This is a genomic window from Nostoc sp. DedVER02 (assembly GCF_034530675.2).
Classification (GTDB): domain Bacteria; phylum Cyanobacteriota; class Cyanobacteriia; order Cyanobacteriales; family Nostocaceae; genus Nostoc.
Map to the genome: position 1 here is coordinate 1 of NZ_JAVRCP020000040.1, position 57,671 is coordinate 57,671.

Below are 57,671 nucleotides of genomic sequence, written 5' to 3' on the forward strand. Positions count from 1 at the left end.
CAAGCACTTATTCAATATAACGAACCTAATTCATCCTGTCAACTATTTTTCCAAAAATCTTTTGGGACTCTTTTTCTGTCCCTTCTAACTCCCCACAGTTCAGCCTTCTAGGCAACAATGGTTTATGCACTGTGTCGAGTAATAAGGGGGGAACCATGAATTTTCAATCCGTTATATCTCTGTTGCATCAGTTCTGGAGCGAGCGCGGTTGTCTCATCGCCCAGCCTTACGATATTGAGAAAGGGGCAGGTACTAAGAATCCCCAGACATTTTTAAGAGCATTGGGGCCGGAACCGTGGGCTGTTGCCTATGTTGAACCGTGTCGTCGCCCGACGGATGGGCGCTACGGCGAAAACCCCAACCGTTTCCAACACTATTATCAGTACCAAGTTCTGATTAAGCCCTCGCCAGATAATATCCAGGAGATTTATCTTGATTCATTAAGGGTTTTAGGTATTCGTCCTGAAGACCACGATATTCGGTTTGTAGAGGATAACTGGGAAGATGCGACGGTGGGAGCTTGGGGTACTGGGTGGGAAGTATGGTTAGATGGGATGGAGATTACTCAGTTTACTTACTTCCAGCAGTGTGGAGGTATCGATTGTCGTCCGGTGTCTATTGAAATTACTTATGGTTTAGAGCGATTGGTGATGTACCTCCAGGAAGTAGAGGCAATTACTAAGATTCATTGGACGGACAATATTACTTATGGTGATATTTTTCTGCAAAATGAGATTGAGCAGAGTACATACAATTTTGAAGCGTCTAATCCTGAATTGCTGCTGACGCTGTTTAATTTGTATGAGCAGGAAGCTACTCAGTTAACGGAGAAGGGTTTGGTGTTACCCAGTTTGGATTATGTAATGAAGTGTTCGCACACGTTTAATCTGCTGGATGCTAGAGGCGTGATTTCGGTGACGGAGAGAACTCGCTATATTGCCAGGATTCGGCATTTGGCTAGGAAGGTTGCTCATTTATATGTTGAGCAAAGGGAGAAGTTGGGTTTTCCGTTGCTCAAAGATTTAAAGCCAGTTATACCTAGTGGGCAAGTAGGAGTGGCGGCTACATAAACAAAATTTGCCTCAGTAAATTAACAAACCCTTGATTTTGTATTCTATTGATCTAGGCACATTTTTAATAATGTGGCTATTGCTAAACGCCAAAAATACCGTTAAATCTTGAGTCTAGAACATTAAGGCTACAAGGATAAGGCCCGCCTCATCTGTGCGGGCTTTGTTTGTATAAACTTGATGGACTATACTTCACCACAAGCATAAAAATTTTTTGGTGTTGCTGATTAGAGAGATGCCAAGCTTATGTAGAGGGGATCTAGACATAGATAATAAGAGTTTGGAATATTTTATTTTTGAATTTAATTGCCAATTTCAGGAACGTGGGTTTTTCTTGATTGCTGCCTTAGCTATTTTTAAGCCAAATGTAAATTCGGGTTGTCAGGTGCTTTTACAAAAAATCTTATGATTCAAACCAGTGGTGTAATTATTTGTCTTGGTTATATTTTTGGGTTGCTGTTTACAGCAGTTCCTTGGGGTGGTGTGTGGATTTTGGTTTTGGGGATAGCGGGAGCAATTGTTTTTAGAAGACGCACCAGTTCACAACAACTTGCTCAGAAAGCAGAGAAGGCTGGAAGTAAAAATAAGGCAGTGCCTAACATTTGGCAAACTAATTCCCATCCTCGAATATGGTTAGCTGCTGGTTTGGTGGGATTATTGGCAACTCTATATTTTCAATGGCGAGTGCCTCAACCAGGTGCAAAAGATATTAGTCAGTTTGTTCCGCCTGGAAATAGCAATAATCAAGAACAACTTGTGATTGTTCGTGGGGAAGTGGCGAGTAATCCTCGCTTAACTCGCAGTCAGCGAGGACAATTTTGGCTGGAAGCGACTCAGATAGATGAGGTTAAAAATGAAAAAGGTTCAGTAGGTGTCCCGAAAGGGGTAACGGGCAAATTGTATGTTACAGTGCCTATACTTCAGGCTACTGGGTTATACCCTAGTCAACAAATTGCTGTGACTGGGATTTTGTACAAACCAAAGGCGGCTTCTAATCCTGGTGGTTTCGATTTTCAGAAGTTTCTCAAGCAGGAAGGAACGTTTGCTGGTTTGATTGGGCGACAAATAAATGTTTTAGATCAGGAACGCAAATGGGGATGGTGGCAAATTCGAGAACGAATTGTGCGATCGCAAGTTCGGTGGTTGGGTATTCCTGAAGGCCCTCTTGTCAGTGCAATGGTGTTGGGAAGCAAAGCTGTTGATTTACCTTACGATATCCGCGATTTGTTTGTACAAGCAGGATTAGCTCATGCCTTAGCAGCTTCCGGGTTTCAAACTTCTTTGATTTTGAGTGTAATTTTACAGCTTACGAGACGGGCAAAAAAAGGAACGCAATTTACCCTTGGCTTTTTGGCTTTAATTATTTTTCTGAGTTTAACAGGTTTTCAACCTGCGGTTCTCAGAGCCGTAATTATGGGTTTTGCAGCATTAGTTGGATTGCTATTAAAAAGAAAGGTAAAACAGTTCGGATCGTTACTATTAGCAGCAACTCTGTTACTGGTGTTTAATCCCCTATGGATTTGGGATTTAGGTTTTCAATTGAGTTTTTTAGCAACACTGGGATTAATTGTAACAGTACCTGCGTTAGTTAATCGCCTAGCATGGCTACCACCTGCGATCGCTTCTTTGGTTGCCGTTCCCCTGGCTGCGACTCTTTGGACTTTACCTGTACAACTTTTTGTGTTTGGGGTTGTACCATCTTATAGTCTGTTGCTGAATGTGGTTAGTACCCCATTAATTTCGATCATTAGTATTGGTGGAATCATTAGTGCCCTAGCGGGTTTAATTTGGACTCCGGCAGGGAGTTTCCTTGCTGCGGTGTTGCATTATCCGACAGACTGGCTAATTAAATTAGTGGAATTTTTCAGTAAGTTGCCAGGGAATTCTGTTGCTGTCGGTAGTATATCTACTTGGCAGCTTTTAGCGATTTACACACTGATTATACTTGTTTGGCTAGTCCCTTGGTGGCAGCGTCAGTGGTGGGTTGCTAATGTGATGGCGATTGGTTTAGTATTCATCCCCCTTTGGCATTCTACAAATACATTATTTAGGATAACGGTATTAGAATCTGGTACGGAACCAATTGTAGTTGTTCAAGATAAAGGGACTGTAACTGTAATTAATAGTGGAGATGAAGGGACTGGACGTTTCACAATTTTACCGTTTTTACAACAGCAGGGTGTAAATCAAATCAATTGGGCGATCGCAACTGATTTTCAAGGCAATGAAAGCAATGCTTGGTTGGAATTACTGCAACGTCTACCAATCAAAAACTTTTATGAATATTCCCCTAATCCAGAAAATTCTATTGCAACCCAGGCAATTCAACAAGAATTACAAAAGTATCAGGGTTCTTACCAACCGATGGCAGTTGGTCAAGCTGTCAAAACGGGTTCAATAGTGGCACAATTAATCAACGATCAATTACCTATTTTACAATTACAAATTTTAGATCAGAATTGGTTATTAGTTGGTAATGTCAAGTCTAAAGAGGTGCAGCAATTAGTTAAAAATGGGAGTTTGTCTCGGCCACAAGTGCTGTGGTGTGCCCCTCAGTCATTAAAAGATTTAGTTCTTGCTCTGCAACCAAAAGTAGCGATCGCTTCTTCTGCTAACTTTGATCCAAAAGCTTTATCTGAGCTAAATCAAAGCCAAACTAAATTGTTTTTTACAGGACGAGATGGAGCTATCCAATGGACTCCTGATGGTCAGTTTGAGGCATTTATTGAAGCAGCAGAAAATAAGTCTTCTATCTTATAGAAAATTCAAGAATAAGCAAAGATGTAACTAAGCCACAGAAGATTAATTGGTCTTTGTTGTCAGGCGAACAAAATCATCATTTTAGGACTTACGCATTGACATAAAATACTAAATATAGATGTTTTAAAAAACTATATCTGTAATTTTCTTTGCATAACAGCTTATTTTTCTTTTCTCACAATGATAGAAAATAGGTTAATTGCAAAGAGTGCGATCGCTCTCCTCCAATGCTGTGTTAGTTTTCAAATAATCTTTCACTAGGGCGCAAGCATAAGCTGGTGCATTTAAGTTGAGAATTCGCTGTAAATTCCAGAGAATCAGTGTGTTGTCATCTCCCCCTGAGACAAGCATTGTTCCGTCTCGGCTGATGGCAATTTCCCTAATTGCTGCGGTATGTCCTCTGAGAGTTGTGATTTCTGTACCATCCAATTTCCAAAGTTTGACGGTATCATCGACACTTCCAGAAGCAACTATTTTTCCATCGGGACTAAACGCAACTCCCCAAATTGCAGCCGTATGACCTTTAAAAGTTTTTAGCAAGTTGCCTTCAACTGTCCATAACTTCACAGTATTGTCGCCACTTCCAGTAGCTACCATTTTACTGTCAGGGCTGAAGGCTATTCTCCATACTGTCGCCGAATGTCCTACAAGGGTTTTGAATAACTTACCATCAAGCGTCCACAATTTAGCGGTACTATCGCCACTAGCTGAACCAACAAGCCGACCATCTGGACTAAATACGACGTGCCAAACTTCCGCCTGATGTCCTTTGAGAATCTGTGGTGTAGAGCGATCGCGTTTCCATATTTGAGCAATTTTGTCAACATTTGCCATTGCGATCGTTTGTCCATCGGGACTCAAGACTGCTGCTAAGACTTTACCGAGAGGATCTTTGTAAGTGGCGACTAAAGTGCCGTCTCGCTTCTTGAGTTTTACCGTATCATCGTAAGTGTGAAGCGCAATTAATTTGCCATCTTCACTAAATGAAACCTCAAAGATTGCGCCCCCAGATTCAGTAAAAGTTTTGAGCAATTTACCTTGGCGACTCCAAAGTTTAGCGGTGTTCTCGTGGCTAGCTGTGGCGATCGCTGAACTGTCGGAGGTAATAGCTATTGACCAAATCCCAGCTTTATGGGCAACGATCGACTTCTGGAATGGGTTTTGACTTTGCCAGAGTCTAACAACGTTTTCTGCGCCAGCTGTTGCAATAAAGCTGCCGTCTGGACTAATAGTGATTCCCCAAACAGATGCGGTGTGTCCTTTCAGTGTTCTCAGTTCTGTACCATCAATGTTCCAAAGTTTAATTGTTTTGTCAAGACTGGCACTGGCAATAGTTTGACTATCGGGACTAAAAGCGACTCCTGAAATCCCAGCGCTGTGACCTTTAAGCGTTTTATCAAAGTGGTAGTTGCCATCTGTGCTGTTTCGCTGCCAAAGTTTGACAGTTGCATCTTCACTCGCTGAAGCAATGGTCTGACCGTCGGGGCTGAAAGCTACTCCTACAACCCAACCTGTATGACCTTGGAGAGATTGTAAAAGCTTGGCGTTTTGCCAGCCTGAACCTTCACGTTTCCAGAGTTTTATTGTCTTATCGAGACTTGCAGCAGCAACTATTTGACCATCAGGACTAAAGGTGATTCCCCAAAATCCTACTGTGTAATCTTGAAACGTTTTCAGCAAGGTTCCGTCTCGCTTCCAGAGTTTCGCAGTTCTGTCAAAACTGGCAGAGGCAAGGAATTGACCATCGGGACTAAAGGCTACTCCCCAAACTGAAGCAGTATGACCTTTGAAGGTGTTTAGCAAAGTACCATTTCGCTTCCAAATTTTAATAGTGCCATCTTCGCTCGCCGAGGCGAGTGTCTGGCCGTCGGGGCTAAAATCGATTGCCCTAACTGCTGCCTGATGACCTTTGAGAGTTGCAACTTCTGTACCATCACGTCGCCAAACCTTGATTGTTTTATCTATACTTGCTGAGGCAATCAGAGAACTGTCAGGGCTGACATCTACCGCTAAAACAGCTGCTGCATGACCCGAAAAACGATTATACTCGTCTGCTCCGTAAACTGCTTGGCGTAATACATTGTCTACCTGACGCTGAATATTTGTGTTTGGTCTACCTAAATGTTGTAGTCTATGTTTGGCTTTAATTGCTTCTATAAGCGCATCCAATCTGCGATTTGAGGCTAATAATCCTTCAGAAGAGGATACGATCGCTCGAATTTCGCTCTTTCTGGCTTGACTTGCGCTTTTAAGAGCTTGACGGTACAAAATGAAACTTCCTATCCCCAAACAGGAAGAGACGAGCAAACCAATACAGACTGCGATTAGCAAGAATCTTTGCAGTCTAGCAGTTTTTTTCTCTTGGGCTAGTCTTGCTTCTACTTCTTTGGCGCGGGCTGCCTCTAATGCCGTTTGCACTTCGCGTCGTTCACATTCTTGACTAGCAGCTAAGAATTTATAATCCAAATCACTCAGACTTTTGCCCTGCGCCCAATTTTGAGTATCTTTTAGAGCCTGTCCTCGCAAAAGACGCGATTCATCTTTAAAGGAAGAGGCTACCCAAGAATTAAATGTTTGCGAATAAGGACGAAGATTGTCCAAATGCTTGATTACCCATTCAGTATTGAAAACATTCTGATAGATGGGATTTTTAATTTTGAGATAGCCGTTGTGTTTCTCGACTACACCAGATAACAACAGTTCTGCCTGTTCTTGACTATCATCAGTCGGGACAAGGAAATCAGATAATGAAGTATAAAGTTTATCTTTTCTCTGTCCCCTGCCCCCTGCTCCCTGCTCCCCTGCTTCCTCTGCTTGCAACACTCGTTGGTAAAGCCCTAGTAATCTTCCGGCTCGGTGTTCGTTAAAAAGTAGGCGATCGCGGATTGTGCGGAGGTGTTCGGGATCGTCCTTGGCTTCCCAGTGTTGAATAATTTGCGATCGCACAAATTGTTCTATCCAAGATGCTTCTGTCCCTGGCGGTAAATCAATTTTTCTATTAGATGTTTCTAAAGCTGCATGAACAATTAGCTGACAAAGTTTTTGGGTCAGAAATGGTTGTCCGCCACTCCAGTAAAGAATTTCTTGAAGTATTGCTTCCGGCTGAGTGATAACTTCCTCTAATCCCTTTAGCAATGGCGTGGCTTCATGGAGTTGAAAACCATGTAAATCTATTGCTGTACCAATATTAAAAGGTGTGCGACGTTTGTCAGAAATTAGGTCAGATGGACTGGCTACCCCAAATAGTGTAAATCCCAAGCGTTGAAAATTCGGATCGTCTGCCTGTTGGTTATAACAATGACGAATCCAGGCAAAAAAGTCACTGACAGGAAAACTTAAACTTAATAAGCTATCAATCTCATCAATGAAGATGAAAATACATTCGGCTTTGGTGTTTGGCAGCAACACTTCTTCTACAAACTGGTGTAGTTTTTGTACTGAGGAAAGACCCGCTTGCATCTCCCACCATTGCTTAAATTTGACTTTTTCTACTAGATTTAAGGCATAAAATAAGCTGATAATAACGCCTTTGTACCATTGTTCTGGTGTAGTATCTTCGCTACCCAATGTAGTCACATCTAAATAAACACAGCTATAGCCTTCCTGTCTGAGACGATAACTTGTGCGCTGTAATAGCGATGACTTGCCCATCTGTCGAGAATTGAAGACGTAACAAAAATCACCAGCTTTCAGACTTGTATAAAGTTTTTCGTCTGCTTGACGAATAACATAAGTGGGATCGTCACTACGGAGACTACCCCCTACCTGGTATCTCATATTGAACTATGATTATCAAACAAAGAGATTAACACAATGAATAGTAATTGAATGATGATTGCGGCGATATTTACAACAAGCTACACCTACACACTTATGCTTTTTGAAGATTGTAAACATTTGCTCTAGGCAAGATCATCCTATAATCAAGAGTCTTTATAACCTTTAAATCCCCTTAATTGTGGAAACTATAATTGTTTGGCAAAATCAGCGCGGTGGAGTTCGCAAGATGGTTAAGATGCGATCGCTATTTTTTACTTAGTATTCTAGATTGCAAGGTGTAGCAGCAAAGATGATTCGACATCCAGCTTAATGGCTGTGATATTATGGGAGACTGCTACATACATTTAGAAAAACTAGAAATTGAATCAATCATGGCTCTGACGCAACTGCGGAAACAAGAAATCATTTCCAATTACCAAGTTCACGAAACCGACACGGGATCGGCCGATGTCCAAGTTGCCATGCTAACTGAGCGCATTAACCGCCTCAGCGAACATCTCCAGGCAAATAAAAAAGACCATTCTTCTCGCCGGGGACTGTTGAAGTTAATTGGTCAGCGTAAGCGCCTTCTAGCCTACATATCGCAGGAAAGCCGCGAAAAGTATCAAGCTTTGATCGCTCGCCTCGGTATTCGTGGATAGGGAACTACCGCTTATGTCTGCTGAAGAATCTGAACGCAGTCGCTTGCCCTTTGAACCAAACAAAAAGCGCCAAAAACCCGCAAAAACTCAAAGTAAACCAGCAGCACAGCCACAAGAATCAGGCAAACAGGCTGATAGAAAACCGACTTACACCAAAGAAGAAATGGCTATTCCCCAAGTAGTCAGCCAAAGAATGATCCGTCGGGTAGCTGGATTCTGTGGTGTACCAACAGCTTTGGGCATTAGCGCCTTGATTATCAGCTATCTGCTTGCTATCTACTCCGATATCAAACTACCTCCCATCGCCGTGTTATTGGTGAACATGGGATTATTTGGTTTAGGAGTCTTAGGGATAACTTATGGCGTTCTTTCTGCCTCTTGGGATGAAGAAAGAGTCGGAAGTTTGCTAGGTTTGGGTGAGTTCAACACCAATTGGGGAAGAATGGTAGCAGTTTGGCGCGAAACTCGCCAAAAAAACTCATAATGAACGGCGCTCAGATATTAATTAGGTAACTGTGGTATTGGGTAAATTAAAAAGTGAATGTTGAAGTTGAAATTTTATTAGGAAAGAATTCAGGAGCCAGGAGCCAGAATTCAGAATCAATTAGTGGCGAGTCCAAATCTTGCGCTGATTTTATTCTGACTCCTGAATTCAGAATTCTGAATTCTTTTTCAAAACTTCAACATTACTGATTTAAAATTATATATTTTTTATACCCTATATCCAGTTACCTGGTAGTAAAACTACTGACTGAGCGCTATATTTTATTTGTAAATAAATTTGATTTTTAACTACTCGTAATTAAGGCAATAGGCAACAATAAGCTTAGACCATTTACAAAAAAATATTACTCAATTAATCAGGAAGTTTTACATGATTATAGTAATGAAGAGTGGTTCTCCAGAGGCGGAAATAAACCGCATTGATGAGGAATTAACTACCTGGGGGCTAACTCCAGAAAAAATTATTGGTCAACACAAAGTAGTTATTGGTCTTGTCGGTGAAACTGCTAGCTTAGATCCATTACAAATTCAGGAACTTAGCCCCTGGATTGAGCAGGTATTACGGGTAGAACAACCTTACAAACGAGCCAGCCGCCAATACCGTCACGGTGAAGCTTCGGAAGTAGTAGTTAATACTCCCAATGGAGAAGTGATATTTGGTGAACACCAGCCTTTGGTAGTAGTTGCTGGCCCTTGTTCCGTAGAAAATGAAGAAATGATTGTGGAGACAGCGCGGCGCGTTAAGACGGCTGGAGCTAAGTTTTTGCGCGGCGGGGCATACAAACCTCGGACTTCACCTTACGCCTTTCAAGGACACGGCGAGAGTGCTTTGGATTTATTGGCGAAGGCGCGGGAAGTTAGCGGACTAGGTATTATTACAGAAGTGATGGATGCAGTTGACCTGGATAAAATTGCCGAAGTTGCTGACGTGATTCAGGTTGGGGCAAGAAATATGCAGAATTTCTCCTTGCTCAAAAAAGTGGGAGCGCAGCCGAAACCAGTTTTATTAAAGCGAGGAATGGCGGCTACTATTGAAGATTGGTTGATGGCAGCCGAGTATATTTTGGCATCTGGTAATTCTAATGTGATTTTGTGTGAAAGGGGAATACGTACCTTTGACCGCCAATATACGCGAAATACGCTGGATTTATCGGTAGTACCAGTGTTGCGAAAGCTGACTCACTTGCCAATCATGATTGACCCCAGCCACGGCGTAGGCTGGTCTGAATTTGTGCCTTCAATGGCAATGGCTGCGATCGCAGCTGGTACAGACTCCCTTATGATAGAAGTTCATCCCAACCCTGCCAAAGCTTTATCCGACGGGCCTCAATCTGTGACACCAGATCGTTTTGATAAATTGATGCAAGAATTAGCTGTAATAGGTAAGGCAGTAGGACGCTGGCCGCAACCAGCAGTTGCTCTAGCTTAAAATTCAGTTTAACTTCTTGCTAGTACAAGGCGGCGGAAATAGATGTCAAATCAACCTGCACCAGAAATCGAATTGCTCCGTGCGGCTTACGCGGCTTTCAACGCGCGAGACATTGACGCTGCCCTTGCCCTCATGACTCCAGACGTGGCTTGGCCGAAAGCGTTCAAAGGCGGTTTTGTCCGTGGAGTTGAAGAAGTTCGCGCTTACTGGACGGAGCAATGGAGCGAGATAAATCCGCACGTCGAGCCGATTTCCTTTTATTTGGAGGAAGCTGGGCACATTTTGGTCGATGTGCATCAGGTCGTGCGTGATCTGGGCGGAGCAGTTCTTGCCGATGAACACGTGGGTCATCGATTTACCCTTGAGCAGGGCTTGATTCAAGGTATGGAAGTCTGTTCACTTCCATCGTCCACTCCAAAAACCTAACCACGCGCTCCAGCGAACAGGCATCGGTGGGCTGTTATATTCTCTCAGAACTTGTACATTTTCCAAAAGTGGATGTTCCTGCATAATAATAAATCCCCTTTAGAATATTTCTAAATGGGATTTTTAAACACTAAATGAATCTCTGAAAAAAGAACTCTGCAATCAATATTGATAGGCAATACTTTTTGCATTTGTAGGTCTTTTATCTTCTATATACATAGCGAGCAGGTATCCACCTACGGCCACGATTTGTTTGCACCCAACGTCCAGGAACTAATATTCTTCTTCTCGCTTGAGGGGTACGAACCCTAACTGGCGATGCTTTTCTGATGATTCTAACTGGAACTGGTCGCCTAACAGACCGTCTAATCTGAGCATCAGCCTGGGAAGGAATAAAGGTAAAAGCAATTGGTAAAATCAGCGCTGCACTAGCAAGCATTCTTTTAATACTCATTCGCAAACTTTCCTTCTGATAGATATAGACATCAAACTGATTAATATTTCGCAAAATATTAATCAGTTTCACAAATAAATAATATGGATGAAAAGAGCTATACACCAGTGAAAAAGGTAATTAACTGTACCATGACATTAGTCATGGATCAAAAATATAAAAATAACTCTGTTTTTAAAGAAAAGTTCTGATGTTTGTGGCAATGCCCACCTTATCTTTGCCGGCAAAAAAAGGGACAGGCAAAATACCCATCCCAATAAATTCACTTCGACTCAATAAAAAAACTTTTATTGTACTGGTTGGGTGGGGAAAGCACCAGGCTGTACGGCTATGTTAAGATTTTGTCCATTGCGACGTAATTCTAAACGCAAATCACCCCCGACTTGGCTATTTTCTACTACCTTTTGGACACTGCTAGCATCTGTGACTGATTGCCCGCCGAGTTTTTGGATAACATCACCAGCGCGTATACCTGCTTTAGCTGCTGGCGAATTTGGCACAACTTTCACAACTAATACACCTTTATCTTCATTCACACTCAAACCGCTATTAGGATCTGAGTTGATATTTTGTTTTAGCTGAGGCGTTAACCCCACCATTTGAATTCCCAAATAAGGATGTTCTACTTTGCCTGTAGCTATTATTTGACTGGAAATGCGTTGTGCTGTGTTGATGGGAATAGCAAAACCTAATCCTTGCGCCCCTTGGATAATAGCTGTATTCATGGCAATCACTTCGCCACGGGAATTTAATAGGGGCCCGCCGGAATTACCAGGATTAATGGCTGCATCAGTTTGAATATACTCTACTCGCTTATCGGGAGCGCCGATTTGATTGCTACTACGTCCGGTAGCACTGATGATTCCGGTAGTTACTGTATTATCTAGTCCAAGAGGGTTGCCGATCGCGATCGCCCATTCTCCCGGTTGCAGTTGATCTGAGTTACCTAATGCTACTAATGGCAGATTATCCGCCTGAATCTTCACAACAGCAACATCAGTCAACTCGTCTTTTCCTAAAACCTTTCCTTTAAAAGTACGTCCATCTTTAAGTGTAACTGTAACCGTATCAGCACCATCAACTACGTGAGCATTGGTGAGAATACGACCATCAGCACTAATAATAAAACCTGAACCAGTACCCCGTTCTACCCGATTCTGTTGTTCTGGCATTTGAGAGCCAAAGAACCGTTGAAAAAATGGATCGTTAAATTCATCTGGTATCTGGGCTTTTACAGTTCGGGAAGAATCAATCCGTACTACAGCCGGCCCAACCTTTTGCACCACCTGGGTAACAAAGTTAGGATCTGTGGCAGCTGCTAATGGAGGAGCAGCATTTACTCGACTCACTGCCAAATTAGATGCATTCTCAGACACCTGCTGAGAATGACCAGCCATGTAGCCACCTGCTAATGTCATACCTGATCCCAGCAGCACCAGCGATAGAGAGGCGGCAGCCTTTTTCCAGGGTGCTTGATTATGGTATTTGGTGTCAGCAGTGTTGGATAAAATGCTATTTGATGGGTTTTCTCCATCACGACGTTGGTTTTGCATTGCTGTCTGGAAAGATATTTAAATGTATTACTAATGTAGATATGATTTGTGACAGTTTTGTTGCGGAGGTATTGCGTTTTTGTGAAAGGTTTGATATTTAACTAAACCTTATTGGAATATACTCACATAGTTGTCATGCGTGTAAACTTAGAGCCAGAGAAATTTATAATCGCCAATTTAAGGTTAACTTGAATCCGTGTTCCCTACCATGTCTGAAGAAATAAAAATGCCACAGGGGAAAATCTTACTGAAACCTGGCACTTTATGGACAAGTGTTAAAGAACGAACTGAATATGCTTTGCAATGCGGGGCATTACTGTCGATACCGACAGAATTTGAATTTGTCGAACAGGATGGCGTGCGCTTTTTGGTACGGATTTTGTCTAACCTGAATCGCAAAAAAGCAGCTAAGGAAAAACAGGAAAAACAATCTGTTCTCTCTGGTGAAGAGTTTAACCCTTTTTTGCCTTATGAAGAAGATTTATTTGTGGCGGATATCTCCGATACTCATGTATGTATTTTAAATAAATATAACGTTGTCGATCGCCACCTGCTAATCATTACCCGTGCCTTCGAGGAACAGGAAAGTTTGCTAACTTTGGAAGATTTTGCGGCTATGTGGGCGTGTTTAGCTGATTTTGATGGTTTAGCATTTTACAACAGTGGCAAAACGGCAGGTGCTAGTCAGCGACACAAACACTTGCAATTAGTACCACTACCGCTTACATCTTCAGGGCCACAGATACCTATTGAACCTCTACTGACAACAACACAATTTCAAGACTCGAACGCAACTTTAACAAAGCTTCCTTTCATACACGCTTTTGCGCCACTAAATCCTGATTGGATGGAGTCACCATTGACAGCAGCCCAAGCAACACTAGAAGTTTATCGCACTTTGCTAGGGGCTGTGGGTTTGGATGCAAGGCAATTGGGTGCTTACAATATGCTAGCGACACGAGAATGGATGTTAATCGTACCGCGATCGCAGGAGCATTTTCACTCCATTTCTGTGAATTCATTAGGATTTGCTGGTGCTTTGCTAGTACGAAACGCAGTCGAAATGGAGATACTCAAAACCCAAGGGCCGATGACCATTCTCAAAAACGTTGCTCTATCTTAATCAAATTTATGTTGTGTATCAACGTAAATACTCGTTTCAGATTCTTATCAATCATTCTTTAGTGGGAAATAGACTTGCGCGGTAGGGGTAATTTATGAATTGCCCTACATTTCGTAGTTAATGCCTAAGCCCTATTTAATCTTAGATAGATGTTTTGCTATCATTTTCTTAAATGCTAGATTTATGGATTCTTATCAGGTTGAAACAGGTGCGCCTCTTCCTATAGAAATTGTTCAGATTGCCTCACCATCAACAACCCTCTCTTCAGCCTCAACACTCAGCCCTCGTATTTCTAAAGATGGTATTCGCAGAAGTTTGAGAGCTTCTACTGTGGATGGTGTTTTCGCAGCAGTTTTTTCTGTTGGCACTGGCGGAATTTTACTAGGTAATTTTTTGGTAGAGTTAGATGCCACGCCGATAGTATTTGGTATGGTGAGTTCTATCCCCATGTTGGTGAATCTCTTTCAACCGATGGGAGCTTATTTGTCTGAACGCAGCACTAGCCGCTTTCAGTATTCCCTTCGCACTCATGGGATTGGTCGACTACTATGGCTAATTTTAGTAATTGGCATTGTTAGCTTTAGTTGGGGAGGGCTGAATTCTAACCAATTAGTGATACTCTCGCTCTTTATTCTCGTATGTAGCCATTTTTTAGGAGGACTAGGAGCCGCATCGTGGTTGAGTTGGATGGCAATGTTAGTCCCACGGCAATTACGAGGTAGATATTTCGGGCTACGCAATAGCCTTGCCAACTTAACCGAGTTAATCAGTTTGCCAATAGCCGGTCTAGCTGTATCACATTGGTATGGGGGAAGTATCCAAGGTTATGGGGTGATTTTGTTCTTAGGCATTATTTTTGGAATTGTGAGTTTGGGGTGTCAATATTTCCAAGTAGATATAAATCCTCAATTACAAAATACTTATTATGCTAATTCATCTCAAACCAGTGAAATTAAGTTAGACTCGACACCAAATGAAGCTAGTGAAATATTTGAAGCAATCTGTCTGCCGCAAATACCAATTTCCGAAAACAACATAGATAGCAGCATTTGGAAAAACTCTAATTTTTTGGTATTTCTGCTTTATTTCGGCTTATGGACATTTGCAGTTAACCTCAGTGCCCCATTTTTTAATCTCTACTTGCTAGATACGCTAAACCTGGATGTGAGTTGGGTAACTTTTTATAATAGCCTGCGTGCGGGGGCACACATGCTAATGCTCATTCTGTGGGGTAGATTATCAGATAAAATAGGCAATCGTCCGATTCTAATTTCTAGTGGAATTCTAATTGCAGTTATACCCTGGTTGTGGTTGATAATTGGTTCTAGCCCTCTCGATCTCTGGCTGTGGTTGCCGCTATTACACATATTTATTGGGGGTAATTGGGGAGCAATTGACTTGTGCAGCAACAATCTTCAGATAGAGATTGCACCAATAAAAAATCAGTCTATCTATTTTGCAACAGCAGCAGCTGTTGCTGGGGCAAGTGGTGCTTTAGGAGCAACTATCGGTGGCTTCATTGCTCAATTTGCTGGGTCTTTTGGTATAGCGGAAGTATTCATTGCATCAGGTGTATTACGATTAGCATCGCTTCTTCCGCTCATTGTTAAAAAAGATTTGGGTAGTTAAAGTGAAATTTGTTGTTTACATTACTAAACAACAAATTTCACGCTCAAAATCGACATTTATCTAACTACAGAAAGAACTTATAATTTATATCTCTGCTCTATACTAGAAAAGTTTTGTAACCTAGTGATAAAGTTCTTGTCAGTAAAATATGTTCTAGAAATCTGTTGTTGCATAAGCTAATATACATTTAATTTGCAATCGGGTTGTAATTCCTGTTTCAAAATGCCATTTAAATGCCAATTAGGTTATCTGATCCAAAGAAGTTAAATTTCAAAATCGAAAAAAGTTAGGATGCTTAAGGTAGACACATCAAAAATCAGTCTTCAGCAAGTTGAAGCTTTTCAGCAAGACGGCGTTATCTGCGTTAAAAATGTTTTGGATGACATGTGGGTAGAACGCATACGAACAGCTGTTGACAGAAATGTATTAATCGCTGGCCCTTTAGAAGTTAAAGGCATTCCCAGATCAGAAGGTCATGTAGAACATGCTAGTAGCTTATGGCTGGTTGATAATGATTTCCGTGCTTTGGCTTTTGAATCTCCGTTAGCAAAGCTTGCTGCTCAAGTATTGAAATCAGAAAAACTAAACTTTTTGGCTGACGGTTTTTTTGTGAAAAAGCCGAAAGCGAACAGCCGTGTCGGATGGCATAACGACCTACCTTACTGGCCTATACAAGGTTGGCAGTGTTGTAAAATTTGGTTGGCTTTAGATAGCGCAAACCAAGAAAATGGTCGATTAGAGTATATCAAAGGCTCTCATAGATGGGGCAAAGAGCTACGTGAAGGATCAAATCCCTCGTGGTTCGTAGAGCCAGAACCTCACGAAATTTTATATTGGGATATGGAACCTGGAGATTGCTTGATTCATCATTTTCTGACAATTCATCATTCAGTAACCAACATATCTTCTACAGAAAGACGTGCAGTAGTAACGAATTGGACTGGTGATGATGTTACTTACTATCACCGCCCAAAAGCATGGCCTTTCAGACCTCTTGAAGAAATTGATCTACCAGAATTTAATTCATTCAAAGCCAAAAAATCTGGTGAGCCAATAGACTGCGATATGTTTCCTAGAGTTGAAGTGCGTCGCTAGTCGTAAATTTACAGGTGGTTGCTGCTATGTGTTAAGGATGCACTTATGAAAATTTTCCTCAACTTAGTGGCAACCATCGCTGAGATTTATTTAGCTGAGTAGATCAAAATTTTAAGTCAATATTATGATGTAATCTTATCAAGTTCATCGAGAATATTGCTATCTTTATTAATGTCAAATTTCCGAGCAAAATGAGCAGAAGATGCAAGTAGATTAGGCAAATCTTCCATTAGCAATACTTTTGGATGAGGGCCTCCAGTTGACCAATCAATGTATCGGCGACGGTCATTTTTTAGTTTAAGGTCAGGTGCATTAGCAAGTATAGTTTGAAAATAGGATTCGTCTGTATATTTAAGATTACTGTAGTACAAAGTTAAAGCATTTTTCTGACTGTGGAAATCAATAATGTATTTGGCAGCTTTGCGATTAGCGCAAAACCATTGACTTCCACTGAAGCAAGCAAGTTTTTTAGAAAAAGGAAGGAAAGCTTTTGTTAATAGTGGGTGTTCTAAGCGTATTTCTAAATTTAGTTGAGCAAAGTATTTTTTTGATAAATTAAAATAAAATGACTTTGTACAATATCGTTGATAAGAATTTTTCAGCCATAACATATTTTGTGTTAAATCGCTTTTATAAATTTTATATGTGATTGGCTCATACTGAATATAAGCATCATAAGGATTTGAGGCTAGATCGTCCAATATTTGTTTTGCAGTTTTAATGGGATAGTCTGCTCCACTGAGTAATACAAACCAATCTGGTGCATCTGGAACCTCATACATCAGTTGCAGTGCCTTTACTGTAGCTTCTACTAAAATAAATTTTGCCCATTCTGTCTGTAGATGAGGACGTACTACTAAGACATTTTTTGAAAGATTATCTACGGGTAAATCGCATTTGGAAAAATCATGATGACACACGATTAAAGGATAGTTAAACATCCTGTTTAACGTATTTATCAATCTGTAAATTTGTTGAGGGTTTGTATGAGTTAGTAAAATAAAACCTATTGAATTACTAGGGTAATTAGACATGTTGATATGGCTATTGAAAAGATTTGTTTTGCAGTTAGCGTTTTTGTTGGCACAGGAGAAGGAGAAAATAAGCCAATGGGTTTGAGTCTGGGAAATTAGATCGAATAGTAAATTATTAATTAAAAAACTTTGTAGAGCGATCGCTACCTCAACCGACTTCTTAATCTGCGCTCGCACCCGTACACTACAACAAGAAAAATCTATGCCAAGAAACTGACTATCAATTCTGCAATGACTTACTGCCCAAAGTTTCATTGATAGCAGTCATAAATAACTCATTTAGAGGGATTCCCACTGCTTTAGCCATAGAGGAAATCACGCTTTTGGGGGCAAAAGAACAATACAACCCGGCTTCTAAGAACCAAGGTTGCCCCATTGGATCGATCCGAAAGTCAAATAAACTGTAATGGCGACACCCCAAAGCCTGATGACACTTCTTTGCCACTTGCTGAACCTTTTGGGTAATTGGATCGTTAGGGTCTACAATCCAAGACTTCATATTATCTTTAGCAGCAAAACCCAAATTGCCATCGTCCGTTTTTTTGAGTTTATCTGCATGGCTACGGATGGGTTTCTCGTGGGGGTCTAACAGATACTCTTCAAGAGGTAAACCCACTAACTCCCCATCTTTGACGATGATGCCGCATCTAACTTCTCGACCGAGTTCGATGAATGTTTCTACAATCACCTCCGAATCATATTCAAATGCTTCCTTCAAAGCAGCGTCATATTCAGTAACATCTTGAACTAAGACTACTCCTAAAGAGTTATCAGAATTTGCGGGTTTGATGATTGCTGGAGGTGTAATTGTCGGAATGTCTCCTTGGCGGAGTAGTTCTCCATGAGGGACTTTTACCCCTGCTGCTTCGACAATTGCTTTGGTTCTGGCTTTGTGGGCAGCGATCGCCATAATATCTGGAGTATTACCAATGTAAGGGATCTCCAGCAGGTCGAATAAAGCGCGGTATTCAGTCATTCCAGGAATACAAAACATTTGTGGTAACACGAGGTCAATGTTTTGTGCTGTTATAAACTCTATAGCATCAGACAGAGACATCGCTTTGGTGTCAGCAATATCTTCAGGGCTGAGAGAGGGAGGAAATCGCCAGTGGCGATCGGGTGTGATGTATGCAATCTGAAAATCATACTGCGATCGCTCTGCCATTGCTGCTAGACAGTCTTGGGCGTAAAGGCGTGATAAATCACAGTAAAAATCATCCTGTGCAGACCCAACTAATTGAAGAATACGAAGTGCTGGCATAATTTATTTTTCTATCAATTCTTTAATTACGAATTACGTTAGCGAAGCGGGGCGAAGCCCATTACGAATTATTTTAATCTCCGCCTAATTCCACCAATTTACCAATATTGAAATCTATTTTCACCCAGCCTTTGAGTTGTTGCAGATTCTTCAACAAAAGTAAGGGAATTTGCCAGTGATGCAAAGTTAAAAATGGTAGAGGATCGTCAAGCTGATAAATAGCATCAGTTCCCCTTACTAAAATATTCAAACGTGTTTGCAATTGTTTCCAAGAACGGATACCAGTTAGTCGCCAGATTTCGTGATATATGAAGTAAGTGGGCTTACTACTTGCTAGAGGTTCCAGAGGTGCATCTAGGGGAGTTTTACCAAAATAGGCATCTGCAACACCAGGGTGATTGTAAAACATTGTGATTGCCGAATGAGTACGGGGATTGCATTCAATGGCGTAAACTGTACCGTCTTCAGCTTGGATAAAGTCGAAAGACACTTGTCCAGTCAGTCTCAAACTCTTGACGAAGTGTTGCACCCATTGACGAATTTGGGGATTTTCAACGTTTTCATAGTTGATTTGAAACGCCGAAGAGTCTGAACAGCAATGCAATCTTAATTCCCCGTCCCGCACTGTACTATGAGTGCATAATTCTTTGCCAGGAATAAACTCTTGCATAATCCAAGGTTTTTCTGGACTGATGGGTAAACTTTTGACGAAGGCTGCTGTCTCTTCTGGAGTGTCGCAGGGAAGTTTAGTTAAATTTAAACGGCGAACGGAGTCGTAATCAATACTTTTAAGAATATATTTACGGGTTTCTTGACTAAAGTCAAAGTTAATAACCTGCTGAGGATCGGTGATTTTAAATGACTTGGGGACAGATAAGCCAAGCGATCGCGCCCGATCGGTAAAGGCAAATTTATCATCCAACATCTTAGTTATATCTGCATCAAAGTGGAAAACTTCGCAGTATTCTGATAATGCAGGCTTTGCTAAAGAGTCATAATAGCTAGCTACAGGACTGCATACAGGTACGTAAATGTCAACATTTTCTTTCTTGACGATTTCTACTAGCGCCTGTATATAGCCTTCTGGGTCTGATTGCGGAGCCGGAACTGTGTAAAAACTACTTACAGCCTTAGAAAATCTATGACCAGACAACCAGTATTTATGACCTTCAATCAAAATAACTCTATGTCCTGCTGCATGGAAAGAACGGGCAAGTTGCAATGCTTTGGTCATCTTTGCCCCACTCACCAAGATAGTCAGAGGATGAGCCGCTACGACAGCTTTTTTCGTAAATGGCGATTGCACAATGCCCCACAGCAAAGATATCAATACTATCAAAGCATTGAACGGTAAGGCTATTAGTAATAAGGTCAAAGTACCGAGAGTCTTAAATAGAGCTACTACCTTTACCCTCACACCTGTTGATGAGGTTGGAGATTCAGGCAGAGATAAAGAAATTGATTGTGCCATAAGTCTTTCCTTTGTATTTATTGTAGAGACGTTGCAATGCAACGTCTCTACAAACTTCTTACGCTATGCGTCTAATCAGAGTCACACCATCTCGGATGGGTAACAAAACTTGTTCCACACGAGGATCGGCGGCGACAACACGGTTGAACTGAGCGATCGCTTCACCGTTGGCGGTACGTTGTTCCGGTGGTAGGTAAACTTGTCCTTGCAACAAAGTGTTATCTACGCAGATTAACCCGTCAGCAGCTAACAACTCACTATCTAAGATGATCTGGAAGTACTCTACATACTCCTTTTTATCGGCATCTATGAAGATTAAATCAAATGATTCTTTTTTGGCTGCCAGCTTGTGGAGTGTCTCTAAAGCGGGTGCTACTTCTACAACGATTTTATTGCCGTGGGGAGATTCCTGAAAACAAGCTTGAGCAAATTGGGCTACATAGGAGTCAACCTCACAACCGATGAGTTGCCCATCGCTTGGTAGTGCCTCTGCCATTGCCAAGGCTGAATATCCTGTAAACATCCCTACTTCTAAAATGCGCTTTGCTTTAGTCATGTGAACAAACATTTTCAATGTCTGTCCTTCCAGATGTCCTGACAACATTTCTTGTTCTAGTTGGCGCACTGTTTCACCATCGCTAAAACGTTTACTCCAGTCTTCTTTACTGGTTTTTTGCGCCAATGCTGTCAATGCACTCGATTCGGGAGTGGTGTAATCATCCAGATAGGGATCTAAACCCGCCGCTAATTCAACTCCCTGACGCAGAGAATCTAATATCTCTATGGGAATATTGCTGTCTTCTGCTAATTTCAGGGTTTGCTGTAGCTGGGCTACTAAAATACTGTGTGGCGTTATGGGCCTTGCTGTTTCTCGTCCTAAAACACTCGTCATGTCTTCACACCCCCAAGAGTTGAGCTTCTTGAGTTTCAATGTAGGCATCAACGCCTTCACCGCCACGAGGGTATTTAGCACAAAGACGTTTATGTTCAGCTAAGGCAGCATCAAGTTCTTCACGAGTCAAATCGTTGACAAAGAAGCACTCACCAATGGGACGAGGCATAGCTGCACGTTGTTTGCCGTCTCGTGTCAAACTTATAGACTCGGTAGCATCCCAGAGCAAATCCCCATCTAGTAAAGGATGATCGAGTGATAGACCAATGCGACTCATTAAGTCTAAAATGCGATCGCGCTCCTCTGTTGGAATATAGCCTCGTTGTGCTGCTATGGTTGCAGATAAAGCCATATCTATATTGACAGCGTGACCATGATATAGGGGTACGTGAGGCGCTAACTCTAAGGTAGGACTCCAAGTATGACCGTAGGCTATGACGCGATCGAGATCGATTTCATGCAAGTTTGGAGTCTCTAACTCCAACATAGTTTTAATTGCTTCGTAGTTGAGTTTATGGGCAATCTCTTTAAGTTCGGGTGTACCATTCACTTGTCCAAAGTGAGTGGAAAGTAGTTCTTCGCCATATTCGTATAGCATTTCAAAGACTTCAGAGTTAGAAACTACAGCAATTTTCACTAACTCTGCCATCCCATTACGAACTTGAGCCGTTGGTAAGGTTTTCAAAAATGAGAAATCGAGGATAACTTTCAAAGGTGCATGATATGCTCCCAAGCGATTTTTTAACTTGCGATGATTAACTGCTACCTTAATCGCTACACCTGCATCGATTAAACCAATTAACGTTGTCGGAACCCGAATGAAGTTACTCTTGCGACGATAAGCAGCGCAAGCAAAGCCAGCCACATCAGTAATTAGACCACCACCAACGACTAAGACCGGTTCCTTACGAACTAAGCCAAAGTCTGAAAAAGCATCAACAATTTTCTCAAAGCTTTCAAGGGTTTTAGCTGGCTCTGTAATGATGATGGGAAATACTGTCAGATCGATGTCATAGTGCCTAAAATATGACTTAATCTGCTTTCCATAAAGTTCATAAACATTGGCATCAATCACAGTCAGACAGCGACCAAATTTTGCATAGCTATCTGCTATTTCTCTATTTTTAATATCAAATGCACCGTTCACATAGACAAGACTAAAATCGATTTTTTCGTAACCTTGCACGTGAAATGCAGTTTCTGTAGCTTCAAAGGATGCTTGAACCTTATTCATGTTTGTTGACCTTTATTGCAAAAAATTGGAATCTTTCGGTAATAATTGTGATTTACCTGAATGCACGCCGCAAGAAATTGTGCTTTTTATCTTTATTAGATAAAAGTCACTACAAAATTAGCTTTCAATAAAAAGCTAACAGTTATTGCTGACTGGCAATGTTATTAAACACCACCACTCATTTGAATAAATTCTGTATGCGGGTTAACCTTTAATTCGGCATAACCTCAAAGTAATCAACTAGTCCCATAGCAAGAGTATTGGCATAATACTTGCCTGTTTTTTCCGGGATGTTGATTTTAAATTTTGGGAATTCATCTTAATTAAGATTGATTCCACTATGTTTAACCTAATGGCTTTCCAACTGTACGATTCCGCAAAAATTCTACTCTAGAAAACTGCTCGTATCGTTGCTCTCCAAGCTTCAATTTGAGATTGGAACCCTGATTAATCGTTAGTTCGCTGTTTTCTAACATTAGTATCAAACCTTATATCATTAAACTTGTTACATTGTATTTGCTTCAGAGTGACAGTAGAGTTTTAGGGAGTTTATCTACATTTTTACTAACTCCACTATTCACTATGTTTGTCTCCAGCAAATTTCCGACTATTAGACTTTGTAAAACTCCTACTTTAGTAAACTACTGATATTGTCTATTAATTGTCTATCCCCAGGATGACATTTGAGAGTGGAGGGATAATGAATCCTCAATTCACTGTTTTTTAACATTAGTCTCAAACCATAAAACGACTAAAAACAAACGTCAATCAGTACATTCTATTCAGAATAACAGTATGATTCATCTTAAAATTCAGTCAAGTTAATGCTCAGTATTCAACAAACTTACCTCAGTAACTCTTGAAAACTCAGAATTTAAATATATCTGAGTTAACGTAATAAAAGTTTAACTTTATTAAGGAATAGTTGGGTGCTAAAACATTTCTAAGTTTGCTTAAATTGCCTTTATGGTGCTAAATTGGCTTATTTTAGCTTAAATTGGCAAATAGCTTACTGATTGTTAACTGAAAAGCACAATACAAATCATAACATTAGAGCTATACAAATCATAATAGATTTAAATATTTTTAAGTCAATCCACCATCGGAAGTGTACTGCGCGACCAAATATTTTTAATAAAGTCTGTCTAAAGATAGATATTTTATACAGCAGCCATATCCAAGCCACTCACGAGTAATATAATGCTTCTCATTTGTATGCAATGCACTTTGACCTCGGAGAGGCTTTGAATCTTACTCCCCAACGCTAGTAGAAAAGGGCTGCTCTTGTGTATAAGCGTGACTCGTAAGGGTTATTCTGACTCCTTCTCGATCGCTTACAACAGCTTCTAAATAATCGGACAGAAATATTTACACGCAAAAAGATCGTCCTACAAAGGTTTCAGCGATCGCATTGCGAAAAAAATAGATAAAGTTGAGTTTAGTTGATCGCTGTTAATTTTCTCTCTAGGTCAAATAAGAAGCCGTGGATATACTCTTCAGTCCATTCGGCACCATAGAAGCGTTTGAACATCCCTCGTGCTGGATCTTTTTCAGCCCGATACCGCAGGTATCGCAGTTGGGCTTGCTCAATAGCTGCTAAATTTTGGGAATCTGTTACAGGTTCTGCCTGCTCTACGAAATCCAGATAAGCTTTTAAATAATCTTGGAAAGCGGCAAATACCTTAGTTTCTACTACAGCCGTTTCTTGGGGACGAGTCCACAAAAAAGCGGGAGAGAAAAAAGGCTGTGCTTCTTCAGGAAAATCTCCTCCCCAAGATAGATGCTGTTGATGGGTGTGAAAAATGGGCAGAATTGGTTCTGTATATTTTGCCTGATATGCTGGATCGTTTCGATATAAAGGCTGCATATCCAAAGCAATTAGGTGTCCTCCTGGCAAAGTCACCAAATCCGCCCCAAAAAAGGGTAAATCGTAGTTGAGGTGGGGGAAAATCACAAAATTCAGCACTTGCAGCGAATTACCACCTTGGACATGAGCAGCACGAATTTGGCGTAATTTTGCGGTTTGAAAGGCGTAACTAGTGGTGACAACCTCTTCCTGATTTTTGCCCTTGCCCACAACAGCGCTTTTAGACTCAAATCCAGTAGGAATCGGGTAGGGTTGTAAGTCTAAGCGCGATCGCATATAACCGATCGCATAATCGAGAAATGGTTGATACAGTGTCACGTCGCTTCGCTCCGAATTCAAAATTCAAAATTCAAAATTAATCATCCCCAATGCCCAATCGATTATCTTTTGCTAGCACTAACTACTAAAGGAACAGCATCTTCAAATAAGAATTCATGGAGAAAGCGCTCTGACCATTCATGACCAAAGTAACTGCTAAACAGACCAGATGCCGGATCGCGGTCTGCACTATATTGGTCATAGTCTTTTTGAGCTTTAACAATCCGTTGGATATCTTCAGGATCGTCGAGTGGTTTTGCATCTGCTAGCATTTGCCAATACAGATTTAAATAATCTTGGAAAGCTTCAAAGACTCGTGTTGCAACTGTTTCAGCGTCTGTTTTGGCAAACAATAGGTACTTAGAAAAATACTGATTAGCATCGTAAAACTTCATTTCTAAGTTTTGTGCCAAATCCGGGTATTTATTATGGAGATATTTTAGCGGAGCTATATATTTGTTTTGATAATCTGCATCCTGAAATAAAGGCTGAAAGTCAAGTACGATCAGATTTTTGACTTTACCAAAGGATAAAAAATCAATGCCTAACAAAGGTAGATCGTAGTGATGACTGGGATAAACCACGCTGTTAAAAATTTGGGCGCTTTCCCCAGCATCAATATAGGTATAGCGGATTTTCCGCAACTCTTGAGATTGGTAACACCAACTGCGAATAGTTGCAGGGTTTCTGCCGCGATCGCTAACTTTGAATTCCAAACCAGGGGGAATGACCCTACTTTGTAAATCAAACCGCTGAAATAGCTCTTTTTCTAAAAATTCCAGGAAAGGCTTATACATGGAGCATGATTTGTTAACCCTTGCATGAAAATAAATGATGTCAATCATGCACGTCTCATTTATGAGAAACAAAGCAACATTCCTTAATGGGGAATTGGGAATTGGGAATTGGGAACTTGTACTGAGCGTTCGCGTAGCGTCTCGTAGAGAAGCCGAAGTATTGGGAATTGGGATTGAGTATAGTTATTCTTTTTGTCCCCCTGCCCCCTGCCCCCTGCCCCCTGCCCCCTGCTCCCCTGCTCCCTGCCCCCTGCTCCCCACCCCCCCGCTCCCCACTAACGCCTAGCATGATTGCGAGCGATCATTTGCTCTAGTAGTTCTTGGGAAACACAGCGACGTTCAGAACAATAAGTCATTAAGTTGACACCGTTCATCATTCGCACGGTACTAACTCTGACACGAAAATCATTCGTAACAAACCAACAACGTTCTTGACCTTGGTTATTGTCATAGTCAGTATCAATGGTCAGCACTCCATCATCGGCAAACCGATACCGACTCACGACGGGAATACTTTCAACATAACCTTGATTGCGGATCAGTTTTCCAAAACGCTTCGTTTCGTCTGGAATATCAACCAAAATTGCAGCATTATCGCTATTAGGTAGCCTGGTATCTAGGTTAGCCTGCCATGCAAAGCTAGCACCACCTGTTGCTTTAGTAGGATCTATCCCCTGAGCTTTACAGACTTCCTGGACTTTCGGATCGTCTTTTTCTATAACTTGAATAATTAAATTCGACTCCCCCGATTCATCAGCCGCGGAGTCAAAATGATGAACGGAGCGTTCTGTAAACCATGTCCCCTCACTTTTACGGAAGAAGTCGATCATTGACAAGGGCGGTATTAGATGCATCTGTTTTAAAACCTCTTTTATCAAATTTTGGCGCTCTTGAATACTGACTAATGAGATGAAGTCCCGATTTCGCTAAAGTGTAGAATAACTCCAAAAGTTATATTTTTATCAACTGATGACAAATAGTGAAATTCAACTTATTACTAGAGAACGTCCCAGTCTAACTCCAGAAATATTAACAGCCCTGAAAGGCGGAACCCCTCTAGATTGGGCGGATTTGTATCAATTCAATCTCAGGGAAGTCGATTTACAAGAAGCTAACTTGAGCAAAGCCAAGCTACTAGGAGCCGATCTCAGGGAGGTAGTCTTGACTAATGCCGATTTGAGTGGGGCAGATTTGCGAGGTGCTAATCTGCAAGGAGCCGATTTGAGTAGAGCTAATTTGCAGGGAGCCTATTTAAATCGTGCTAATCTCCAACAAGCAAATCTCAGTGGCGCAAATTTGGAGGGAGCGAAACTGCAAGTGGCGCATTATGATACACAAACGAAATGGCCCCAAGAATATAACTACAAAGCTTCGGGAGCGGTGGGACCGGGTGCTAATCTCAATGGTGCTTTTCTGAATACAGCTTCTTTACGAAATGCAGATTTACAAGGTGCTAATCTGCGTGGAGCCTACTTGAGTGGTGCTGATTTGACGGGAGCAAATTTACAAGGTGCGGCTTTAAGTGGCGCTGATCTGACGAAAGCTTATTTGACTGGTGCTTGCTTGCGGAATGCTCGATTGACAGGAGCCGATTTGCGGGATGCAGACCTACGAGCAACTGACCTCTGTGATGCAGAGATGGAGCATCTTCAAAGTATCGCTGGGGCAGATTTTACTTTAGCGCAAGGACTCACGGAAGCAACTAAAGCTATGCTTAAAAGCCGTCCATATTCCGAACTTGACACTTGGAACGCCTACACTCGCAAAACAACTCGTGAGAGTTTGAGTGCTTTACCAATATAGTGCTGAGTTGTAAATAGCTGTAAAAAGTAATTTATATGCATTCAGCACTGTTCATAAAGGCTGCCAGTTCTTTTTTAAGAGCGCTAAAAATGTAGCGTATCCTTCAGAAAAACCCGGCGGATCGGGTAGAACATATTGGGGAAATTCTTTATACGATCGCCAAGGTTCCGAAGCGTTATGCCGCAAATGTAAAGCACATTCTGAGGAACCTGGTAGTCGCCAAGTCATTTGACCAGTTTGTATATTAGTCACAAATGCCTCCTCATCTTGAAAAAGTTGATCTTTTCTTCCAGATTTTGGCAGATTACCCGGATATTTTGGTCAATTTTAAGGTAAAATAATATATTAGCTATTGTTCAAATAAGTTTGATCGCAATATTCTGTACAAACCCACATCGCTATTGGGGCAACAAGTCTTCTAAAGCTGCTCCGACAACTCGGTGATCCTCATCTTGTCTGAGTTGGTTCAAGGCTGCTTTTGATTCTGGCTCGTCAAATCGTTTGAGGGCATAGCTAACTCGCACGCGCATCCGCCAAGATTCATCATTCACTAAGGTTAGTATTTGGGATAGTGCTGCACTATGTTGGCTAGAATTAGCTAGCAAGCCGAGTCCATCAACAGAGGATTCCTGAACTGTGAAATCTTCATCTTTTAAACCTTGAACGCATATATCAAATAGTTCTTCAGGACAATCCATTTCTGCGATCGCAGCTAAAATGCTCCGCTTAACTAGCCAGTGGTCATCCTGATAAAATGCCAGAACTAGATGAGAAACTGCGACTCTGCCAAATAACGATAACGAATTTGCCGCCTCAGCCCGCACATTAGGGGTATCGTCAAATTTCATAATTTGCATCAAAGCAGCAAAGGAATCTGCTGATTGTTGATTTCCCAAACCCCTGGCTACAAAGGAACGTACCAAAAATTCTGAGTCATGAAGTTTACTTGTTAGCAGAGGAACTGCAACTTCTGATTCATAATCATTGAGGGCTGCGATCGCCTTTAAACGATTGTGAAAATCTGGATTCTTCAGTTCAGCTTGGATTTGATGGATTTCCATAGATGCATTTGGTAGAGCTATCTTTACTTTATTTTACAGATGCTAAAAAATGGCGATCGCATTTGGGAAGATTTAATGGTGTGGGGCAGGGGAGCAGGGGGGCAGGGGAGCAGGGGAGCAGGGGAGCAGAGGAAAAATAATCAATGCCCAATGCCCAATGCCCAATGCCCAATTCCCAATTCCCAATGCCCAATTCCCAATTCCCAATTCCCAATTCCCAATTCCAATGACTCAATTAAGCGAAACTATCAAAGAATTAATAGCCAAAGCGAGAATTATCAGCTTTGCTGAGTGGGAACAGTCCCATTCAAAAGCAGCGATCGCCATATTCCAAGCTGCGGACGATGCTTTCCGCTATCTGAGTGACGAAGATTTATTGCAGATTACAAGTTTATCACCAGATAATTCTGAGTTGATTCCTGTTGCTGTATTGTTACGCGATCGCGCCGCCGAAATCGTTGATGAAGCTAGAGAGCAGGTTTTAGCAACTTACCCTAAGATTACCCAGCCTGGAGGTGGACTTTATCCGCCTGAACGCGCTCAAGCTTGCTGGCGCGATTTTTGGCATTTTCTTCGCTGCATTACTTATGGCATCGCGGGTGGACACGCTGAGTATACAAATCCTACAGGACTGCACTATATGAACATTCTCTATCAGGAGTTACACGTTCCATTAGATGCAATGCTATTAGGCTTAAAAAGTATCAAGGCTGCTAGTTTGAAGCGGTGTCCAGCCAATCAGCAGGAAACTCTTGCTCCCTATTTTGACCATTTAATCAGCCAATTGGCTACTTTCCAAATTCGGTAAAGTTTGTTGTAAGCCGCTCGATACGCTTACTAAAAACCAATTTTATTAACTTTACATTACGTAAGATAGTTTGATTTATTCTTGCCCAGCTACCAAGATAGACTTGGTGACTCAGCGCGATTGATACTCTTGCTCAAGGGAAAACAGCAATATCATCACCTGTACCTCAATAGCAAATCAAATGCTAAAAACAAGCTGAAATTTCTCTAAAGCCTTATTTAACTTCACAAATTTTAACAAATATGGCTTCGGCATCGTATCAGAATGTGTAAAGGCATTAACGATGTAAAAACTTAAACCATCGAGGCTAATAAGGATTAAAAGTCTCTATGACCTCTCCTTTGTCACAAAGATGTAAAGTTTTTTAACATCTGCTGAATATCCTTCTCATAAAATTTAGTTGTTACCTGGGAGATAGTGTGAATGGCTTTTGGAACAGCATCACGATTAGGGGTCGCTCTTGAAGATACCGATCCTATTGATCTGTGGCCAAGTCGCTCTAATGAGGAAGTTGAAACCGTAATTCGAGCAATTTATAAGCAAGTTCTAGGCAATGCTTACGTAATGGAAAGTGAGCGGCTTTCTGTACCTGAATCTCAACTCAAAGGACGTGAAATTGGCGTTCGTGAGTTTGTGCGTCAAGTAGGGAAGTCGGAACTTTACCGTTCGCGGTTTTTTGATAGCATCCCTCGCTATTGGGTAGGCCATTGATCGTTCATTAAAAGCGATCGCCGATCTGGGGTTTAATCAATTCTGCCGTCAGTTGTCATATACGTAGATATTTAACGCACTTTAAAAAACTAAAGTTTTACAAATGCTAGTCAGTAGCAAAAATAACTGACAGCTGAGGCAAAATCTACCTCCATAAGGGGTGGGATACTCGAAAATTTCATTTAATTCACGTTTTTAAGGAGATACTTCAATGTCACTTTGGGTTATTGATTCACCTAATGTTGAACTACGTCCCAATACCAGCGAAAGCGAATTACAAACATTGATTCGGGCAGTTTACAAACAGGTTTTGGGCAATGCTCACTTACTAGAAAGTGAGCGCCTAGCCTCTGCTGAATCGCAATTACGCGATCGCAAAATCAGCGTCCGCGAATTTGTCAACACCGTTGCAAAATCAGAACTTTATCAATCCCTATTTTTCAGTTCTTCTTCCCAATATCGGTTCATTGAACTGAACTTCAAACACCTGCTAGGCCGTCCACCTGCCGATCAAGCAGAAATTGCCGAACACGTTCGCATCTACAACGAACAGGGCTATGATGCTGAGATCGACTCCTATATTGATAGCCAAGAGTATCAGCTGAATTTTGGCGAGAATATTGTTCCTTATCCTCGCAGCAATACCTCCCAAATAGGAATTAAGAATGTTACCTTTAACCGCACCTTTGCCTTATTGAGAGGAGTAGCAACCAGCGATAGCGATCGCAAAGCCAAGCTGATCGGCGACATAGGTGCAAATTTACCCACATCCATCAAAGCGCCTGCTGCTGGTTCTAGTGTAAGCAGCACCAGCAAACGCTTCTTGATTAAGGCAGTCAAAGGTTCAGCTAATCTCCGTACTCGTCTGGGCAACCTTGAATATGTAGTTAACTACAATCAACTATCTGGGCAAGTGCAAAACATTCATAGAACAGGCGGCAAAATCATCAGTATTACTGAAGTTGCTTAAATAGGTGAATGGGGAATAGGGAATGGGTAATGGGGAAGAAGCAAGGGAGCAGGGGGACAAGGGGGACAAGGGGAAATTACTGAATAAGTCTCTCCCAAGTCTCCCCCCTCTTCCTTGTCTACCTTGTCTCTTCTTGATGCCCAATTCCCAATTCCCAATTCCCAATGCCCAATTCCCAATTCCCATTACTCTATGTCAGAGAATCCTTCCATCACAGTAACTTCTATACGAGATGCTAACGCGCAGTGCGTTTCGATCTAATTTTTTTTATACTAGTATGCAATAACCCACAACTAAAGTTTCTTTTGAATTTCTTTCCTCCAGACTCCTGCCTCCTGCCTTCTGCCTTTTTGTAAGGTACTTTTTTAAATCACTTTTCTAATGGAAATTACTGAATTCTTTGAACTTTCAATTGGACGATGGCGATCGCAGCGTAGTGGTCATCATTTAGCATTCGCCCACTTTGAACAAGTACTATCTAACATTGACATTGAGCCTTTATCCAACGACGATCCGGCAGTACTATCAATCTGCCAATTGTATAACACTGACCCAGGCAGTATCACCCATCCCTTTCGGATGACTTGGGAGGGTGAGTCAGACTGGGACGATAAACCAATCTCTGGTAGTACCGTATTAGTACCAATTCCAGATATAGAAAATCCTTCTAGAGGCAAACTTTTACGTGATAAAGGATACGCCGAAACAATCCCCGCAGTAGCTAAATATCATTTAAGTGATGATGGTATTTTTACCCTGGTGACAGAGTATGAACTCGCTGCTGCTGAGGAACGAATTTGGTTTGCTACCCCAAATCTGCGATTTCGGGTAGCGACCATTAAAACCAGTGATGGTAAAGGCGTGACAACAGCTTCCTTTTCTTCAGAGATTCGCTCTTTGTCTGGTTCAACCAATTAGCAATATCAAGTTACAACATAGAAGTAATCATCTAGTTTTGTCACTACTGAGGTTGAAGATGACAATAGCGCCCAGTGAATCTAGCACCAACGCTAGCGATTTGCTCACCTTAGCCTGTTGGATGGCAGGAGATTTTAGCAACTACAAGCAATCTTTTGCCAATCCGCAACTTTACGCCCACATTCACATTTTTTTTCGTCCTTTACCGATTGAATTTTTTTCTGCCATCGGTTTTTACTCAGAACAAGCTTATGACCACGATTTATGGACACCCTATCGTCAGGGAGTACATAAACTAGTGGATTGTGGCGATCGCATTTATATCGAAAATTACAGCTTGAAAGACCAGATGCTTTATGCAGGTGCTGCTCGTGAATTAGATATCCTCAAAACCATTACCCCAGAAAGTATCGAACGGCGTTATAACTGTTCAATGGTTTTCCAACGAGAGGGTGAAATGTTTCGGGGTAGCGTGGAACCTGGTAATCAATGCCTGATTAATCGCAATGGATGCCAGACATATCTAGTCAGCGAAGTAGAAATAACTGAGCATACTTGGATAAGTCTAGATAAAGGTATGGATATTGAAACCCACAAGCAAATATGGGGTTCAACTGCTGGGCCTTTACGCTTTGAAAAACGAGAAAGTTTTGCTGATGAATTACTTGCAGTGAGAGCATTATGTTGATCCAGCTTGAATCTGTTAAATATAAAATGTTACCTCCACAGGCTGAAAAAAAGATGCGTTGCTGGATTCGCAGTCGCCACTTGATTTGTTCGGGTAACTTTTTTATATTCGAGACATTAGAGTATACAACGATTGAGAGATTTTCTGAATGTGTTGGTTCTTTAGGAGGAACAGTAATATCCGTTGATCCCATTAATAAAATCTGGATGGGCGATCATCGTCAAGTGATTTTATATCAGGCAAAAGCTAGTTTACATACCCCACATCATAATTTGAAACAATACTGGATAAAATACGGTGGTTTCTACACTAGATTTGATGAGCGGGCTTGAAAATTAATATACTGCGGATATCCTTTTGACATTTTGGATTTTAAATACTCCTTAAGGGAGTTGACGGCTAATTGTTAATGTTTAATTGCTAATTGTTCACGATAATTAGCTGTTACTTATTAACAGTTAGCCGTCTAAGTTTGTTAGAAAATGTAACTAAAAAAGTCTCCAAAAGTTGATAAATTAATTGTGACTGGAAAAGTAGTTAAAATTTCAAGGCTTATACCATTTGGGATTGAGAATTCTTTTTCTTAAAAGTTCTATGATTCCATCTGCCGCAATAATTCAGGACTTACGCAAGAACCCTCTAAAACTCTTATTCCTTTGTGTCCTTTGCGGTTCGTTTTATCATGATTTTGCGTAAGTCCTATAATTTTCAAATTGGGATTACGCAAACAATAGCCGAAAAAAAGATTTTCTTCTTAGCTTAATTCCTGAACTACCTTTACAGACTGTAATTCTACGTAGTGTATCACAAATAATTTGGTATTAGCTTTACCACGCAAGCATTAATAAATAATTAGTTCTCATTCCCTTTAAAAACATAGATTTCTAGCGAACGTTCTCAAAACCATTAGTTACTCCTACCCACATAAACCCTATGCAGACTTTCGTAGATGACCAAACCAGACAACGCCAATATCAAGCCTTTCCCCAAGCAGAACCCATTGAACTGTGGACTAATGCTTCACTTGATGAGATTGAAATCGTCATTAGAGCAGTTTATCGGCAAGTGTTGGGTAATGCCTACATTATGGAAAGTGAACGGCTGATCGTTCCCGAATCTCAACTCAAGCAAGGTATAATTGATGTCCGTGAGTTTGTGCGTCAGCTTGCCAAATCAGAGTTGTATCGCTCCAGATTTTTTGATACCGTTTACCGCTACCGTGCTATTGAACTAAACTTTAAACACTTGCTAGGTCGCGCTCCTGATGACTATTCTGAGACGATATATCACAGCAATATTCTTGATGAGCAAGGTTTTGAGGCAGATATTGATTCTTATCTAGATAGCGACGAATATTTAGATGCTTTTGGGGAGAACATAGTGCCATATTACCGGGGTTACAAAACCCAGACGGGCAAAAAGATATTGGAATTTAGCAATATGCTGCAACTGCTACGGAGCAACTCTAGCAGTGATAAGAACCTAGCGACGAATAATGAACCTCAACTGGTGCGATCGCTAATTACCAACACTCCTTACGGTAGACTTAAACCTACAGATGTTAGTGCAATACTTGCTGAAATATTCAAGCCAAGACCAGAAACGGCTGATCCGGTGAATACATTTATGGCTGCTCGCACAGAAGCCGAACAAGGCTTACGGCAAAAAATTCAAGAGCAAGAAAGCCAGATTGCAACTTTGCAACAACAGCTAGCAGACTTAAAACCCTTTGCCAACATCGGGACAACAAAATTTAGTAGTAGTTGGCAGACTTCTAGTTACGTAACCAGCACAGGCGAATATACATCTTTGCAACAGCAAGCTGACGCGCAAGCAAAACAGATTGCAGCTTTGCAAGAGCAAGTTGCTGATGCTCGACGGTCTGCCACAATTGGAGAAGCCCGATTGAATAAGTGGCGCAGTCGCGTTTTTAATGGTTGATTTTTCTACTGTTTCGTTTTGTCAGGTGCGTTATGCTATATGCTAGCGCACCGCTTTTGTGTAAGTTAACAATGTAGCGATCGCTCTTTATAAATTAAGATTGATGCGATCGCTAAACTGTATCTTCAGGATAAACGGAGATATTTTTACAGATTATCTAATCTATATTTTTATTAATTATATTCTCGATACTTATAAAGTCATTTTTAACAAAGTGCCGCCAAAATTTCTGTACTTTATTCATTAATTCCTCAATATCACTCAATACGGTTCAGTTAAGGTTTAAGGCTTTGTGAAAGTAAATTTTTTTTAACGAACCGCTAAGAACGCAAAGTACACAAAAGAAGAGAAGGAAAAAATAAGAAAGAAATGCTTAACTGAACTGTATTTCAATATCACTATTTTCATAATCTTTAGGAAATGCTAAAAAATTTGAATGGCGTAATTCTTGACGTACTACACCGATCGCTTCGAAAATATTAAACTGAGCGAGTTTTGATTCCAGTTTTTCTAAATCTTCATTCTCAAGAATTAAACTTTCGAGCAATGCTCGTTCTGTTGGAGGCATTATCATTACTACTGAATTTTTTCTGGAATAACAGTTGTATTATTCCCATAAATTCAGCAATAGTTCTTCATTTAGGAAAAAATTGGGGATTTTTGCAAGAGCAAAGTTTTAAATTTTTAATTAAACGGCAGTAACGCTCAACCCGCTTCAATTAAGCTTCGTTCAGGTAGGGTGACTCCGTTCAATAAACAGTAGTGCAAATCAACTCCAGTCAAGTCTACTTCCGTGAAATCAACGTCACTTAAATCAGTTTTGCAGAAAATAGCTTTGGTAAGATTGGCATGACTGAGGTCTGTATTGCTTAACTTTGCGCCAGTCAAATTTGCACCACTGAGATTTGCCCCAGCCAAGTTTACACCACTGAGGTTAGCATAGCTCAAGTCTGCCCCAGCTAAATTTGCACTACTGAGGTCAGCATCATGCAAGTCTGCTAAACGCAAATCTGCTTTCATCAGCGAAGCTTTATGCAAATCTACATTCCTAAGAGTTGCTCGAATCAAATTAGCAGCCTTGAGATTTACTAATATCAAATTTGAGCCACTTAGATCCGTTCTCCATAAGGTTGCCGCAGTCAAATTTGCTTCAATCAAGTTTGCACCGCGCAAGTTAGTCTGTGATAAAGTTGCGTTAGCCAAGTTAGCTCGATTCAAATTGATTCCAGCTAAACACACCTCACCAAGATTAACTAAGTGCAGGCTCACTTGAGCGAAATTTCTCTCTCCTGCACAATAGCGTTTGAGAAGTTCATTAGCATCCATACAGCCTGCCTTCCAAATCTCCATCTCTTACCCAAAAGTTACAGAATCTAATCAAGAATTACTGAAAATATCTCTCATTACAAGACTTTTAAAACTCCGCACCAACATTAAAATTATTTAATAATTTTTTAGAATATTCTCGATGATACTAGTTGCTTTCCAATGCTTAAGCGTGGTGAAATAGCCATGTCTACGTTTACGCTCTTTTGCTCATCCACGCTTAAGCAACAACTAATTTAACCTCTACTTACGTACTAGGTTGAGTAGTTCTTTAGGAGAAGCAAGCAAGTCAATCGCTACGAAGAAGATTTTGCCTTGAGGATCGAGCAAAAACCGCCATGCAATATTCATTCCCACACTTGCACCAAACCAAGGAGTTTGGACTTTGCCGGTGACTTTAACTTGGGTATAGCCATCTTCCACTGGCTCGGATATACCACGCTCTGGTATCATCTTTAATCCTTGGCACTCCTCACGCATATAAGCGCGGATTGCATCTTGACCAACAATCGGTCTTTCAAAGGGAGGTTGCAAAGCACCTTCAGAAAGAAACAGAGCAACCGCAGCTTCAAAGTCATTAGCATTCATGTTGTTGATATAGCCAAGCACTGTAGGGTTGCTGACACCCTCAATGGTGACTTTAGTCCGAAACGCTGGTGCAGTGGGGGGAGCCACAGGTTCTGAAACTTTTTTGTAACTACCGGGAGCGTTCGGGTCAAATCCCATGCTGACTACGGTATTGCGGAGAATGGTGATTTGTTGGCCTGAATCAGCATTCCTGATTGCTTCTAACACATCAGCAGCCTTGGGAGAAAGCTTGTAGCCTTCTGGAATCGGAGCGACAATTCCTTGTGCCATCCATTCTCCTAATTGATACCAGAAGCCCAACTTGATGTTTACGGTAAAGGATGCATAAGAACGGCAAAGGGGTGTATCAGCACGGTTAGCCAAATCGTACATGACTCGTGTTTGAGCATCGAAAGGCATCTGCTTAATTTGTTCAAGTAAGCCTTGTGCGAGTACCATGTTAGCTGCTCCAGGAGCAGCAACCGTAATACTTCTACCCATTTCGGTATAAGCAAACCAAAGTAATGCTAGTTGATCTTCTGCATTGAGTTCAGAGAATGATTGGACAACAGTTGGAACAATGTCAGCAACTAAAGTCCCAGGAAAAATACTTTGAGCCGACTTGAGGGTAAAAGACATAGCAGGTATTCCCTAAAAAAATTACAGTTCTATCGAATGTGAAAAGATGGAGGTGAAATGCGTTTTGCTGTTAATAAAGGCACTCAGCAGTTTGGACATAAGCCATCGTAGGCATGACAATTTTGTTGCCGTTGAGTTTGGACACTCGGCAGAGTAAATTGTAGGCTCAACTGCATAGTTATTTAAAAAACCTTGACCAACAGTGCTTCAACGCATGGATATTGTTTTTGTTTCGCTATGTAAAGAAACATAACAATTTCGTTACAAATAAGCAATACTTCCTCAGCTATAATTCAATAATTTTTATTTATACTTAATATAAGTTTTACTGAAGTTAGAAAGGCAATTGACGCTTTTATGTGTATATATTTCTAAGAGCAATGCCGAATAACTAGTTGTAGACATCACTTATCTTCTTGCACGAATTTAAAATACCTTACCTGCTTAGTACGGTTATTACTACCTTTTACAGTACGTCAAGTGCTTGCAAAAAATATTTACAATAAATTAAATTTATTTACAGATAACAACAATAAAAAGTAAAAAATAACAAATAAAAGCTTTAGTATTAACGAACGCGGTCAACTCAACAGATTTACAATTGAACTCAAAGTTTATGTTGATGAAACGCCACGCGCAGGCTTCACCAAATATGTCGAAAAACTCAATGGTTGTTTGGCAATGATTGGTTTTCTCTCACTCATCGCCTGGTAAATTTTCACCGGATACAGTTTGATTGGATGGCTAACTACCTAGCTTTTAAAGAAGACGCTTTAGATTTACCAATTTTCTCCAGTTGACAAATAAAACAATTTAAAGGCAAACTTATGAAAACTGACTTTGATTACCTCAGAAAAGATTTGATTGAAGCAGTAGTTTTTAGACCTGCATTTCAACAAATTTGAGACCATCAATGTCAATTAAGCATGGTCATTGTTGGTCAATACGACAAGGGATAGGGACAAGAAATTGAATTCGGTTGATTTTTCACTACTCTTTTAATCGCTATTGGAATAAATGGAATGATTTGGGCGATTTACTTCAGCCAATAAGGACGAGTACGTTTGTTCATTTATCTAGTAAGTTCAAAAGAGGACTTGGATTTGAACACCAAGACTTCTTTTTACTGTTGAATACGTCTAAAAAAGTCTATTTAGCTTTGGAAAAAGTTCGATGTTGATTGGATTTATAAAGCTTCCTAATTTGTCACGGTATTGTGGATACATGGGCTTAGAAGTAGCAGAAATTGTTTCCAAGTATCTTGCAGTTCAAAGTAAAACTTATGTAATTCAAAATAGAAGGATATTGATAAACCAGCTTTTAAAGTCTGGTCTAGATTCTCATACAGCAAATCGAACTGTTACTGTGCTTGTATCAAGCCCAATTTTACAATTAACCAATAAAAATCAATTGGCGATTAATTTTACGCGATAGTAATTTGTGAAAATTTTTGTTAATTCTTTCCTCTGTGTTCTCTGCGCCTCTGCGGTTTGTTACAACAGTAATTTTCACGACTGGATTGGGGGAATATAAGAGTTAGAAAATACGCCCTAGTACCCAGTTCAACGCAAACAACGAATCGCTTCTAATAAACCTCTAGCTTTATTAAGTGTTTCTTCATATTCTTTTTCTGGCTCAGAATCAGCTACTAAACCTGCACCAGCTTGGACACTAACCGTTTTATCATGTACTACCATTGTGCGAATTGCGATCGCAGTATTTAATTGTCCTTCAAAATCGTAATATCCATAGACACCAGAATAAACACCCCGACGGCTAGACTCTAACTCGTGGATAATTTCCATTGCGCGAATCTTGGGTGCGCCACTTACCGTACCTGCTGGGAAGCAAGCTTTCAATAAATCCCATGCTGTTTTATCTAGTGCTAATTTACCGACAACATTGCTGACAATGTGCATTACGTGAGAATAGCGCTCAACTACCATCAATTCATCAACTTTGACGCTACCATTTTGACAAACACGCCCCAAATCATTCCGCCCTAAATCTACAAGCATCACGTGTTCGGCAACTTCTTTAGGATCTTCGAGTAAATCTTGAGCATAAGCTGCATCTTCCTGAGTGGTTTTACCCCGTGGACGTGTCCCAGCAATGGGGCGTACCGTTGCTATAACTCCCCCATCTGGATCGGTTTCGGCTTTCACCATCACTTCCGGGCTGGAACCGATGATTTGCCAATCTTGGAAGTTAAAGTAAGCCATGTAAGGCGAAGGATTTATCTGACGTAGAGAGCGATAAAGGGCAAAAGGGTCGCCTGTGTATGGTGTTGATAGTCGCTGAGAAATTACTACTTGAAAGATATCGCCTGCTTTAATATAGTCTTTGGCCTTTTGAACGCTGGCACAAAAATCAGGGCGAGTGAAATTACTTTTATAGTCTTCTGCTCCCCTGCTCCCCTGCTCCCCTGCTCCCCTGCTTCCTGGCGGTTTCCATTCCAATCGAGTTTTTTCTGGGGATAGGGGGAGAGATAGCTTTTCAAGCATTTGGGTGACGCGATCGCCCGCTTCTTGATAGGCTGTATGTAAATCTACATTGGGGTCGCGTAAATCAGCATAAGCAACCGCCCAAATTTTCCGCTTCACCTGGTCAAAAATCAACAGGTGGTCTACCTGCATCCACAACCCATCAGGGATATTTCGCTCATCTGGTGGATAGATTGGCACGCGCGGCTCAATCCAGTTAATCAATTCATAGCCCCAAAACCCAAACAATCCGCCAATCCCTGGCGGTAGCTGTGGTAACTTGACTGGGTGATAAGGTGCTAAACATTCGGCTAAAGCTGCAAAAGGGTCGCCTGCAAAAACGACTTGTGAACCATCGCGGTTTAATTGGGTAGTGCGATCGCCCCTTGCTTCCAAAACCCAAAGCGGATCGCAGCCTACTAAACTATAACGTCCTAATTTTTCTCCGCCTTCTATCGATTCCAACAAAAAGCTATAGGGCTGACCTGCACAGACTTTATACCAGGCAGATACGGGAGTATCTAAGTCCGCTACCCATTCTTGATATACGGGAACAAAGTTACCTTGTTGCGCTAGGGTGGAAAATTCGGAGAAATGCGGAAAAATCATTATTTTTCAAAGGTAATTGGTAATTGGTAATGGGTAATGAGTAACTATTTTTCTTACCAATTACCCATTACTAATTACCCATTAGCTACTAAAAGCTAGTTACGGAGCGTCGTAGGTAGTAACACCGCTAAATTTAACTTTAGAGGGACTGGGGTTTTGTCCAATCCGACGGTCTACATAACGCACTTTGTCACGACCTTCATTTACCTTTTCAGGGAAGACACCATCAGCTGGGTGAAGCAGAGTGGTTTCTCCGTTGGGTAAAATCCGGTAAACTTTGTAATCTGTAATCTTGAGTTTCCGCAGTTGCTGACCGCCCAAAGCGATGCCATATTCTTTACGAGCAATATACAGCAGGTTTTCGCCTTGTCGCATTGTAGCAGCACCACCTGTAGGCAATTCAAAAACTTGCTCTTTCGGGCTAGTCCAAGTGATAGCGTACTTTTCTTCCACTTCTGCTTTCTTGAGCAAGCCACCGGTGCTGCCAGCAAATAGTGGGGTTTGTCCAGAGAGTTTTTCTGCCATAAAGTTCCAATTCTCTCAACGTTTTTAGGGAATCCTAACACTGCAAGCAGGATCGTGTTGCGATCGCGTTATAGACTGTAACAGTTTTTAGTCATTTGTCATTTGTGAATAACCAATGCCCCATGCCCCATGCCCAATTCCCAATTCTTATTTACTCTTGACTTTTGCCCGCTTTTCCTCGTGGCTACTGTGAACAATGGGGATGGTGAAGTGAAACTGGCTACCCTGGTCTTTGCCAGTTGACTCTGCCCAAATTTCTCCGCCCCAGCCGTTCACAATTTGACGACAAATCGCTAAACCAAGTCCAGTCCCACCAGTGGTGCGGCGTAGCGCTCCTTCTTCTTGATAGAAGCGATCAAATACTATTTCTAAACGATTTGGTTCAATGCCGCGTCCGGTGTCAGCCACAGTTACCTCGACCATTTGACGGCTGTTGTAAATCGCTTTAATGGTGATTTCTCCTTCGGGTGGCGTAAATTTACAAGCATTGTCCATCAGTTTTGCCAGTACTTCTACTAGCCAATCACCATCAGCCCTTACCAAGGGTAGGTTTTCGGCAATTTGAGTTTTGATTTGGGGCGGCTTTTCCGTTGAAGAACGGGTGCGATTACGGCTGAGTGCTAAATCCACACACTCTTGTAAAGTCAGGGATTCTGGATGCCATTGCACTCGACCGCTTTCTAAGTTGGAAAGCGTGAGGAAATCTTGTACCAATTTTCGCATCCGTTCTGAGTCGGAAAGAGCAGTATTGAGCATAATTTGCTGCAATTCCAAAGGCATATCCGGCTCGCTAGCGAGACTTTCTAGGCACACTTGAATGGTGGATAGGGGAGTCCGCAGTTCATGTCCAGTGATGGCTATAAGGTTGCTGCGGGTGCGATCTAGGGCTTCTAGCTGCTGGTTAAGTTCTTCTAGGTTGGCGTAGGCTTCCGCTTGAATCAAAGCTGCTCCCACTTGGGTGGCGATCGCTTCTACTAAATCCAACTCCCCAGGTTGGCACTCGTGCGGCGGCATTCCACAGTAATGCAATTCTACAATGCCCAATAATCGCCCCTGATAAAATACTGGTTCCATCAGCCAAGAACGAATGGCAAACTTTTTGGCAATCAAGGAAAGCCCTGGCGATTTGTTTACACGTGGGTCATTCAGCGTATCGCTAATACAAACACCTTCGCCTTGTTGCACGATGTCCTGAAAGAGGGAATTTTTTTGTAACTCCCAAGTTTGCCCACGAACCGATAAAATACCGGGATTCAAAAACTCGTGTTCAATGATGGCTTGGCTATCTGTGGCTTGAGCGCGGTAAATTAGACAGCGACAAGCTTCTAGGTGTTGTCCTAATTCTTGTGCTGCCACCTGGAGAACTTCGTGAGGATCGAGCGATCGCCGAATAGCAGTACTAATTGAGTTGACTAATCGTTCTTTTCGTGCTTTAGCAGCAATGGAACGGTAAGCTTTGTGTAATTTGTACTGACTAGCTTGCAAGTAAGTGACTAAGCGCTGCACAAAGGGATCTGTATCAATATCACAAGCATATTCGTTAAGCTGTTCCGCTCCAGAATGACTTCGCGGCTCTCCGATGCCAAACCTTTGACGTGCCTCCTCAATTTTACTTACCAGTTCTGGTCTGTAAACCAAAATCCTGTCTAATAGCAATTCGGCAGCTTTCAGGCTAACTCCCCTTTCCGATGTCCAAACTCCCTCAAATCTTCGCGCTGTGTCTATATCCAGATTAGGGCTTAGTTCTGGTAGTTGCTTGTTTTTAGCAATAGAACCAAGGCTTTCCCGGCAAACTAGACAAGTGGCATAATTATCAGCAATCACTACCAAATGCCACTCATGACTCAAGGCATCCGTTGGCTCAAAAGCGACCTTTTCGTAATGTTCCGAACTGTTAACAAAATCCGTTTCTGGGGCAGATAATACGTATATTTGATTACTTCGCAAGGCAAGTCGCAGGTAGCGATGAGCTTCTTGGCGGTAGAATCGCTCTCGCTGAAAACTAGCAATTACAAGGGGTTGTGCTAAAGTCGCAGCCAAAACTTGATCTTCCATAGCATGGGAGAGTGCCGTTAGTGAAGCTTTAAAATATAGCTGGGGCCGCAAGTATGGTAGGGACTTTAGCAAATCACTCAGCACAGAAGTCGAAATGCTCATGAATTATTGTTAAACGCTCAACCTCGACAAGATCCACGTCACAGCTGCATTGTACAAATTTCAAGGCACTCTCAAGTTAAATAGAGAGTTGCAATATGTAAAGAACGCTGAAATGCACTTTTCACCCAAGCAGGCGCAACATTTCGTTACCAAATTGATTTGTTGATTGACAAGCTACTACGCCCAATATACATTCTTGATTAACTTTGAAATATGCTTGCATAGCTAAAATCTTTCATTACTAAGTACCAAATAACTAATTTTCGTATTGTTTTAACTGCTAAATTCACTTATGTCTACTGAGCATTGATTGATAGTCCACACGTTGGCATAGCCCGTCGTCATATTTACACTCACTAAATAGAATTTTCTCACCCAAAATCCATTACTGCTACACACCAATAATTTAATCAGTAATGATTGATTAAAATTAATCAATCAATTGAATATCATAAATTTGTCTAATCCCACGCCAAAGATATTTTAAACAAAATCGTATAATAGTTTAGTGAATAAATGCTAGCTTAACCAATAAAAGTGGGAGTTTTCGCATTTTTGCTGAGTATAGTATATATTTATATTTTGTTTGGATACTGAGAAAGTTCAACAACTAATTCAGCTGGGTTACCTTGGTTTTCTCCTCTATTTGAGCGGGATTAGCTGATTACGGCTTCCCAAACTTGATGTTAAACTCGCAAATCTCCAAATAAACCCTGGTATTGCTAGCGACATGTCAAACTACTCTTCTGCGGCTACAAACGAAATGGCGATAATGCCCCTGTACAGTATCCTGTTGCTTGCACTCCCCAAGCTTGGGCTACTGGTAGTGTCTTTTAACTACTGCAAATGATGGTTAACTTGGTGCCTGATGCTCAAAATAACTGCTTGCGAATAATTGACTCTGCTTTGCCAGAATCGATTATTCGTCTATCATTTCATAATTTGCGAGTCGGCCCCACCATCCTTGATTTAGAATTTGAGCCTTCTGAGACTACCACTGCTTGCCGTGTTGCGAAAAAACGGGGCAATTTGCGGGTAGTTATTGCAGCATAGAAAGATTGGGGAGGGGGAACGATCTACTCCCTATTTTATGATTGATGCGATCGCTCGACGGCATAATGTCAAAATTGAGCCGTTGCTTCAAATTCAAGGATGGTAATAAATTTATGCTAAAAAAATTGAGGATGTAAAAACAACAATTATTCACATCCAAAAAGACGCGATTAATCGCGTCTCTACTTTATATTTATTATGCTTCTTCAGAATTTTCACTCTTACGTCCTGGAGACGCTTCGTAAAGTGCATCAAGATGTTGACGAGCATCTTCAACGTTAATAGAACGCATTACCAAAAGTGGCTCTTTAATCAAATTGCCTGCGTTATCTAATAACTCTGGATGGGGTACAAATTGTTTTTTTGATGAATAATAACCGTTGTTGCCTTGATTATTTATTGGTGAGGAATTCGTTGGATAAGTTCGCTCCCGATCAAAACTGAACATGATCAGGTTACGAATTAGGTTGCCAACAGCCATAAATGCAAGGATTGTAAAAGCAATAATGTAAAGTAGGTGTAACATTTGATTTTCCTCCAGAACAGCAATTTTTAAAACTTTATTTTGTAACGCTTTGTTTCACCGATACTGTAAGTCACAGTTAGGACGAGTATCTGACGCACTTTTGCGCGCTTACATTTATATGAAGCTATTTGTCAACCGTTATTTCACTTACGGTAGCATAGGATACATTATTTTGTTAATCCAGATAATGTTAAGACATTATTAAGCTTTTTGTACTATCTCTTTAATGACTGATTTAATATCGTGTTGTTAGACATTGCTAAATAGTCTACGGAAATTTAATAGATACTCCCGTCTAATTAGACTCACGCCCTTGACGAAAGCGCATTGCAACATTCCAGCATTCTGTTACTAATTGATGCCAAGGCATTAATGTTGCCATATCAATCCCGACTTTTTTATCGGTAGCAGCAAATAGCATTTTTGCCGTACTTAGTTCTTCTTGCGCTTGTTTAACACGTAAGAGCAAATCAGATTGTTCTTGGTCACTCATAAATGATAGCTGCTCAGTTTCGAGTAAATGGCGCGATCGCGTAAACCAATGCTGAAAATCTTCTAGCAGGGGTTCTAAAACCGTTTTCAGCAACTCAGTCCCTGGTAAATTTGAGTCTGACATAAATGATAGGGATATTTCCAACTTTCTTACTAATATTAACGTTATTTACGTTTCTTAACATTATTTTTATTTATTACAATCTTATTTTTTCAAAAAACATAAATATTTGTAACAAATAACACAGAATTTATTATAAAGTCTTGCTACAGGGTTTGTACAGTTCCTTTGGAGAGGCATCTATATATATCGGATGGGAGGTAGCGGGAATTGGGAATTGGGAATTGGGCATTGGGAATTAGTTCTTTCTCCCCCTGCTTCCCTATGCCCCTTGTGGGTGGAGTTTTTCATAAGATAATTTAGCGATGTCTACGACGGGCTACGCCTACGCCTGGAATGATGAATTTCCTACTCAGCTAACTTAGGACTTACGCACAACTATACAGCGTAGGGGCAATTCATGAATTGCTCCTACCAGAGAATAAGGGTTTTGGTTATTTTTTGTGTAAGTCACATAACTGATTAAATTTATTTTGGTGAGAAATTAATTCGGTAGTTGAAGATAAAGCTAAACTGGCAAAAACCAAAGTCGTTATAGTTGAGTAAGCCTACAGATTTAGATAAATCACCTTTTGTAATCACCTCGCCAACGGTTCAGCAGCCAATGTCGCCAAATTCATCAAATCAATCACAACAGTCAGAACAAGTTGAAAAAATGTATTTACCGCGTACCAGCGAATCGGAGAACTTAAAAAAGATTCGCCACACTGCTTCCCATGTAATGGCAATGGCGGTACAAAAGCTGTTTCCCAAGGCGCAAGTTACAATCGGCCCTTGGATAGAAAACGGTTTTTATTATGACTTCGACAGTCCAGAACCATTTAGCGAAAACGATCTCAAAGCCATTAAGAAAGAGATGGCGAAAATTATCAATCGTAAATTGCCAGTAATTCGGGAAGAAGTCAGCCGCGAAGAAGCCGCACGCCGGATTCAGGAAATTAAGGAACCTTACAAGCTAGAAATTCTGGGAGATATCAAAAACGAACCAATCACCATTTACCACCTGGGGAATGAATGGTGGGATTTGTGTGCGGGGCCTCATCTGGAAAATATCAGTGAACTAAACCCGAAAGCAATTGAATTAGAAAGTGTTGCGGGCGCTTATTGGCGTGGAGATGAAACTAAAGCCCAATTACAACGCATTTACGCCACCGCTTGGGAAAGTCCAGAACAACTTGCTGAATACAAGCGACGCAAAGAAGAAGCGCTACGGCGAGATCACCGGAAACTGGGTAAGGAACTGGGATTATTTGTATTCTCTGATTTAGTGGGGCCGGGTTTGCCTTTGTGGACACCCAAAGGCACTCTGTTACGGAGTACTTTAGAAGATTTCCTCAAGCAAGAACAGGTAAAACGGGGTTATTTATCTGTAGTAACACCTCATATTGCCAGAGTAGATTTATTTAAAACCTCTGGACATTGGCAAAAATATAAAGAAGACATGTTCCCCTTAATGGCAGACGATCAAGAAGCTGCTGCACAGGAACAAGGCTTCGTCATGAAGCCGATGAACTGCCCCTTCCACATCCAAATATATAAGAGTGAGTTACGCTCTTATCGGGAACTACCGATGCGACTGGCGGAATTTGGTACTGTTTACCGCTACGAACAATCAGGAGAATTAGGCGGTTTAACACGGGTGCGTGGTTTTACTGTGGATGATTCTCACCTGTTCGTTACCCCTGAACAGCTAGATAGCGAATTCCTCAGTGTAGTGGATTTGATTTTGTCAGTGTTCAATAAGCTGCAACTGAAGAACTTTAAAGCTAGACTCAGTTTCCGCGATCCTGCTAGTGATAAATACATTGGTTCCGATGAAGTTTGGGACAAAGCCGAAGGTGCGATTCGCCGTGCAGTTGAAACCTTGGGCATGGAACACTTTGAAGGGATTGGAGAAGCGGCTTTTTATGGCCCCAAACTTGACTTTATCTTTAGTGATGCCCTAGATCGGGAGTGGCAATTAGGAACTGTACAGGTAGATTACAATTTGCCTGAACGCTTTGAGTTGGAATACGTTGCCGAAGATGGGGTTCGCAAACGCCCAGTAATGATTCACCGTGCGCCTTTTGGTTCGCTAGAACGGCTAATTGGGATCTTAATTGAAGAATACGCGGGCGATTTCCCTTTGTGGTTAGCGCCAGTGCAAGCTAGATTACTCCCGGTGGGTGATACACAATTAGACTTTGCGAAAGATGTGGTGGCGAAGATGAGGGCATTGGGCATCCGTGCAGAAGTTGATACCAGTGGCGATCGCTTGGGTAAACAGATTCGCAATGCAGAGAAAGAAAAAATACCCGTGATGGCTGTGGTGGGAGCTAAGGAAGTGGAAACTAACACCTTGAGTATCCGTACCCGCGCCTCTGGAGACTTAGGTAGTATTTCTGTTCATCAAGTTGTGGATAAATTACAAGAAGCGATCGCTAACTTCGATAACCTTCAGATCGATGTCACAAGTGCAGATTAACTTAAAATAGCAAACAGTAGGCTGGGTAATGTCCAGCCTAAAAAATTGATTAATTGAAAAATCAGAATTAATGCCAGCCAAAGACATTTATCATGATTGTGTGAAAAATGCACTTATCAAAGATGGGTGGAAGATTACGGATGACCCCCTTAGCCTCAAAATTGGTAAGAAGGATATATTTATTGATTTAGCAGCCGAGAAACTGTTAGCCGCAGAAAAGCAGGGAAAGAAAATTGCTATAGAAGTAAAAGGTTTTATCGGCATATCGGAAGTAAAAGACCTCAAAAATGCTCTTGGTCAGTACATATTGTATGAAAAAATTCTCCTACGAATTAAATCAAAAATAATTCTTTATTTAGCAATTCGTGACACAGTGTTTATCAGAATTTTTACAGAAGAAATTGGCAAAATTTTATTAGAAGACCATACTCTAAAATTGATTGTATCCGATTCCCAAGAAGAGGTAATTACGAAATGGATAAACTAGAACATTACCGAAGTATAATACGTAATAGTTTGGCAGAATATCTCAATATTTCCTATGCAAATGCTAATATACGTAATCGAGCGGCATTTGACTCACAAAACGATCAATATCTAATTATTTCCGAGGGCTGGGATAATAAACAACATCTGCATAGCTGTTTAATTCATGTCGAAATAATTCACAGTAAAGTTTGGATTCAGTCCGATAATACTGAAAATGGTATTGCGAATGAACTCGTTCAAGCAGGTATACCTAAAGAAGATATTGTTTTAGGATTTCACGAACCTAACGTTAGAAAATATACGGGATTTGCTGTCGCTTAGAAATTCAAATTAAGTTTTCAATGACGTGCGATCGCTTGGGTAAACAGATTCGCAATGCAGAGAAAGAAAAAATACCCGTGATGGCTGTGGTGGGAGCTAAGGAAGTGGAAACTAATACCTTGAGTATCCGTACCCGCGCCTCTGGGGAATTGGGAGTTATTGCTGTCGATGAGGTAGTGAATAAGATAAAGGATGCGATGCCTACGGCGGGCTACACCAACGCTAAGTTCGAGAATTTCTAAAATCTAACCTGGAGAATTTCTAAAATCTAACCGCAAGCGCACACTAATCATATATTGGTGTGCGTTTTGTTTAGCTGGTAGGTTCTGGGAAGGTGCGAGCATAACGTATTTAATTATCAAACACTCGTTAACGGAGTTCAAACACTCGTTAACGGAGATCAAAGGTGGATTCATCCGGTTCAAATACTCATTTTAATTTTAACTTTTCATGAGATTTGGAAGGTCAAAAAGTATCACAGACAACAAAAGTTTTCTCAACCACCGCACTCAAGAAAACTTTTCGATTTATTCAAGACTGATAGGATTGATTTAAAGACTTGTGGAATCTGCTCTTCCTAAACAGACTAGACTTGCATAAATTAATGTCAATAATTTTTGACTAACATTATGAACCGCTTTACCTCTATTTTGCTGGCTGGCTTGATAGCATCTGCATCAGCTTTGGCTATTTCTCCAAAAGCTGAGGCTAATACACCAGCGTCTTATGTTGCTGAGTTTGATAGCTACGGCTACGATCGCAACGATGATGGTAACTACGAACGTCATAGTCGTCACTACAGAAATGGTGATTATGACCGCCAGAACGACCTTCGCAACATTCGTGACAACGATCGCCGTTATGACCGCGATAATCATCGCCGTTATGACCGCGATAATTATCGTCGCTACGATCGCGATAATCATCGTCGCTACGACCGCGATAATCATCGTCGCTACGACCGCGATAATAACCGTCGCTACGACCGCGATAACGATCGCCGCTATGACCGCGATCGCGGCTGGGAACGTGGAATCCCTGTACCTGTTCCTGTGCCTACGTTTTAAGCTTAGTTTTAAGTGAACTGAGCATTGATTCTACTTGCCGATAAGACAGACACAATCTCTTTATTCCACTCATTCCAATATCTGACTTTTCACTCTTATCTAGAAAACCTCGCTTCTATTCCCTAGTTAATGAAGCTTGGTCAGGGATTAGATTTAGCGTTAGCTTTTCTACATGATGTGAAAGGTCAGATTTTTATTAAATCAAGAACAGGACTTATACCAATTCGTAATTCGTAGTAGAGCCTCCGGCACGCTACGCGAACGTAATTCGTAATTAAGAAAGTCCTACCTAGTCAGGGTTTCAGGGTTTGCATCTGTTTTATTATTTTCGTGAAATGGTATTACGCAGATAATAGCCAAAACTTGAAAAAACCACTACCAACCTCAATACTTCTCGGGTTTTGGGGAAAAAGAGAAAGGTAAAAGGGAAAGAAAAACCTTTAACCCTTACCCTTTACCCTTTCCCCCAAACCCGAGAAGTATTGCTACCGACCTTTGAGCTTAACGATTACTGATTGCAGCGAGTTGAGCCGATCAACTCGCCACCCACATTAGAGTTCAATTAACTTGAAGCCCCAAGGTTTGAGAGCCGCTTCAGCTAGTTCTGTACTTACGCCTTCATAAGCCTCCCATTCCAAGGGATGCTCTTTAGGATGTCCGTCACCGACATTACCAGCAACTTTAATGATCGGACAGTTGGCAATGCGATCGCGCTCTAGTCCTTTTGGAACTACTAGTTGGACTTTGTGACCAATAAACTTTGCTGTACTTTCTTCAGCGACAGATTCACGGATTAAACAAATATCTCCAGCTGTCCCCCAAGTAGTTTTATAGATGTGGAGGAATGATATATAAGGTGCTGGTTTGATCGCTCTTTTTATAACATGCATTATCTGTAATCCTTATACTATGAGTCAAAAATCATAAATCATACAAGTATTTTCTATCACGTTCGTGGGGAAGAATGTTTTTAATTAACATTTTGCACCTAGCTCAAGTGATTATAAATCGCTTGGGTAAATATAGCGGGTTTCAGTTCAATACTTGTCGGGTTTTGGGGAAAAGGGTAAGGGGAAAAGGGAAAGAAAAAACCTTTAACCCTTCCCCTTTAACCTTTTCCCCAAACCAAATTTTGAGTTCAAAATCCAAAACCCGAGTAGTATTGGGTTTCAGTTGAGTTTAATAAAGACCTAACCCCCAACCCCTTCCCTACCTTTCCTCGTAGGAGAGGGAAACAGAATAACTTTTGTTGCTGGAAGGGGAGAAGATTCAAAGCCTTTCTCTTTATTAGGAGAGAAATCGCAGTTCATTGCATCCAAACGGGCGATCGCTACACGAGATAATAGCAATGTTTTGTTCAATGGTTGGCGATCGTCAATGTCCTTCGATAATCTCTGCAAACTACTTTCTGAAAAACATCCCGAACGTTTTGCTAGTTGGGTTTTGGGTACAGAGCAAAGAAGCGTCAAAGTTCTCAAAACCGAATTGAGTATTGAACCGATTCGCGCTGATTACGTTACCTTCTTACAGCTAGAAGGACGCATTCTCCATCTAGAATTTCAAACCAAACTAGAATCTACACCGCCACTACCCTTGCGGATGCTAGATTATTGGGTACGCTTGTATCGTTTATATCGTCTACCAGTAACGCAAGTTGTCGTATTATTACTTCCTCCTGCACCAGGAACCGTAATTGAAACTGTCTTTTCAGTCGAAACTACTCGTCATGAATATCGCGTAATTCAAATGTGGTCAGAAAATCCTGAATCATTCCTCAACGATCCAGCTTTATTACCCTTAGCACCACTGGCAGCAACGACGCAACCTCAAAACTTATTACAACGAGTTGTGGAAAAAGTTAATCAACTTGAGCCAAGACAAAGACCAGAAATTTCCGCCTACACCCAAATCTTAGCGGGGTTAAAATACAATCAGGATTTGATTCGACAATTATTTCGGGAGGGTATGATGCGCGAGTCAGTAATTTATCAAGAAATTCTTGCTGAAGGCGAACAACGTGGGGAACAACGAGGAGAGCAACGCGGACGAGAAGAAGGACGAAAAGCAGAAGGGCAATTGCTCATTCTCCGTCTACTTACTCGACGGGTGGGAGAATTACCCCAAGAGGTGCGATCGCGGATTGAAAATCTCTCCTTAGAACAGTTAGAAAATCTTGGCGAAGCATTGTTGGATTTTCAGGCGATCGCGGATTTAGAATCCTGGTTTAGTACCTTAGAGTAGCAATGCCCTTCTGTTAAAAAGGAAATCTTTTTACTACAACACGATAATTGCCCACATACTAACTCCCAAAGCGATCGCAGCTAGGTATTGCCCAAAGAGCGAGCTTACTGGTTGCTTGGCAATCTTTTGCGTTAATAACATAGTCATCAACACTGAGAAAATTATCGTTGCACCTTGCAAAAAGGCAATCACAGCCGGGTGAGCAACCAATATTGGCAATTGTTCTCCACTCAAACCAAGAGTAGCAAAAGTTACGGGTAAAATCCGCCCACCTTCACCTAAGCCCAAACGCAGATAATGAGCTAAGTTTCCCCCCAACACTAATGGTAAATAGCCATAAGCAAGTTCTACGAATGATTTTGGTTTTCGGTTAAAGTTCAACAGTTTCAGCAAACCATAAGCCCCAAAGGTAAAGATCGTTGGGATAATTAACACTAGCAGCGATAATCCCAAGTGCTGCCAAAACTGAGTTAAATCCAGTTGTAATCCCAACCAAGATTGTAATTCTGGCAAACGATGCAGATATATCCCACCCAATAGCAAAAACAATAATGCTACTTCATAAGTGCGGGGTACATGAGTTGTCCACAGTTCAATTGCAGGGGGACGCAAGTTGAATTCAACGGAACGATGGGGACAGGCTTTAAGACAAGTCATACACAGTACGCAATCTCTGTTATCTTCTAACTGCGCTGGGTGCGAGTATAAAGGACATCCATTGGTTTCCATGCCTTCGCCCTTTTGCGGCCCGCCTTTATAACACTGATAGGTGGTGCAACTCGCAGAACATATCCCTTGCTGGGCGCGGAGTTCTGTCATTGAAAGTTTGGCAAATAAACCATTCATTCCACCAATAGGGCACAGATATCGACACCAAAACCGCCGCTCAAAAAGCGCGGAGAAAATCATCGCCCCAGCGGTAATTAACAACAGTAAACAAGCGCTGAGGTAAGCGGTATTTTCTAAATGCCAGAGTTCTTCCCATAAGAAAATTAGGGTGAACAAACCAAACATGAACCATCCGCCCCATTTCTCAGCTTCCTCTCGCGGCCAGCGCTTGAGTTTTCGCGGCCACAGCCACAGAGATAACTTTTGGGTAATTTCCCCATAAATCATAAAGGGACAAACAGAACACCAGATGCGTCCCAAAAAGGGAAAGAGAAATAAGAAGAACGGCCACCACCAAGCCCAAAATAGATTTAAGACGAAATTGCGATCGCGGGTTTGTGGCCCAATAAATAATACTGCAACAATAATTGCAAATGCAGTTGCAGTAAAACCATAATTAATGCGATCGGGCCACCAAGGACTCCGTAAAAATCGCCGCAAACGAGGATAGGCATTTAACAGATTCACCCGAAATCTTTTTTTCTTCGCTTCAGCTGGCCAGAATATTTCTTCTGTTAATTCATTAGCACCCTCGGCTTGGACGATCGCTCTTTCAACCAGATTTTTTAATTCCTTAAGATTGCCAGGAAAATCATAAGACTGGAGGCGACGTAAAGCTTCTGGGGTGATGTGGGGTTTCGGAACGCCTCTAGCCCGAATGTAGAGACTAGTATAATATTCAACTTGTGCTTGAACATCAGCTTTCCGCACCCGTAGCGGTGGTACTTTAATAATGTGACCAACAGAACGTTCAATGGTCGGCAAAGTTTTTTCAGAAACAATCAAAATTCTGGCTTTACTGGGGCGAGGTTCAGATGCTACTTCTGACGAACGAGCCACGGGGCTATATGTGCCAGTTTTAAGCAACTGCGTCACCGGAGGTAATAATTCTTCAGGTAATTCTTGGATATTGTTGAGAACTAAAGTACCTTCTCCCAACCATTCCAACAGTCCTGGTTTACCGCCAGCGCGACCAAATAAATCTGCACCACTCGTTTGCAGAATACCGCAATTGACTTTAATTATCGGTTCTCGCCGTTTTGGAGAACCAAAGTGGATAAGGGCCGCTATGTTGTCCTTTTCTAACCCTGGTTCTCCAAAGATATCAACTGATTTGCGGTCAGCCGCCGCTTCTCGAATTTGTTCGCGCAGGCGCACAGCATAGCGACTTGTACCGACAATTCCCCGTTGCGCTTTAGTAACTAAATATGGTCGCAAAGCTATGGAACGTTCTTGTTCATAGCCAAGTGCAGATGTCACCTGAGCTAATTCTTGAGCCAATTGGCGGGAAAAAGCCTGAGCAATTTCAGAGTATTGGGTGACTAAGAGACGAAATTTAGCAGCAGGTACAACCCAGAAGTGACATTCGGTTACTGTAGTAATTGTGAATGGAGTTAATTCATCCAACAGCAATTCTTTGAGTTCAATTACAGATCCAGGGAGGAATCCACAAGCTAAGGCTGGGTTAGTTTCATTGGTGGTATTGCTTTCAAGTTGACCTTCTACAAGAATATAAAGGGCTTCTGGAGGAGTACCCTCATTAACTAAGTCAGTTTCAGCTGGCACAACTTGTTCTTCAATTATTTGTGCGATCGCATTTAAGACTTCGTGTGAAAGAATTCCTAAACTAGTGCGTTCTTGTAGCCATGTAACCGTTTCTGGAGATGTCACGTCGCTTTGCTCCGAATTCAAAATTCAAAATTCAAAATTAATAATCCCGATAAATAAATTCAGGGGTTTGTATCATGAGTCTTTGTTGGTCATGTTAAATTCTCCGTGTAGGCTGTTTTTATAACTGTTTTAAATTCGGTGGAATACAGTACAAGCACACAAATATGCTAGCCCACCGTGTATTACATCCAAACAATAACCGCTATCAAAGAAATTATCCTCTGAAAAGAATGCCAAAATATTTGTGTGTGGCTGTTATGGATTAATATCTGAGAATTCATCGGAAACGAATTATGGCACTTTATCTAGACTCAGCGATCGCATCTGAGGCTGAAGTTGTTAAGCTTTGGGGATGGGTGAAAGGCATTACAACTAATCCCACCCTGTTGGCTCAAAGCGATACGCCACCAGAAATCACGCTCAAAAATTTGGTTGCCTTGACTTCTGGCCCCTTATACTATCAACTTGTAGCATCTGATAAAGCTGGGATGCTAGCTGAAGGTAGAAAAGCTTTCGAGATTATTGGTTCGCAAACAATTTTAAAGATTCCGGCAACACCGTTAGGTTTTGAAGTGGTGGCGAGTCTATCACCAGAAATTACCTGTTCGGTGACAGCAATTTACAGTGCAGCACAAGCAGCAGTTGCACGGGAGGCGGGAGCGAAAATTGCCATAGCTTATGTAAATCGGGCGACGCGGTTATTAGGTGATGGTATTGCCTTAGTGCGGGATATGGCTAGTGTCCTCAAAGGTAGTGATACAGAAATTTTGGCAGCTAGCATCAAATCTCCTGAAGAAGCAGCCGCTTCATTGCAAGCTGGGGCAGATCATTTGACTTTACCATTGGCAATGTTGCAGGCGATCGCAACTCATGAATTCTCACAGAAAACTGTTGAAGAATTTGCTAAAGGAGGCATAGGGTTAACGATTTAAGTTTTTGTACTAACGACAGAAGTTAGTGTAGTGGCGACAGCTTGTTGTGTGATAACGACATAAGTTGGTGTAGTGACAACAGCTTATTGTGTGATAACGACATAAGTTAGTGTAGTGACGACAACTTATTGTGTGATAACGACAAAAATTAGTGTAGTGACGACAACTTGTATATTAGCAACCAGCTAAATCTATGAATTCAATTCTACTTACTTAAATTACTTATGAGTTTGTCAGATATCCCTAATCTCTGGGTTCCCTTGGTACTTTTAAGTTTAATTATTGTCGCTGCTGTATTTTTTAGTCGCAGCAGTTGATATTTAAGCATTACAGTGAGGGTGGAGGTTCAGTTGTATGTTCGCTGTTGTCACACCCGATACAATCTATTTACCCCCTTACTGGCATGGCAAACTGTATACTAGTATTTTCAACGTTGGCAGCGCAGGGACGTATGGCAAAAAATCCATTCGGTTCTGCGATGTCTACGACGGGCTACGCCTACGCAGCTACGAAAAATCGAGGGAAAAGATGCGGAGCCATCCGCAGGAATTATCGACTCTCAAGCTTCTATGACGCATCTAATGTTACGTCGATTAGCCCGTAATCATAGGCACTCAAATGCTTAAGAATTATTTTGTAAACACCCTATAAGAGTTGAAAACTATTCCCAGTCCCCAGTCCCCAATCTCTAGTCCCTTTTACAAATAAAAGCCTGTATTCATTACTGAATAAGGCTTGTGAAGTTTATTATTAAATTTGTACAGATAAGTTCAGTTTAATTACTGAACAGTGAATCCTTCCGGTCTGATAGCATCTTCCAAATCAACCCCCATCAGGTTAATCCCCTGGATGTTTGCATTTGTGAGATTTGTTTTTTCCAAGTCTGCGCCCTGGAGGTTAGCCATTTGCAGGTTTGCTCCCAGCAGGTTGGCTTTCTCTAGGTCAGCATCAAATAGGTTTGCTCCTAACAGGTTTGCTCCTAAAAGGTTTACCTTACCTAAATCTGCTCCTTGAAAGTTTGCCCCTTGTAAGTTTGTCTGCTGCAAGTTAGCTCTTTCTAAGTCTGCATTTTGTAAGTTGGCATTCTCTAAGTTTGCCGCTTGCAGGTTTGCATCCTTGAGCATTGCTCCAGTTAGGTTACATCCCACACATTCATTGGTTTGTAATAAATGTCTAACATTTGCTGCTACAGACACTACTGGGGGTACAACTGGAGGTATTACCGGGGAAGTTACAGTCTCCATTGGTGATGCAACTGGAGGTATGACTGGGGAAGTTACAGGCTCTGGTGATGCAACCGGAGCTAGTTCAGATTCAGTAGATATAGATGGTGTTAGTGTTAAAGCTCTAACGCTGGGCTGGTCAAGGAGGGAAAATCCTGCTACAAGTACCAGAAATACTGCTGTTACGATCCACCGAGTTAGTTTTTTGGAAATTGATTGATTCATAAGTTCCTTGCTGTGATTATTCGTAGTAGTGGGTTTGCTTGTATAAGAGCCATCAGTAATCTGCTTTATTCTCACTTTAGATAAGTTGATTGATAAGAGCAAATATTATTTTGATTCAAATTGATAAATTCAAATGATTAAAAAATCTTTATGGGTGGGAAGCGATCGCGTGATTTTTTCGTTATTCGTAGACATCGCATCCCCAAGTAACAAGTTTTCAGATTGGCTGCGACACTGATAGCAAGTATTCTGTACCTCTACGGGGAAGAAAGCTATGCGTAGCATCTCGTAGATATAGCTTCATGCCTAATTAGAAAGCATTGCCAGACTAGGTAAAAGTCGATATGATTCACTTTTAATTAAGATAGAAAGTCCCAAGTAAATTAAGACAAAGGGGAAGACTTTTCGACCGTAGCGAGTTAAAACAGGAGCCATCAGAGGATTACGAGTCAGATTGTAAGAGAGGAAGCACCACACCCCAATACTGAAATAGCAAACACACAGAATTACACCCAAGCTTGGAAGATTGCTACTAGCAAACAACGGTACATAGATTCCAATGTTGTTTCCTCCATTGGCAACGGTGACAGCAGAAACGCGGTAGGTTTGAGGATCGCGGATGGTTGCTAATAGTGATTTTTTCTGGCGTTCGGATTTGACAGGAGAGGTTAAGTCAACTGACACAGCTTGCACTGTCTCTCCTTCCTCTTCTCGGCTGATGAGATTACTGATACCAATGGCGATAGGAAGTAGACCTAGTAATCCAATCCAGGTGCTAGGAATCAGAAGACCGCCGAAGAAACCAGGAAGACTAGCACATACTAAGGTAGTAAATCCAAGAAACTCACCGATAATAATATGCTTAGGACGAAAGCTGCGATTGACTTTTCCAAAAAAAGCAGTCAAGTATAAATTGTCATCGAAGGTGGTTGCAAAAGCGACAGAGATTCCAATAAGTAATGTACTAATTAACCAACTCATAATTGTTGCTCACGATAATTCAATGCTGTTTGTCCTAGTTCTTCTCTGCACAATGTAAAAACAGAGAAAGAGATTTTGTGACTGTTTTAGCTAACGACAACCGATCGAGGTTCGCTAGTCATCAGCCAGTTCTCCAGTTTTTAGAGGCGATGCCTACGGCAGTAAACTACGCCTCTAATCAAATTGGTGATTTGATGTCTCAGCAAGGTATCTAGGGAACTCATGAAGTCAATATTATGGCTTACAACTAAATAAGAGCAAATACTCTTGTTTTTCAAAACGATAAATAAAAGTGATTAATAACTTTACATCTGTTTTGGGCTTTCTATCTAATGCCCAATCCCTCACAAGTTCCTCAAATTGTTTTCTTAAATTTAGAATGGGGGCAACATTGGTAAAATGAGGTTGATCCAGCTGATGAATATTGTTAGAA

54 protein-coding genes and 2 pseudogenes (1 of these 56 running past the window's edge) are annotated in these 57,671 nt (G+C 41.3%); 30 read left to right on the plus strand and 26 right to left on the minus strand.

Annotated elements, in window-relative coordinates:
- Positions 1-155 precede the first annotated feature (155 nt).
- Both glyQ and RMZ41_RS26625 read left to right on the plus strand, forming a co-directional pair.
- Positions 156-1,070, plus strand: coding sequence for a glycine--tRNA ligase subunit alpha (glyQ, locus tag RMZ41_RS26620; protein WP_322644073.1), 915 nt, complete (start codon positions 156-158; stop codon positions 1,068-1,070).
- A 405-nt stretch (positions 1,071-1,475) separates the two neighbouring features.
- Positions 1,476-3,830, plus strand: coding sequence for a ComEC/Rec2 family competence protein (locus tag RMZ41_RS26625; protein WP_322644022.1), 2,355 nt, complete (start codon positions 1,476-1,478; stop codon positions 3,828-3,830).
- A 195-nt stretch (positions 3,831-4,025) separates the two neighbouring features.
- On the opposite strand, the gene RMZ41_RS26630 is transcribed toward RMZ41_RS26625, so the two are convergent.
- The gene (locus RMZ41_RS26630) at positions 4,026-7,607 is read right to left on the minus strand and encodes an AAA-like domain-containing protein (protein WP_322644023.1); all 3,582 of its coding nucleotides are present in this window, start codon (positions 7,605-7,607) and stop codon (positions 4,026-4,028) included.
- A gap of 374 nt (positions 7,608-7,981) precedes the next feature.
- On the opposite strand from RMZ41_RS26630, the gene rpsO reads away from it, so the two are divergent.
- The 4 genes from rpsO (at position 7,982) to RMZ41_RS26650 (ending at position 10,610) form a co-directional block, all read left to right on the plus strand.
- Positions 7,982-8,251, plus strand: coding sequence for a 30S ribosomal protein S15 (rpsO, locus tag RMZ41_RS26635; protein WP_041565894.1), 270 nt, complete (start codon positions 7,982-7,984; stop codon positions 8,249-8,251).
- 13 nt (positions 8,252-8,264) lie between these two features.
- On the plus strand, positions 8,265-8,735 hold the full coding sequence (locus RMZ41_RS26640) for a PAM68 family protein (RefSeq protein ID WP_322644024.1): 471 nt from the start codon (positions 8,265-8,267) through the stop codon (positions 8,733-8,735).
- Positions 8,736-9,125: 390 nt separating this feature from the next.
- Positions 9,126-10,184 carry a 3-deoxy-7-phosphoheptulonate synthase gene (gene aroF / locus RMZ41_RS26645; protein ID WP_322644025.1) on the plus strand — a complete coding sequence of 353 codons (1,059 nt, stop codon included), beginning with the start codon at positions 9,126-9,128 and terminating at the stop codon, positions 10,182-10,184.
- A gap of 42 nt (positions 10,185-10,226) precedes the next feature.
- Positions 10,227-10,610 carry a nuclear transport factor 2 family protein gene (locus RMZ41_RS26650; RefSeq protein ID WP_322644026.1) on the plus strand — a complete coding sequence of 128 codons (384 nt, stop codon included), beginning with the start codon at positions 10,227-10,229 and terminating at the stop codon, positions 10,608-10,610.
- Positions 10,611-10,812: 202 nt separating this feature from the next.
- Here the strand turns inward: RMZ41_RS26650 and RMZ41_RS26655 are convergent, their stop codons facing one another.
- Positions 10,813-11,064, minus strand: coding sequence for a hypothetical protein (locus tag RMZ41_RS26655; RefSeq protein ID WP_322644027.1), 252 nt, complete (start codon positions 11,062-11,064; stop codon positions 10,813-10,815).
- 287 nt (positions 11,065-11,351) lie between these two features.
- Positions 11,352-12,617: an HhoA/HhoB/HtrA family serine endopeptidase gene (locus RMZ41_RS26660; protein WP_322644028.1), complete on the minus strand. Its 1,266-nt coding sequence runs from the start codon at positions 12,615-12,617 to the stop codon at positions 11,352-11,354.
- 226 nt (positions 12,618-12,843) lie between these two features.
- Here RMZ41_RS26660 and RMZ41_RS26665 point away from each other — a divergent pair, with 226 nt between their 5' ends.
- The 3 genes from RMZ41_RS26665 to RMZ41_RS26675 all read left to right on the plus strand — a co-directional run bounded on the left by RMZ41_RS26665 (position 12,844) and on the right by RMZ41_RS26675 (position 16,464).
- Complete coding sequence (locus RMZ41_RS26665) at positions 12,844-13,740, plus strand: phosphorylase (protein WP_322644074.1); 897 nt, start codon at positions 12,844-12,846, stop codon at positions 13,738-13,740.
- Positions 13,741-13,923: 183 nt separating this feature from the next.
- Positions 13,924-15,369 (plus strand): MFS transporter, encoded by a 1,446-nt coding sequence (locus tag RMZ41_RS26670; protein ID WP_322644029.1) that lies wholly within the window; start codon positions 13,924-13,926, stop codon positions 15,367-15,369.
- 291 nt (positions 15,370-15,660) lie between these two features.
- Complete coding sequence (locus tag RMZ41_RS26675; protein ID WP_322644030.1) at positions 15,661-16,464, plus strand: phytanoyl-CoA dioxygenase family protein; 804 nt, start codon at positions 15,661-15,663, stop codon at positions 16,462-16,464.
- Positions 16,465-16,586: 122 nt separating this feature from the next.
- Here RMZ41_RS26675 and RMZ41_RS26680 read toward each other — a convergent pair whose 3' ends face one another.
- From RMZ41_RS26680 to RMZ41_RS26715, 8 genes are all read right to left on the minus strand, one after another.
- The gene (locus RMZ41_RS26680) at positions 16,587-17,405 is read right to left on the minus strand and encodes a beta-1,6-N-acetylglucosaminyltransferase (protein ID WP_322644031.1); all 819 of its coding nucleotides are present in this window, start codon (positions 17,403-17,405) and stop codon (positions 16,587-16,589) included.
- Positions 17,406-17,718: 313 nt separating this feature from the next.
- A complete protein-coding gene (locus tag RMZ41_RS26685) occupies positions 17,719-18,759 on the minus strand; it encodes a D-alanine--D-alanine ligase (protein WP_322644032.1) in 1,041 nt (346 codons plus the stop codon).
- A gap of 73 nt (positions 18,760-18,832) precedes the next feature.
- Positions 18,833-20,230 carry an ATP-grasp domain-containing protein gene (locus RMZ41_RS26690; protein WP_322644033.1) on the minus strand — a complete coding sequence of 466 codons (1,398 nt, stop codon included), beginning with the start codon at positions 20,228-20,230 and terminating at the stop codon, positions 18,833-18,835.
- A 58-nt stretch (positions 20,231-20,288) separates the two neighbouring features.
- A complete protein-coding gene (locus tag RMZ41_RS26695; protein WP_322644034.1) occupies positions 20,289-21,122 on the minus strand; it encodes an O-methyltransferase in 834 nt (277 codons plus the stop codon).
- A gap of 4 nt (positions 21,123-21,126) precedes the next feature.
- On the minus strand, positions 21,127-22,356 hold the full coding sequence (locus RMZ41_RS26700; RefSeq protein WP_322644035.1) for a sedoheptulose 7-phosphate cyclase: 1,230 nt from the start codon (positions 22,354-22,356) through the stop codon (positions 21,127-21,129).
- A 1,438-nt stretch (positions 22,357-23,794) separates the two neighbouring features.
- A complete protein-coding gene (locus RMZ41_RS26705; RefSeq protein WP_322644036.1) occupies positions 23,795-24,541 on the minus strand; it encodes a phycoerythrobilin:ferredoxin oxidoreductase in 747 nt (248 codons plus the stop codon).
- 62 nt (positions 24,542-24,603) lie between these two features.
- Entirely contained in the window at positions 24,604-25,338 is a 735-nt protein-coding gene (locus RMZ41_RS26710) for a 15,16-dihydrobiliverdin:ferredoxin oxidoreductase (protein WP_322644037.1), read from the minus strand.
- Between the two features lie 275 nt (positions 25,339-25,613).
- Positions 25,614-26,192 carry a phycobiliprotein lyase gene (locus RMZ41_RS26715; protein WP_322644038.1) on the minus strand — a complete coding sequence of 193 codons (579 nt, stop codon included), beginning with the start codon at positions 26,190-26,192 and terminating at the stop codon, positions 25,614-25,616.
- Between the two features lie 115 nt (positions 26,193-26,307).
- On the opposite strand from RMZ41_RS26715, the gene RMZ41_RS26720 reads away from it, so the two are divergent.
- The gene (locus RMZ41_RS26720; protein ID WP_322644039.1) at positions 26,308-27,141 is read left to right on the plus strand and encodes a pentapeptide repeat-containing protein; all 834 of its coding nucleotides are present in this window, start codon (positions 26,308-26,310) and stop codon (positions 27,139-27,141) included.
- 51 nt (positions 27,142-27,192) lie between these two features.
- Here RMZ41_RS26720 and RMZ41_RS26725 read toward each other — a convergent pair whose 3' ends face one another.
- Both RMZ41_RS26725 and RMZ41_RS26730 read right to left on the minus strand, forming a co-directional pair.
- Entirely contained in the window at positions 27,193-27,393 is a 201-nt protein-coding gene (locus RMZ41_RS26725; protein ID WP_322644040.1) for a hypothetical protein, read from the minus strand.
- A gap of 146 nt (positions 27,394-27,539) precedes the next feature.
- Positions 27,540-28,202, minus strand: coding sequence for a HEAT repeat domain-containing protein (locus tag RMZ41_RS26730; RefSeq protein ID WP_322644041.1), 663 nt, complete (start codon positions 28,200-28,202; stop codon positions 27,540-27,542).
- A 2-nt stretch (positions 28,203-28,204) separates the two neighbouring features.
- Here RMZ41_RS26730 and RMZ41_RS26735 point away from each other — a divergent pair, with 2 nt between their 5' ends.
- The 8 genes from RMZ41_RS26735 (at position 28,205) to RMZ41_RS26770 (ending at position 34,238) form a co-directional block, all read left to right on the plus strand.
- The gene (locus RMZ41_RS26735; RefSeq protein ID WP_322644042.1) at positions 28,205-28,342 is read left to right on the plus strand and encodes a hypothetical protein; all 138 of its coding nucleotides are present in this window, start codon (positions 28,205-28,207) and stop codon (positions 28,340-28,342) included.
- A 17-nt stretch (positions 28,343-28,359) separates the two neighbouring features.
- The gene (locus RMZ41_RS26740; RefSeq protein ID WP_322644043.1) at positions 28,360-29,010 is read left to right on the plus strand and encodes a phycobilisome protein; all 651 of its coding nucleotides are present in this window, start codon (positions 28,360-28,362) and stop codon (positions 29,008-29,010) included.
- A 423-nt stretch (positions 29,011-29,433) separates the two neighbouring features.
- Positions 29,434-29,721: a phycobilisome rod-core linker polypeptide gene (locus RMZ41_RS26745; RefSeq protein ID WP_322644044.1), complete on the plus strand. Its 288-nt coding sequence runs from the start codon at positions 29,434-29,436 to the stop codon at positions 29,719-29,721.
- 211 nt (positions 29,722-29,932) lie between these two features.
- Entirely contained in the window at positions 29,933-30,691 is a 759-nt protein-coding gene (locus RMZ41_RS26750; protein ID WP_322644045.1) for a phycobilisome rod-core linker polypeptide, read from the plus strand.
- 381 nt (positions 30,692-31,072) lie between these two features.
- The gene (locus RMZ41_RS26755) at positions 31,073-31,609 is read left to right on the plus strand and encodes a phycobiliprotein lyase (protein WP_322644046.1); all 537 of its coding nucleotides are present in this window, start codon (positions 31,073-31,075) and stop codon (positions 31,607-31,609) included.
- A 58-nt stretch (positions 31,610-31,667) separates the two neighbouring features.
- Positions 31,668-32,297 carry a chromophore lyase CpcT/CpeT gene (locus RMZ41_RS26760; RefSeq protein WP_322644047.1) on the plus strand — a complete coding sequence of 210 codons (630 nt, stop codon included), beginning with the start codon at positions 31,668-31,670 and terminating at the stop codon, positions 32,295-32,297.
- Positions 32,291-32,629 (plus strand): CpeR family transcriptional regulator, encoded by a 339-nt coding sequence (locus RMZ41_RS26765; protein WP_322644048.1) that lies wholly within the window; start codon positions 32,291-32,293, stop codon positions 32,627-32,629. The genes RMZ41_RS26760 and RMZ41_RS26765 overlap by 7 nt, the downstream gene beginning before the upstream one ends.
- Before the next feature lie 601 nt (positions 32,630-33,230).
- Positions 33,231-34,238 (plus strand): phycobilisome rod-core linker polypeptide, encoded by a 1,008-nt coding sequence (locus tag RMZ41_RS26770; protein ID WP_322644049.1) that lies wholly within the window; start codon positions 33,231-33,233, stop codon positions 34,236-34,238.
- Between the two features lie 373 nt (positions 34,239-34,611).
- Here RMZ41_RS26770 and RMZ41_RS26775 read toward each other — a convergent pair whose 3' ends face one another.
- From RMZ41_RS26775 to RMZ41_RS26785, 3 genes are all read right to left on the minus strand, one after another.
- Positions 34,612-34,806, minus strand: coding sequence for a hypothetical protein (locus tag RMZ41_RS26775; RefSeq protein WP_322644050.1), 195 nt, complete (start codon positions 34,804-34,806; stop codon positions 34,612-34,614).
- A gap of 137 nt (positions 34,807-34,943) precedes the next feature.
- Entirely contained in the window at positions 34,944-35,588 is a 645-nt protein-coding gene (locus RMZ41_RS26780) for a pentapeptide repeat-containing protein (protein WP_409876031.1), read from the minus strand.
- 219 nt (positions 35,589-35,807) lie between these two features.
- The gene (locus tag RMZ41_RS26785) at positions 35,808-36,770 is read right to left on the minus strand and encodes an orange carotenoid protein N-terminal domain-containing protein (protein ID WP_322644051.1); all 963 of its coding nucleotides are present in this window, start codon (positions 36,768-36,770) and stop codon (positions 35,808-35,810) included.
- A 546-nt stretch (positions 36,771-37,316) separates the two neighbouring features.
- Between RMZ41_RS26785 and RMZ41_RS26790 the strand changes: the two genes are divergently transcribed.
- On the plus strand, positions 37,317-37,484 hold the full coding sequence (locus RMZ41_RS26790; protein ID WP_322644076.1) for a high light inducible protein: 168 nt from the start codon (positions 37,317-37,319) through the stop codon (positions 37,482-37,484).
- 848 nt (positions 37,485-38,332) lie between these two features.
- Here the strand turns inward: RMZ41_RS26790 and trpE are convergent.
- The 3 genes from trpE to RMZ41_RS26805 all read right to left on the minus strand — a co-directional run bounded on the left by trpE (position 38,333) and on the right by RMZ41_RS26805 (position 42,544).
- A complete protein-coding gene (trpE, locus tag RMZ41_RS26795; RefSeq protein ID WP_322644052.1) occupies positions 38,333-39,862 on the minus strand; it encodes an anthranilate synthase component I in 1,530 nt (509 codons plus the stop codon).
- A gap of 99 nt (positions 39,863-39,961) precedes the next feature.
- Entirely contained in the window at positions 39,962-40,387 is a 426-nt protein-coding gene (locus tag RMZ41_RS26800) for a photosystem I reaction center subunit II (protein WP_322644053.1), read from the minus strand.
- A gap of 147 nt (positions 40,388-40,534) precedes the next feature.
- Positions 40,535-42,544 (minus strand): DICT sensory domain-containing protein, encoded by a 2,010-nt coding sequence (locus RMZ41_RS26805; RefSeq protein WP_322644054.1) that lies wholly within the window; start codon positions 42,542-42,544, stop codon positions 40,535-40,537.
- Positions 42,545-43,285: 741 nt separating this feature from the next.
- On the opposite strand from RMZ41_RS26805, the pseudogene RMZ41_RS26810 reads away from it, so the two are divergent.
- Positions 43,286-43,597: pseudogene (locus tag RMZ41_RS26810) on the plus strand (amylo-alpha-1,6-glucosidase); the annotation flags it as partial.
- A gap of 196 nt (positions 43,598-43,793) precedes the next feature.
- Here the strand turns inward: RMZ41_RS26810 and RMZ41_RS26815 are convergent.
- Both RMZ41_RS26815 and RMZ41_RS26820 read right to left on the minus strand, forming a co-directional pair.
- The gene (locus RMZ41_RS26815; protein ID WP_322644055.1) at positions 43,794-44,123 is read right to left on the minus strand and encodes a DUF2973 domain-containing protein; all 330 of its coding nucleotides are present in this window, start codon (positions 44,121-44,123) and stop codon (positions 43,794-43,796) included.
- Positions 44,124-44,418: 295 nt separating this feature from the next.
- Complete coding sequence (locus RMZ41_RS26820) at positions 44,419-44,739, minus strand: DUF2605 domain-containing protein (RefSeq protein ID WP_322644056.1); 321 nt, start codon at positions 44,737-44,739, stop codon at positions 44,419-44,421.
- A 601-nt stretch (positions 44,740-45,340) separates the two neighbouring features.
- Between RMZ41_RS26820 and thrS the strand changes: the two genes are divergently transcribed.
- The 5 genes and pseudogenes from thrS to RMZ41_RS26845 all read left to right on the plus strand — a co-directional run bounded on the left by thrS (position 45,341) and on the right by RMZ41_RS26845 (position 49,077).
- The gene (thrS, locus tag RMZ41_RS26825) at positions 45,341-47,200 is read left to right on the plus strand and encodes a threonine--tRNA ligase (protein WP_322644077.1); all 1,860 of its coding nucleotides are present in this window, start codon (positions 45,341-45,343) and stop codon (positions 47,198-47,200) included.
- 70 nt (positions 47,201-47,270) lie between these two features.
- Positions 47,271-47,687: a XisH family protein gene (locus tag RMZ41_RS26830; RefSeq protein WP_322644057.1), complete on the plus strand. Its 417-nt coding sequence runs from the start codon at positions 47,271-47,273 to the stop codon at positions 47,685-47,687.
- Entirely contained in the window at positions 47,675-48,010 is a 336-nt protein-coding gene (locus tag RMZ41_RS26835) for a XisI protein (protein WP_322644058.1), read from the plus strand. The genes RMZ41_RS26830 and RMZ41_RS26835 overlap by 13 nt, the downstream gene beginning before the upstream one ends.
- Positions 48,007-48,252: pseudogene (locus RMZ41_RS26840) on the plus strand (His/Gly/Thr/Pro-type tRNA ligase C-terminal domain-containing protein); the annotation flags it as partial. The gene RMZ41_RS26835 and the pseudogene RMZ41_RS26840, both read left to right, overlap by 4 nt.
- Before the next feature lie 387 nt (positions 48,253-48,639).
- Positions 48,640-49,077, plus strand: a complete 438-nt coding sequence (locus RMZ41_RS26845; protein WP_322644059.1) for a hypothetical protein — start codon at positions 48,640-48,642, stop codon at positions 49,075-49,077.
- A gap of 551 nt (positions 49,078-49,628) precedes the next feature.
- Here the strand turns inward: RMZ41_RS26845 and RMZ41_RS26850 are convergent.
- A complete protein-coding gene (locus RMZ41_RS26850) occupies positions 49,629-49,967 on the minus strand; it encodes a hypothetical protein (RefSeq protein ID WP_322644060.1) in 339 nt (112 codons plus the stop codon).
- A gap of 300 nt (positions 49,968-50,267) precedes the next feature.
- Positions 50,268-50,477, minus strand: coding sequence for a hypothetical protein (locus RMZ41_RS26855; RefSeq protein ID WP_322644061.1), 210 nt, complete (start codon positions 50,475-50,477; stop codon positions 50,268-50,270).
- On the opposite strand from RMZ41_RS26855, the gene RMZ41_RS26860 reads away from it, so the two are divergent.
- On the plus strand, positions 50,455-51,318 hold the full coding sequence (locus tag RMZ41_RS26860) for an Rpn family recombination-promoting nuclease/putative transposase (protein WP_322644062.1): 864 nt from the start codon (positions 50,455-50,457) through the stop codon (positions 51,316-51,318). The genes RMZ41_RS26855 and RMZ41_RS26860 overlap by 23 nt on opposite strands.
- Before the next feature lie 33 nt (positions 51,319-51,351).
- On the opposite strand, the gene RMZ41_RS26865 is transcribed toward RMZ41_RS26860, so the two are convergent.
- A complete protein-coding gene (locus RMZ41_RS26865; RefSeq protein ID WP_322644063.1) occupies positions 51,352-53,877 on the minus strand; it encodes a sigma 54-interacting transcriptional regulator in 2,526 nt (841 codons plus the stop codon).
- Between the two features lie 293 nt (positions 53,878-54,170).
- Here RMZ41_RS26865 and RMZ41_RS26870 point away from each other — a divergent pair, with 293 nt between their 5' ends.
- Positions 54,171-54,809, plus strand: a complete 639-nt coding sequence (locus RMZ41_RS26870; protein WP_322644064.1) for a transaldolase family protein — start codon at positions 54,171-54,173, stop codon at positions 54,807-54,809.
- A gap of 354 nt (positions 54,810-55,163) precedes the next feature.
- Positions 55,164-55,382 carry a hypothetical protein gene (locus RMZ41_RS26875; RefSeq protein WP_322644065.1) on the plus strand — a complete coding sequence of 73 codons (219 nt, stop codon included), beginning with the start codon at positions 55,164-55,166 and terminating at the stop codon, positions 55,380-55,382.
- A 206-nt stretch (positions 55,383-55,588) separates the two neighbouring features.
- Here the strand turns inward: RMZ41_RS26875 and RMZ41_RS26880 are convergent, their stop codons facing one another.
- Complete coding sequence (locus RMZ41_RS26880; protein ID WP_322644066.1) at positions 55,589-56,257, minus strand: pentapeptide repeat-containing protein; 669 nt, start codon at positions 56,255-56,257, stop codon at positions 55,589-55,591.
- 306 nt (positions 56,258-56,563) lie between these two features.
- Positions 56,564-57,238, minus strand: coding sequence for a cadmium resistance transporter (locus RMZ41_RS26885; protein WP_322644067.1), 675 nt, complete (start codon positions 57,236-57,238; stop codon positions 56,564-56,566).
- 77 nt (positions 57,239-57,315) lie between these two features.
- Between RMZ41_RS26885 and RMZ41_RS26890 the strand changes: the two genes are divergently transcribed.
- Positions 57,316-57,453, plus strand: a complete 138-nt coding sequence (locus tag RMZ41_RS26890) for a hypothetical protein (protein ID WP_322644068.1) — start codon at positions 57,316-57,318, stop codon at positions 57,451-57,453.
- 202 nt (positions 57,454-57,655) lie between these two features.
- Positions 57,656-57,671, plus strand: partial view of a beta-lactamase hydrolase domain-containing protein gene (locus tag RMZ41_RS26895; RefSeq protein WP_322644079.1) — the beginning only. The gene runs 368 nt beyond the window's last position; 16 of the gene's 384 nt are visible here — the first part of the coding sequence; it begins with the start codon at positions 57,656-57,658; the stop codon falls past the right edge of the window.

Bases quoted from the DNA above. Each gene is read 5' to 3' on its own strand.
- RMZ41_RS26750 (WP_322644045.1), top strand. From the start codon at position 29,933: ATGTCACTTTGGGTTATTGATTCACCTAATGTTGAACTACGTCCCAAT.
- RMZ41_RS26680 (WP_322644031.1), bottom strand. From the start codon at position 17,405: ATGTTTAACTATCCTTTAATCGTGTGTCATCATGATTTTTCCAAATGC.
- RMZ41_RS26875 (WP_322644065.1), top strand. From the start codon at position 55,164: ATGTTCGCTGTTGTCACACCCGATACAATCTATTTACCCCCTTACTGG.
- RMZ41_RS26845 (WP_322644059.1), top strand. From the start codon at position 48,640: ATGAACCGCTTTACCTCTATTTTGCTGGCTGGCTTGATAGCATCTGCA.
- RMZ41_RS26830 (WP_322644057.1), top strand. From the start codon at position 47,271: ATGCCAGCCAAAGACATTTATCATGATTGTGTGAAAAATGCACTTATC.
- RMZ41_RS26765 (WP_322644048.1), top strand. From the start codon at position 32,291: ATGTTGATCCAGCTTGAATCTGTTAAATATAAAATGTTACCTCCACAG.
- RMZ41_RS26850 (WP_322644060.1), bottom strand. From the start codon at position 49,967: ATGCATGTTATAAAAAGAGCGATCAAACCAGCACCTTATATATCATTC.
- RMZ41_RS26740 (WP_322644043.1), top strand. From the start codon at position 28,360: ATGCCCAATGCCCAATTCCCAATTCCCAATGCCCAATTCCCAATTCCC.
- RMZ41_RS26685 (WP_322644032.1), bottom strand. From the start codon at position 18,759: ATGCCAGCACTTCGTATTCTTCAATTAGTTGGGTCTGCACAGGATGAT.
- RMZ41_RS26730 (WP_322644041.1), bottom strand. From the start codon at position 28,202: ATGGAAATCCATCAAATCCAAGCTGAACTGAAGAATCCAGATTTTCAC.
- RMZ41_RS26700 (WP_322644035.1), bottom strand. From the start codon at position 22,356: ATGAATAAGGTTCAAGCATCCTTTGAAGCTACAGAAACTGCATTTCAC.
- trpE (WP_322644052.1), bottom strand. From the start codon at position 39,862: ATGATTTTTCCGCATTTCTCCGAATTTTCCACCCTAGCGCAACAAGGT.
- RMZ41_RS26745 (WP_322644044.1), top strand. From the start codon at position 29,434: ATGGCTTTTGGAACAGCATCACGATTAGGGGTCGCTCTTGAAGATACC.
- RMZ41_RS26775 (WP_322644050.1), bottom strand. From the start codon at position 34,806: ATGCCTCCAACAGAACGAGCATTGCTCGAAAGTTTAATTCTTGAGAAT.
- RMZ41_RS26670 (WP_322644029.1), top strand. From the start codon at position 13,924: ATGGATTCTTATCAGGTTGAAACAGGTGCGCCTCTTCCTATAGAAATT.
- RMZ41_RS26835 (WP_322644058.1), top strand. From the start codon at position 47,675: ATGGATAAACTAGAACATTACCGAAGTATAATACGTAATAGTTTGGCA.
- RMZ41_RS26675 (WP_322644030.1), top strand. From the start codon at position 15,661: ATGCTTAAGGTAGACACATCAAAAATCAGTCTTCAGCAAGTTGAAGCT.
- RMZ41_RS26690 (WP_322644033.1), bottom strand. From the start codon at position 20,230: ATGGCACAATCAATTTCTTTATCTCTGCCTGAATCTCCAACCTCATCA.
- RMZ41_RS26800 (WP_322644053.1), bottom strand. From the start codon at position 40,387: ATGGCAGAAAAACTCTCTGGACAAACCCCACTATTTGCTGGCAGCACC.
- RMZ41_RS26625 (WP_322644022.1), top strand. From the start codon at position 1,476: ATGATTCAAACCAGTGGTGTAATTATTTGTCTTGGTTATATTTTTGGG.
- RMZ41_RS26735 (WP_322644042.1), top strand. From the start codon at position 28,205: ATGCATTTGGTAGAGCTATCTTTACTTTATTTTACAGATGCTAAAAAA.
- RMZ41_RS26630 (WP_322644023.1), bottom strand. From the start codon at position 7,607: ATGAGATACCAGGTAGGGGGTAGTCTCCGTAGTGACGATCCCACTTAT.
- RMZ41_RS26860 (WP_322644062.1), top strand. From the start codon at position 50,455: ATGTCCTTCGATAATCTCTGCAAACTACTTTCTGAAAAACATCCCGAA.
- rpsO (WP_041565894.1), top strand. From the start codon at position 7,982: ATGGCTCTGACGCAACTGCGGAAACAAGAAATCATTTCCAATTACCAA.
- RMZ41_RS26660 (WP_322644028.1), bottom strand. From the start codon at position 12,617: ATGCAAAACCAACGTCGTGATGGAGAAAACCCATCAAATAGCATTTTA.
- RMZ41_RS26885 (WP_322644067.1), bottom strand. From the start codon at position 57,238: ATGAGTTGGTTAATTAGTACATTACTTATTGGAATCTCTGTCGCTTTT.
- RMZ41_RS26755 (WP_322644046.1), top strand. From the start codon at position 31,073: ATGGAAATTACTGAATTCTTTGAACTTTCAATTGGACGATGGCGATCG.
- RMZ41_RS26820 (WP_322644056.1), bottom strand. From the start codon at position 44,739: ATGTCAGACTCAAATTTACCAGGGACTGAGTTGCTGAAAACGGTTTTA.
- RMZ41_RS26655 (WP_322644027.1), bottom strand. From the start codon at position 11,064: ATGAGTATTAAAAGAATGCTTGCTAGTGCAGCGCTGATTTTACCAATT.
- RMZ41_RS26770 (WP_322644049.1), top strand. From the start codon at position 33,231: ATGCAGACTTTCGTAGATGACCAAACCAGACAACGCCAATATCAAGCC.
- RMZ41_RS26805 (WP_322644054.1), bottom strand. From the start codon at position 42,544: ATGAGCATTTCGACTTCTGTGCTGAGTGATTTGCTAAAGTCCCTACCA.
- RMZ41_RS26760 (WP_322644047.1), top strand. From the start codon at position 31,668: ATGACAATAGCGCCCAGTGAATCTAGCACCAACGCTAGCGATTTGCTC.
- RMZ41_RS26710 (WP_322644037.1), bottom strand. From the start codon at position 25,338: ATGTATAAGCCTTTCCTGGAATTTTTAGAAAAAGAGCTATTTCAGCGG.
- aroF (WP_322644025.1), top strand. From the start codon at position 9,126: ATGATTATAGTAATGAAGAGTGGTTCTCCAGAGGCGGAAATAAACCGC.
- RMZ41_RS26715 (WP_322644038.1), bottom strand. From the start codon at position 26,192: ATGCATCTAATACCGCCCTTGTCAATGATCGACTTCTTCCGTAAAAGT.
- thrS (WP_322644077.1), top strand. From the start codon at position 45,341: ATGTCGCCAAATTCATCAAATCAATCACAACAGTCAGAACAAGTTGAA.
- RMZ41_RS26695 (WP_322644034.1), bottom strand. From the start codon at position 21,122: ATGACGAGTGTTTTAGGACGAGAAACAGCAAGGCCCATAACGCCACAC.
- RMZ41_RS26720 (WP_322644039.1), top strand. From the start codon at position 26,308: ATGACAAATAGTGAAATTCAACTTATTACTAGAGAACGTCCCAGTCTA.
- RMZ41_RS26815 (WP_322644055.1), bottom strand. From the start codon at position 44,123: ATGTTACACCTACTTTACATTATTGCTTTTACAATCCTTGCATTTATG.
- RMZ41_RS26870 (WP_322644064.1), top strand. From the start codon at position 54,171: ATGGCACTTTATCTAGACTCAGCGATCGCATCTGAGGCTGAAGTTGTT.
- RMZ41_RS26785 (WP_322644051.1), bottom strand. From the start codon at position 36,770: ATGTCTTTTACCCTCAAGTCGGCTCAAAGTATTTTTCCTGGGACTTTA.
- RMZ41_RS26880 (WP_322644066.1), bottom strand. From the start codon at position 56,257: ATGAATCAATCAATTTCCAAAAAACTAACTCGGTGGATCGTAACAGCA.
- glyQ (WP_322644073.1), top strand. From the start codon at position 156: ATGAATTTTCAATCCGTTATATCTCTGTTGCATCAGTTCTGGAGCGAG.
- RMZ41_RS26780 (WP_409876031.1), bottom strand. From the start codon at position 35,588: ATGGAGATTTGGAAGGCAGGCTGTATGGATGCTAATGAACTTCTCAAA.
- RMZ41_RS26650 (WP_322644026.1), top strand. From the start codon at position 10,227: ATGTCAAATCAACCTGCACCAGAAATCGAATTGCTCCGTGCGGCTTAC.
- RMZ41_RS26640 (WP_322644024.1), top strand. From the start codon at position 8,265: ATGTCTGCTGAAGAATCTGAACGCAGTCGCTTGCCCTTTGAACCAAAC.
- RMZ41_RS26665 (WP_322644074.1), top strand. From the start codon at position 12,844: ATGCCACAGGGGAAAATCTTACTGAAACCTGGCACTTTATGGACAAGT.